General features: G+C 70.2%; 45 protein-coding genes and 1 riboswitch (2 of these 46 running past the window's edge). Of the genes, 30 read left to right on the top strand and 15 right to left on the bottom strand.

The window, feature by feature from the left end; all coding sequences use genetic code 11:
* Together PGH47_RS31520 and PGH47_RS31525 are read left to right on the top strand one after the other, a co-directional pair.
* Positions 1 to 230: the end of a GNAT family N-acetyltransferase gene (locus PGH47_RS31520; RefSeq protein WP_271666184.1), read on the top strand. The gene continues 709 nt to the left of window position 1, outside the view; 230 of the gene's 939 nt are visible here — the last part of the coding sequence; its start codon lies off the left edge, out of view; it ends in the stop codon at positions 228 to 230.
* A 441-nt stretch (positions 231 to 671) separates the two neighbouring features.
* Positions 672 to 2,660 carry an ATP-dependent DNA helicase gene (locus tag PGH47_RS31525; RefSeq protein ID WP_271666185.1) on the top strand — a complete coding sequence of 663 codons (1,989 nt, stop codon included), beginning with the start codon at positions 672 to 674 and terminating at the stop codon, positions 2,658 to 2,660.
* 204 nt (positions 2,661 to 2,864) lie between these two features.
* Here the strand turns inward: PGH47_RS31525 and lexA are convergent, their stop codons facing one another.
* Complete coding sequence (gene lexA, locus PGH47_RS31530; protein WP_030944708.1) at positions 2,865 to 3,644, bottom strand: transcriptional repressor LexA; 780 nt, start codon at positions 3,642 to 3,644, stop codon at positions 2,865 to 2,867.
* Positions 3,645 to 4,208: 564 nt separating this feature from the next.
* Here lexA and nrdR point away from each other — a divergent pair.
* The gene (gene nrdR / locus PGH47_RS31535; protein WP_030944710.1) at positions 4,209 to 4,778 is read left to right on the top strand and encodes a transcriptional regulator NrdR; all 570 of its coding nucleotides are present in this window, start codon (positions 4,209 to 4,211) and stop codon (positions 4,776 to 4,778) included.
* A 163-nt stretch (positions 4,779 to 4,941) separates the two neighbouring features.
* Positions 4,942 to 7,836, top strand: a complete 2,895-nt coding sequence (locus tag PGH47_RS31540; protein WP_271666186.1) for a vitamin B12-dependent ribonucleotide reductase — start codon at positions 4,942 to 4,944, stop codon at positions 7,834 to 7,836.
* 156 nt (positions 7,837 to 7,992) lie between these two features.
* On the opposite strand, the gene PGH47_RS31545 is transcribed toward PGH47_RS31540, so the two are convergent.
* Entirely contained in the window at positions 7,993 to 8,526 is a 534-nt protein-coding gene (locus PGH47_RS31545; RefSeq protein WP_271666187.1) for a TerD family protein, read from the bottom strand.
* A 156-nt stretch (positions 8,527 to 8,682) separates the two neighbouring features.
* On the opposite strand from PGH47_RS31545, the gene PGH47_RS31550 reads away from it, so the two are divergent.
* From PGH47_RS31550 to PGH47_RS31560, 3 genes are all read left to right on the top strand, one after another.
* Positions 8,683 to 9,288 (top strand): YdbC family protein, encoded by a 606-nt coding sequence (locus tag PGH47_RS31550; RefSeq protein WP_030944719.1) that lies wholly within the window; start codon positions 8,683 to 8,685, stop codon positions 9,286 to 9,288.
* A 129-nt stretch (positions 9,289 to 9,417) separates the two neighbouring features.
* On the top strand, positions 9,418 to 10,077 hold the full coding sequence (locus PGH47_RS31555) for a histidine phosphatase family protein (RefSeq protein ID WP_030944720.1): 660 nt from the start codon (positions 9,418 to 9,420) through the stop codon (positions 10,075 to 10,077).
* 12 nt (positions 10,078 to 10,089) lie between these two features.
* A complete protein-coding gene (locus tag PGH47_RS31560; RefSeq protein WP_271666188.1) occupies positions 10,090 to 11,001 on the top strand; it encodes an ADP-ribosylglycohydrolase family protein in 912 nt (303 codons plus the stop codon).
* Positions 11,002 to 11,403: 402 nt separating this feature from the next.
* On the opposite strand, the gene PGH47_RS31565 is transcribed toward PGH47_RS31560, so the two are convergent.
* Positions 11,404 to 12,951, bottom strand: a complete 1,548-nt coding sequence (locus PGH47_RS31565; RefSeq protein WP_271666189.1) for an MFS transporter — start codon at positions 12,949 to 12,951, stop codon at positions 11,404 to 11,406.
* A gap of 187 nt (positions 12,952 to 13,138) precedes the next feature.
* Here PGH47_RS31565 and PGH47_RS31570 point away from each other — a divergent pair, with 187 nt between their 5' ends.
* The 3 genes from PGH47_RS31570 to PGH47_RS31580 all read left to right on the top strand — a co-directional run bounded on the left by PGH47_RS31570 (position 13,139) and on the right by PGH47_RS31580 (position 15,255).
* Positions 13,139 to 13,762, top strand: a complete 624-nt coding sequence (locus PGH47_RS31570; RefSeq protein WP_271666190.1) for a TetR/AcrR family transcriptional regulator — start codon at positions 13,139 to 13,141, stop codon at positions 13,760 to 13,762.
* Positions 13,763 to 13,843: 81 nt separating this feature from the next.
* Positions 13,844 to 14,545, top strand: coding sequence for a ribonuclease HII (locus PGH47_RS31575; protein WP_271666191.1), 702 nt, complete (start codon positions 13,844 to 13,846; stop codon positions 14,543 to 14,545).
* Positions 14,546 to 14,613: 68 nt separating this feature from the next.
* Positions 14,614 to 15,255 (top strand): hypothetical protein, encoded by a 642-nt coding sequence (locus PGH47_RS31580; protein WP_271666192.1) that lies wholly within the window; start codon positions 14,614 to 14,616, stop codon positions 15,253 to 15,255.
* A 323-nt stretch (positions 15,256 to 15,578) separates the two neighbouring features.
* Here the strand turns inward: PGH47_RS31580 and PGH47_RS31585 are convergent, their stop codons facing one another.
* The gene (locus PGH47_RS31585; protein WP_271666193.1) at positions 15,579 to 16,214 is read right to left on the bottom strand and encodes a hypothetical protein; all 636 of its coding nucleotides are present in this window, start codon (positions 16,212 to 16,214) and stop codon (positions 15,579 to 15,581) included.
* Between the two features lie 314 nt (positions 16,215 to 16,528).
* Complete coding sequence (locus tag PGH47_RS31590; RefSeq protein WP_271666194.1) at positions 16,529 to 18,694, bottom strand: RecQ family ATP-dependent DNA helicase; 2,166 nt, start codon at positions 18,692 to 18,694, stop codon at positions 16,529 to 16,531.
* Between the two features lie 243 nt (positions 18,695 to 18,937).
* On the opposite strand from PGH47_RS31590, the gene PGH47_RS31595 reads away from it, so the two are divergent.
* From PGH47_RS31595 to PGH47_RS31615, 5 genes are all read left to right on the top strand, one after another.
* Positions 18,938 to 20,722: a DUF4192 domain-containing protein gene (locus tag PGH47_RS31595; protein ID WP_271666195.1), complete on the top strand. Its 1,785-nt coding sequence runs from the start codon at positions 18,938 to 18,940 to the stop codon at positions 20,720 to 20,722.
* A gap of 608 nt (positions 20,723 to 21,330) precedes the next feature.
* The gene (locus PGH47_RS31600) at positions 21,331 to 23,247 is read left to right on the top strand and encodes a glycogen debranching N-terminal domain-containing protein (RefSeq protein WP_443048623.1); all 1,917 of its coding nucleotides are present in this window, start codon (positions 21,331 to 21,333) and stop codon (positions 23,245 to 23,247) included.
* 370 nt (positions 23,248 to 23,617) lie between these two features.
* Positions 23,618 to 24,376, top strand: a complete 759-nt coding sequence (locus PGH47_RS31605; protein ID WP_271666197.1) for an NUDIX hydrolase — start codon at positions 23,618 to 23,620, stop codon at positions 24,374 to 24,376.
* Positions 24,377 to 24,542: 166 nt separating this feature from the next.
* The gene (locus PGH47_RS31610) at positions 24,543 to 26,540 is read left to right on the top strand and encodes an ABC transporter ATP-binding protein (RefSeq protein ID WP_271666198.1); all 1,998 of its coding nucleotides are present in this window, start codon (positions 24,543 to 24,545) and stop codon (positions 26,538 to 26,540) included.
* Between the two features lie 163 nt (positions 26,541 to 26,703).
* Positions 26,704 to 27,591 carry a FadR/GntR family transcriptional regulator gene (locus tag PGH47_RS31615; protein WP_271666199.1) on the top strand — a complete coding sequence of 296 codons (888 nt, stop codon included), beginning with the start codon at positions 26,704 to 26,706 and terminating at the stop codon, positions 27,589 to 27,591.
* Between the two features lie 302 nt (positions 27,592 to 27,893).
* On the opposite strand, the gene PGH47_RS31620 is transcribed toward PGH47_RS31615, so the two are convergent.
* A complete protein-coding gene (locus PGH47_RS31620) occupies positions 27,894 to 28,076 on the bottom strand; it encodes a hypothetical protein (RefSeq protein ID WP_271668299.1) in 183 nt (60 codons plus the stop codon).
* Between PGH47_RS31620 and PGH47_RS31625 the strand changes: the two genes are divergently transcribed.
* Positions 28,018 to 29,562, top strand: a complete 1,545-nt coding sequence (locus PGH47_RS31625; protein ID WP_126899418.1) for an RNA polymerase sigma factor — start codon at positions 28,018 to 28,020, stop codon at positions 29,560 to 29,562. The genes PGH47_RS31620 and PGH47_RS31625 overlap by 59 nt on opposite strands.
* 143 nt (positions 29,563 to 29,705) lie before the next feature.
* On the top strand, positions 29,706 to 30,563 hold the full coding sequence (locus PGH47_RS31630) for a S1 family peptidase (RefSeq protein WP_271666200.1): 858 nt from the start codon (positions 29,706 to 29,708) through the stop codon (positions 30,561 to 30,563).
* Between the two features lie 112 nt (positions 30,564 to 30,675).
* Here PGH47_RS31630 and PGH47_RS31635 read toward each other — a convergent pair whose 3' ends face one another.
* The gene (locus PGH47_RS31635; protein ID WP_030945102.1) at positions 30,676 to 30,906 is read right to left on the bottom strand and encodes a DUF7455 domain-containing protein; all 231 of its coding nucleotides are present in this window, start codon (positions 30,904 to 30,906) and stop codon (positions 30,676 to 30,678) included.
* Between the two features lie 445 nt (positions 30,907 to 31,351).
* Between PGH47_RS31635 and PGH47_RS31640 the strand changes: the two genes are divergently transcribed.
* From PGH47_RS31640 to PGH47_RS31650, 3 genes are all read left to right on the top strand, one after another.
* On the top strand, positions 31,352 to 33,475 hold the full coding sequence (locus PGH47_RS31640) for a DNA gyrase/topoisomerase IV subunit B (protein ID WP_271666201.1): 2,124 nt from the start codon (positions 31,352 to 31,354) through the stop codon (positions 33,473 to 33,475).
* A gap of 249 nt (positions 33,476 to 33,724) precedes the next feature.
* On the top strand, positions 33,725 to 34,186 hold the full coding sequence (locus PGH47_RS31645; RefSeq protein ID WP_269644536.1) for a DUF485 domain-containing protein: 462 nt from the start codon (positions 33,725 to 33,727) through the stop codon (positions 34,184 to 34,186).
* A complete protein-coding gene (locus tag PGH47_RS31650) occupies positions 34,183 to 35,775 on the top strand; it encodes a solute symporter family protein (protein ID WP_271666202.1) in 1,593 nt (530 codons plus the stop codon). Before PGH47_RS31645 ends, PGH47_RS31650 begins: the two co-directional genes overlap by 4 nt.
* Before the next feature lie 183 nt (positions 35,776 to 35,958).
* Here the strand turns inward: PGH47_RS31650 and PGH47_RS31655 are convergent, their stop codons facing one another.
* The 5 genes from PGH47_RS31655 to PGH47_RS31675 all read right to left on the bottom strand — a co-directional run bounded on the left by PGH47_RS31655 (position 35,959) and on the right by PGH47_RS31675 (position 40,733).
* The gene (locus PGH47_RS31655) at positions 35,959 to 36,639 is read right to left on the bottom strand and encodes a DUF7342 family protein (protein WP_271666203.1); all 681 of its coding nucleotides are present in this window, start codon (positions 36,637 to 36,639) and stop codon (positions 35,959 to 35,961) included.
* Entirely contained in the window at positions 36,636 to 38,318 is a 1,683-nt protein-coding gene (locus PGH47_RS31660; RefSeq protein WP_271666204.1) for a sensor histidine kinase, read from the bottom strand. The genes PGH47_RS31655 and PGH47_RS31660 overlap by 4 nt, the downstream gene beginning before the upstream one ends.
* 286 nt (positions 38,319 to 38,604) lie before the next feature.
* The gene (locus tag PGH47_RS31665) at positions 38,605 to 39,549 is read right to left on the bottom strand and encodes a sucrase ferredoxin (protein ID WP_271666205.1); all 945 of its coding nucleotides are present in this window, start codon (positions 39,547 to 39,549) and stop codon (positions 38,605 to 38,607) included.
* A 244-nt stretch (positions 39,550 to 39,793) separates the two neighbouring features.
* Positions 39,794 to 40,030, bottom strand: coding sequence for a hypothetical protein (locus tag PGH47_RS31670; RefSeq protein ID WP_271666206.1), 237 nt, complete (start codon positions 40,028 to 40,030; stop codon positions 39,794 to 39,796).
* Positions 40,031 to 40,181: 151 nt separating this feature from the next.
* Positions 40,182 to 40,733 (bottom strand): DUF6082 family protein, encoded by a 552-nt coding sequence (locus PGH47_RS31675; RefSeq protein WP_271666207.1) that lies wholly within the window; start codon positions 40,731 to 40,733, stop codon positions 40,182 to 40,184.
* 323 nt (positions 40,734 to 41,056) lie between these two features.
* On the opposite strand from PGH47_RS31675, the gene PGH47_RS31680 reads away from it, so the two are divergent.
* Positions 41,057 to 42,211, top strand: coding sequence for a CobW family GTP-binding protein (locus tag PGH47_RS31680; protein WP_271666208.1), 1,155 nt, complete (start codon positions 41,057 to 41,059; stop codon positions 42,209 to 42,211).
* Here PGH47_RS31680 and PGH47_RS31685 read toward each other — a convergent pair.
* Positions 42,208 to 44,664 carry a DNA gyrase/topoisomerase IV subunit A gene (locus PGH47_RS31685; RefSeq protein WP_271666209.1) on the bottom strand — a complete coding sequence of 819 codons (2,457 nt, stop codon included), beginning with the start codon at positions 44,662 to 44,664 and terminating at the stop codon, positions 42,208 to 42,210. The genes PGH47_RS31680 and PGH47_RS31685 overlap by 4 nt on opposite strands.
* A 420-nt stretch (positions 44,665 to 45,084) precedes the next feature.
* On the opposite strand from PGH47_RS31685, the gene PGH47_RS31690 reads away from it, so the two are divergent.
* From PGH47_RS31690 to PGH47_RS31705, 4 genes are all read left to right on the top strand, one after another.
* Positions 45,085 to 46,461 carry a M16 family metallopeptidase gene (locus PGH47_RS31690; protein ID WP_271666210.1) on the top strand — a complete coding sequence of 459 codons (1,377 nt, stop codon included), beginning with the start codon at positions 45,085 to 45,087 and terminating at the stop codon, positions 46,459 to 46,461.
* Positions 46,458 to 47,846 (top strand): M16 family metallopeptidase, encoded by a 1,389-nt coding sequence (locus PGH47_RS31695; protein ID WP_271666211.1) that lies wholly within the window; start codon positions 46,458 to 46,460, stop codon positions 47,844 to 47,846. Before PGH47_RS31690 ends, PGH47_RS31695 begins: the two co-directional genes overlap by 4 nt.
* Positions 47,847 to 48,059: 213 nt before the next feature.
* A riboswitch (cyclic di-AMP (ydaO/yuaA leader) is annotated at positions 48,060 to 48,225 on the top strand.
* 12 nt (positions 48,226 to 48,237) lie between these two features.
* Positions 48,238 to 49,023: a M23 family metallopeptidase gene (locus tag PGH47_RS31700; protein ID WP_271666212.1), complete on the top strand. Its 786-nt coding sequence runs from the start codon at positions 48,238 to 48,240 to the stop codon at positions 49,021 to 49,023.
* Between the two features lie 188 nt (positions 49,024 to 49,211).
* Positions 49,212 to 49,907, top strand: coding sequence for a GntR family transcriptional regulator (locus tag PGH47_RS31705; protein ID WP_271666213.1), 696 nt, complete (start codon positions 49,212 to 49,214; stop codon positions 49,905 to 49,907).
* Positions 49,908 to 50,086: 179 nt separating this feature from the next.
* Here the strand turns inward: PGH47_RS31705 and PGH47_RS31710 are convergent, their stop codons facing one another.
* Positions 50,087 to 50,368 (bottom strand): HPr family phosphocarrier protein, encoded by a 282-nt coding sequence (locus PGH47_RS31710; RefSeq protein WP_016432192.1) that lies wholly within the window; start codon positions 50,366 to 50,368, stop codon positions 50,087 to 50,089.
* 178 nt (positions 50,369 to 50,546) lie between these two features.
* Between PGH47_RS31710 and PGH47_RS31715 the strand changes: the two genes are divergently transcribed.
* From PGH47_RS31715 to PGH47_RS31730, 4 genes are read left to right on the top strand one after another with little or no spacing between them, the layout of a single operon-like run.
* On the top strand, positions 50,547 to 53,393 hold the full coding sequence (locus PGH47_RS31715) for a bifunctional acetate--CoA ligase family protein/GNAT family N-acetyltransferase (RefSeq protein WP_271666214.1): 2,847 nt from the start codon (positions 50,547 to 50,549) through the stop codon (positions 53,391 to 53,393).
* A 52-nt stretch (positions 53,394 to 53,445) separates the two neighbouring features.
* On the top strand, positions 53,446 to 54,033 hold the full coding sequence (locus PGH47_RS31720) for a DUF5998 family protein (protein ID WP_030956635.1): 588 nt from the start codon (positions 53,446 to 53,448) through the stop codon (positions 54,031 to 54,033).
* Positions 54,033 to 55,235 carry an alkaline phosphatase family protein gene (locus PGH47_RS31725; protein WP_271666215.1) on the top strand — a complete coding sequence of 401 codons (1,203 nt, stop codon included), beginning with the start codon at positions 54,033 to 54,035 and terminating at the stop codon, positions 55,233 to 55,235. The genes PGH47_RS31720 and PGH47_RS31725 overlap by 1 nt, the downstream gene beginning before the upstream one ends.
* Positions 55,236 to 55,279: 44 nt before the next feature.
* Positions 55,280 to 55,927: a thymidine kinase gene (locus tag PGH47_RS31730; RefSeq protein ID WP_107907493.1), complete on the top strand. Its 648-nt coding sequence runs from the start codon at positions 55,280 to 55,282 to the stop codon at positions 55,925 to 55,927.
* 15 nt (positions 55,928 to 55,942) lie between these two features.
* On the opposite strand, the gene PGH47_RS31735 is transcribed toward PGH47_RS31730, so the two are convergent.
* On the bottom strand, positions 55,943 to 56,746 hold the full coding sequence (locus PGH47_RS31735; RefSeq protein WP_271666216.1) for a VOC family protein: 804 nt from the start codon (positions 56,744 to 56,746) through the stop codon (positions 55,943 to 55,945).
* Positions 56,747 to 57,042: 296 nt separating this feature from the next.
* On the opposite strand from PGH47_RS31735, the gene PGH47_RS31740 reads away from it, so the two are divergent.
* Positions 57,043 to 57,671, top strand: partial view of a sulfurtransferase gene (locus tag PGH47_RS31740; protein ID WP_271666217.1) — the 5' portion only. Its footprint extends 223 nt past the window's final position; only the first 629 of its 852 coding nucleotides appear in the window; its start codon is at positions 57,043 to 57,045; its stop codon lies beyond the right edge, outside the window.

A 57,671-nucleotide genomic window follows, 5' to 3' on the forward strand; every position in this document is an offset into this window, starting at 1 on the left:
TGGGTGATCGAGGGCGAGGACTCGGCGGAACTCTTCTCCGAGCCGTCGCCGACCTCGCACTGGACAAGCGGCCTGCCTGCGCTCGCGTTGTCGCCGAACCGGACATTCGCAATACCCCTTCCGTCGCCGCCTTCTTGACCGCCGGCTTCCGGTTCTCCGCCGAGATCGACCTGCCCGCCAAGCGGGCCGTCCTCATGATCAGAGACCGGAGCCTGCGTCACCTGCTGTGACGACACGTCGCAACGTCGTCACTTTTGGTACACCGCTCACGGCGATCCGGTTCCCACTCCCGACGAACCGAATTCAGGCCGAGTCGATCTCTGCATCGACCCACAGCTGACCGGAGCCTCAACCGATCAGCCTTGCCAGCGCTCAAGGCTCCCCAGCCCTTTTGACCGAACCGAACGACCCGGACCCGACTCCGAAATCACCCGGCCAAAGTCGACCGACCTTGATCGCATCCGGCGCACAGCCGACCGCAGTGACCGCACCTGGCACTCACCCGAACCATCTCTGACCACGACCGAACAGATCCCGCACCCACTCGACCCGATCTCACCGCCACCCGAACCGGTCCGATCCTCATCAGCCGATCACCCGGTCTTGATCCAGTCCCCGGGCTCGACCGCGGGCGCTCGTTTGTCAGTGCTGAGTCGTAGGGTGGTCGCTCTATGGAAAAGCCCTCACTCCCCGAACTCCTGCATGCCGCTGTCACTGCTGTTGGCGGTACGGAGCGCCCTGGCCAGGTGACGATGGCCGAATCCGTCGCGGAGGCGATCGACGGCGACACCCACCTGCTCGTCCAGGCCGGCACCGGCACCGGAAAGTCGCTCGGCTACCTCGTGCCCGCGCTCGCGCACGGGGAGCGAGTCGTCGTGGCGACGGCCACCCTGGCGCTTCAGCGCCAACTCGTGGAGCGGGACCTGCCGCGCACCGTCGACGCGCTGCACCCGCTGCTGCGTCGGCGCCCGGAGTTCGCGATGCTCAAGGGCAGGTCGAACTACCTGTGTCTGCACCGCCTGCACGAGGGCGTCCCGCAGGACGAGGAGGAGGGCCTCTTCGACCAGTTCGAGGCAGCCGCACCCACCAGCAAGCTGGGCCAGGACCTGCTCCGGATGCGCGACTGGGCGGACGAGACGGAGACGGGCGACCGCGACGACCTGACGCCCGGCGTGTCCGACCGCGCCTGGGCACAGGTATCGGTGTCGTCGAGGGAGTGCCTCGGCGCCACGAAGTGCGCCTACGGCGCGGAGTGCTTCGCCGAGATGGCCCGGGAGCGGGCCAAGCTCTCCGAGGTCGTCGTCACCAACCACGCGCTGCTCGCGATCGACGCCATCGAGGGCGCACCGGTCCTTCCACAGCACGAGGTCCTGATCGTCGACGAGGCGCACGAACTGGTCTCCCGCGTCACCGGAGTCGCCACCGGCGAGCTCACGCCGGGCCAGGTAAACCGCGCGGTGCGCCGCGCCGCGAAGCTCGTGAACGAGAAGGCCGCCGACCAGCTCCAGACAGCCGCCGAGGGCTTCGAACGGCTCATGGAGCTGGCGCTGCCTGGCCGCCTGGAGGAGATCCCGGAAGACCTCGCCTACGCGCTCATGGCGCTGCGCGACGCCTGCCGCACCGTGATCTCCGGGATCGGCGCGACCCGCGACAAGTCCGTCCAGGACGAGGACGCGGTCCGCAAGCAGGCACTCGCCTCCGTAGAGTCCGTGCACGACGTGGCGGAGCGGATCACCAACGGCTCCGAGTGGGACGTCGTCTGGTACGAACGACACGACCGCTTCGGCGCGTCCCTCCGAGTGGCGCCGATGTCGGTGTCGGGTCTGCTGAGGGAGAAGCTCTTCGCCGACCGCTCCGTCACCCTGACCTCCGCGACCTTGAAGCTGGGCGGCGATTTCAACGGCGTCGGCGCCTCACTGGGGCTGGCTCCGGAGGGCACGGAGGGCGACGACCTCCCGCAGTGGAAGGGCGTGGATGTCGGCTCACCGTTCGAGTACCGCAAGCAGGGCATCCTGTACGTCGCCAAGCACCTGTCGCGCCCCGCGCGGGACGGCGACCGCGCGGACATGCTCGATGAGCTGACCGAGCTCATCCAAGCGGCCGGCGGCCGCACGCTCGGCCTGTTCTCCTCGATGCGTGGAGCCCAGCTGGCAGCCGAGGAGCTCCGCTCCCGCATCCCGGAGTTCCCGATCCTCCTCCAGGGCGAGGAGACACTCGGCGAGCTGATCAAGAACTTTGCCGCCGACCCGAAGACCTGCCTGTTCGGCACGCTCTCGCTCTGGCAGGGCGTCGATGTGCCAGGCCCCAGCTGCCAGCTGGTCGTCATGGACAAGATCCCGTTCCCGCGCCCCGACGACCCGCTGATGAGCGCCCGCCAGAAGGCGGTGGAGGACGCCGGCGGAAACGGCTTCATGGCGGTCGCCGCCACCCACGCCGCACTGCTCATGGCCCAGGGCGCCGGGCGCCTCGTACGGGCATCGGGGGACAAGGGCGTGGTGGCCGTACTGGACCAGCGGCTGGCGACAGCCCGGTACGGAAGCTATCTGAAGGCGTCACTCCCCGACTTCTGGTACACGACGGACCGTAATCAGGTCAGGAAGTCGCTTGCCGCCATCGATGCGTCGGCAGCGCAGGCGGAGGCCGAAGCGGCGGCGAAGTAGCCGAGGCCACCGTGGTTAGCCTGTCGCGGCACCGCGACAGGCTAACCACTGGTCCAAAAGCCGCGGACGCCGGGTCCGGTCCCAGTGCCGGACGGTCATACCGTCGGTCGCGCGCGCCCGAAACAGCACAGGGCCCCGGAACCGGCGCAGGGGTCCCGGGGCCCGGTCAAGGGGCGACGCCTATCGGTTCGCCCGCCGCAGCCGTCACACGCGCCGCAGCACTGCCACCACCTTGCCCAGGATGGTCGCGTCGTCGCCGGGGATGGGCTCGTACGCGGAGTTGTGCGGGAGGAGCCAGACGTGGCCGTCCTCGCGCTTGAAGCGCTTGACGGTGGCCTCGCCGTCGAGCATCGCGGCCACGATGTCGCCGTTCTCGGCGACCGGCTGACGGCGGACCGTGACCCAGTCGCCGTCGCAGATCGCGGCCTCGATCATCGAGTCACCGACGACCTTGAGCACGAACAGCTCGCCGTCGCCGACCAGCTGCCGGGGGAGGGGGAAGACGTCCTCGACCGACTCCTCGGCGAGGATGGGGCCACCGGCGGCGATGCGGCCGACCAGCGGGACGTACGACGCTGCGGGCTTTCCGGCGGTGTCCGTGGGCTGCACGGATGCGGCCTGGTCGGAGCCGCGCACCTCGTACGCGCGCGGGCGGTGCGGGTCGCGACGGAGGAAGCCCTTGCGTTCCAGTGCCATCAGCTGGTGCGCCACCGAGGATGTGCTGGACAGGCCGACCGCCTGGCCGATCTCCCGCATCGACGGCGGGTAGCCACGACGCTGCACGGAATCCCTGATGACCTCGATGACACGGCGCTGGCGGTCGGTGAGCCCTGAGCTGTCCGCCCGGATGCCGGGAGGTCGACCCGGAAGGGAACGCTTTTGTCCCTCGGGATTCATGGCTTCGTTCATTGCATGCACCGGCTCGAGTCGGCCCTGGGAGCGGTCCTGGGCAGTGATGGTGGCACTGTCTGCGGTGGTGGTCACGTCGGCCCCTCTCGATGGTCTCCCTGCTGCACAACGGTAGTTGCTTTCGAAAGGTTGCGCCAAACACACGTTCGAGTGAAAAATCGCGAATCGGCTTACGTGATCGCGTGTCGGGGTGTATGGCTGACGAGCTGTCCGGCGGGCAAAAGGGCCCATTGTTGTACTCTTCACCGCCGGGGTGACGACCTCGTGGGTTGTTGCCCCAGTCTGCCATCCGGGATCGGCTCAGCCGGGAACCGACCCCCATCTGTGCGGGAGTCCCACGTCCCCTCCGTGTGGCGCTCACGGTATCTCCGTATGTGCCGCAGGGATACGGCTGTGCATCGGAGTGCCTGGCGGACCGGCGTGGCAGTACGCCACCTGCTCATGTCTGTGCGACACGCGCATACGGCCTGGATGTATGAGCCAATCCCCACATCTAGTGGTTGGATTGCAGCAGCAGCCCAGAAGTTGTGGTCCCCCCGGTCTTCGGACCCTCGGAGATCGCCTATGCTTGGGGCTGCTTCGCGGGGCCCATGAGGTCCAGCGAGGCTATTGAGTCTGCTGTGAAGGAGGGTTGGAGTTATGCACTGCCCCTTCTGCAGGCACCCCGACAGCCGTGTCGTCGACAGCCGTACGACCGACGACGGCACGTCGATCCGCAGGCGCCGTCAGTGTCCTGACTGCTCCCGTCGTTTCACGACGGTGGAGACATGCTCGCTGATGGTGATCAAGCGGTCCGGAGTCACCGAACCGTTCAGCCGTACCAAGGTCATCAACGGCGTGCGCAAGGCATGCCAGGGGCGACCTGTCACCGAGGACGCGCTCGCTCAGCTCGGCCAACGGGTCGAGGAGGCGGTGCGGGCCACCGGAAGTGCCGAGCTGACCACCCACGACGTGGGGCTGGCCATACTCGGCCCGTTGCAGGAACTCGACCTCGTCGCCTTTCTGCGATTCGCCTCCGTCTACCGGGCTTTCGACTCGCTCGAGGACTTCGAGGCCGCGATCGCAGAGCTGAGGGAACCGACGGGACGCCCCGCCGCGGACGAGGACGACCGCGAGGATGACGTGGGCGCAGTCACGGGGGGCCAGGAAGACCACCGCGGGTCCGGAGGGACTGCACAAGTCCCCGTGCCCGCCAACGCCGCCGACTAGGGCGGGCCGGATCCGGACGTCAGACCCGGATCCGGCCGAGAGGGCGGCGACAGAAGACCTGCTGCGGGCGGCGATCAGAGGGTGCTCGCAGCACAAGACACAACACGTGCCACGGGGAACATCGGGGCACTTCAGGGCGTTTTAGCCCGTACAGGGAGGCGGCATGACAGAGACGGCGAGCGGTCCGGCACGGAGTTCCCGAGCCAAGGGCCCCAAGGCGGCCAAGGGACTGCGTATCGAGCGCATCCACACCACCCCCGGCGTGCACCCGTACGACGAGGTGGCCTGGGAGCGCCGTGACGTCGTCATGACCAACTGGCGCGACGGCTCGGTCAACTTCGAGCAGCGCGGCGTCGAGTTCCCCGGCTTCTGGTCGGTGAACGCGGTCAACATCGTCACCAGCAAGTACTTCCGCGGTGCCGTCGGCACCCCGCAGCGCGAGGTGAGCCTCAAGCAGCTCATCGACCGCATCGTGAAGACGTATCGGAAGGCCGGCGAGGACTACAAGTACTTCGCCTCGCCCGCCGACGCCGAGATCTTCGAGCACGAGCTGGCGTACGCCCTCCTGCACCAGATCTTCAGCTTCAACAGCCCTGTCTGGTTCAACGTCGGCACGCCCCAGCCGCAGCAGGTCTCCGCCTGCTTCATCCTGTCCGTCGACGACTCCATGGAGTCGATCCTCGACTGGTACAAGGAAGAGGGCATGATCTTCAAGGGCGGCTCCGGCGCCGGCCTGAACCTCTCCCGCATCCGCTCCTCCAAGGAACTGCTGTCCTCCGGCGGCAACGCCTCGGGCCCGGTGTCCTTCATGCGCGGTGCCGACGCCTCCGCAGGAACGATCAAGTCGGGCGGCGCCACCCGCCGCGCGGCCAAGATGGTCATCCTCGACGTCGACCACCCCGACATCGAGGACTTCATCGAGACCAAGGTGAAGGAAGAGGAGAAGATCCGCGCCCTGCGCGACGCGGGCTTCGACATGGACCTGGGCGGCGACGACATCACGTCCGTCCAGTACCAGAACGCCAACAACTCGGTCCGCGTGAACGACACGTTCATGAAGGCGGTCGAGTCGGGCGGCAAGTTCGGCCTGACCTCCCGTATGACCGGCGAGGTCATCGAAGAGGTCGACGCCAAGGCCCTGTTCCGCAAGATGGCCGAGGCCGCCTGGGCCTGCGCCGACCCCGGCATCCAGTACGACGACACCATCAACCACTGGCACACGTGCCCGGAGTCCGGCCGTATCAACGGCTCGAACCCGTGCAGCGAGTACATGCACCTGGACAACACGTCCTGCAACCTCGCCTCGCTGAACCTGATGAAGTTCCTCAAGGACGACGGCAAGGGCAGCCAGTCCTTCGACGTCGAGCGCTTCGCGAAGGTCGTCGAGCTCGTCATCACCGCGATGGACATCTCCATCTGCTTCGCGGACTTCCCGACGCAGAAGATCGGTGAGAACACGCGCGCGTTCCGCCAGCTCGGCATCGGCTACGCCAACCTCGGCGCCCTGCTCATGGCGACCGGCCACGCGTACGACTCCGACGGCGGCCGTGCCCTCGCCGGTGCCATCACGTCCCTGATGACCGGCACGTCGTACCGCCGCTCCGCCGAACTCGCCGCGGTCGTCGGGCCGTACGACGGCTACGCCCGCAACGCGACGCCGCACCTGCGCGTCATGAAGCAGCACGCCGACGCCAACGGCAAGGCCGTCCGCATGGACGACCTCGACACGCCGATCTGGGCCGCCGCCACGGAGGCCTGGCAGGACGTGCAGCGTCTCGGTGAGAAGAACGGTTTCCGTAACTCTCAGGCGTCCGTCATCGCCCCGACCGGCACCATCGGTCTGGCGATGTCCTGCGACACCACCGGTCTTGAGCCCGACCTCGCGCTGGTCAAGTTCAAGAAGCTGGTCGGTGGCGGCTCGATGCAGATCGTCAACGGCACCGTCCCGCAGGCCCTGCGCCGCCTCGGTTACCAGGAGGAGCAGATCGAGGCGATCGTCGCCCACATCGCCGACCACGGCAATGTCGTCGACGCCCCCGGCCTCAAGCACGAGCACTACGAGGTGTTCGACTGCGCCATGGGCGAGCGCTCCATCTCCGCGATGGGCCACGTCCGGATGATGGCCGCGATCCAGCCGTGGATCTCCGGCGCCCTGTCCAAGACGGTCAACATGCCGGAGTCGGCGACCGTCGAGGAGGTCGAGGAGATCTACTTCGAGGCCTGGAAGATGGGCGTCAAGGCGCTCGCGATCTACCGCGACAACTGCAAGGTCGGTCAGCCCCTCTCCGCGAAGACCAAGGAGAAGGAGAAGGCCGAGATCACGGAGAAGGCCGAGGCCACCATCCGTGAGACGGTCGAGAAGGTCGTCGAGTACCGCCCGGTCCGCAAGCGTCTTCCGAAGGGCCGTCCCGGCATCACCACGTCCTTCACCGTCGGCGGCGCCGAGGGCTACATGACCGCCAACTCCTACCCGGACGACGGTCTCGGCGAGGTCTTCCTGAAGATGTCCAAGCAGGGCTCGACGCTCGCAGGCATGATGGACGCCTTCTCCATCGCGGTCTCCGTCGGCCTCCAGTACGGCGTGCCGCTGGAGACGTACGTCTCGAAGTTCACGAACATGCGCTTCGAGCCGGCGGGCATGACGGACGACCCGGACGTGCGGATGGCGCAGTCGATCGTCGACTACATCTTCCGTCGCCTGGCGCTGGACTTCCTGCCCTTCGAGACGCGCTCCGCGCTCGGCATCCACTCCGCCGAGGAGCGTCAGCGTCACCTCGAGACGGGCTCCTACGAGCCCAACGAGGACGAGGTCGACGTCGAGGGTCTGGCCCAGTCGGCGCCCCGCGCCCAGGAGCTGAAGGCCGTTGCCGCGCCGAAGGCCGAGGCCTCGGTGGCCAAGCCCGCTCCGCAGCAGGCCCACACCAGCGCCGAGCTGGTGGAGATGCAGCTGGGCATCCAGGCCGACGCCCCGCTCTGCTTCTCCTGCGGCACCAAGATGCAGCGCGCCGGTTCCTGCTACATCTGCGAGGGCTGCGGCTCGACCAGCGGTTGCAGCTGACACCGCCCGGGGCTCTGCCCCGGCCGTCGGACAGCCCCTGAGGGGCTCTGACGGCAGGTAGCTCACGAAGAGGGGCGCCGACGACATGTCGGCGCCCCTCTTCGTTGTACGGCCCGCGCGGGGGCGATTACGTCCACGCGCGTGTGCGAGCGACTCTCAAGGGTGGCCGGCCCTGCCCATGACCGCCGTGAACGTCGCCGGGTCGTCCTCGAAACCGCGGATGCCCGCGCGGAACTCCCATGTGCTCGATCCTTCGCGCACGAACTCCGCGACCGTGGCCGCCGTCGAGCCGAGCACGCCGCCGAAGTCGTCCTCGGCCATGACGGTGTAGCCCTCACGGATGCGCAGGGCCGGCTTGATGACACTGACGAAGGTGCGCTCCGCCGGGCGCTGCTGGATCACGACGCCGACCAGCACGCGCGCGTACCGGCTGTCGAGCCGGTCGAGCTCCACGGTCAGCACTTCGTCCCAGCCGAAGCCCTTGCCGTCCTTGCTGTCCCGGTTGAGATAGATGGTGCCGTCGGGAGAGCGGCTGTCGAAGTGCACTACGTACGCGGGATCGCCGTAAGGATCGCTCGTCAGATAGGTCGCGGCCACTATGTCCAGATCGGTGGGCGGCTGCCCGGTCGGACTCGGATCCCACTTGAGCGAGATCTCGACTTTCCGGGTTCCCTTGTTGATGGCGTTCACCAGGCTTCCCCTTCCCCGTGATGCGAATGCTCCCAGCCTGAACTGCCCTGCGGACAAGGCCGGTTGTCCATCCTGCCACGCGCGCGGGATCACGCGTGGGGGCCCAGTGGCGCCGACCGTGACCGACGCCACGCTGAGTGGCCTTACCATGGCGCGGTGCTGGTCAAGTGGATTCGCTGCACCGTGGTGGACCGCCGCGGCTTCGAGCGGGGGCAGCGAAAATGGGCGGGGCTTCTGGGGGAGCCGGGATTTCGGGGGCAGGGTGGTGGCTGGAGCCGGGGGCGGCAGGGGGTGGCGCACATCTTCTCGTTCTGGGAGAGCCGTTCCTTCTACGACTCCTTCATGGCCCGCTCCCATGACCGGCTGGCCGCGGCCCAGTCCGGCACGTTCAAGGACATGCAGGTCAAACTGTTCGACTACCGCTTCGACGTGAAGACCGGCTTCGAGCCGCGCTTCACCGACGCCGACCTCGTCCGGGTGGCCCACTGCCGTGTCCACGAGGAACGCGCCGAGCACTTCACGCTCATGCAGGAGAAGGTCTGGAACCCCGCCATGGCCGGCTCCCCGGGCATGGTCCGCGGGCTGTTCGGTGAGGCACCGGGCCATGAGTTCCTGGTGCTGTCGATGTGGCACTCGGCCGCCGAGCACGGCAAGTACCGGACCGAGCGCGTGGAGCGACTGGCGCTACGCGCCCAGATCGAGGCGGATGTGGCGGCACTTACGGGTGACATCGTGGAGCTCGAGGCGACCTGGACGGTCTGAGTCAGTTTGAAATCCAAACCTGATGAATGGGTGTCTTGATGTGGCCGGTGATACAGGAAATGTGTGACCTACGCCGTATGGAGCCCGTACGAGTGCTCGATCGGCCGTCGGCCGATCTAGGGTTTTGGCATGGCACGACCACGGCGCATCGTCCTTGTCCGACACGGGGAGTCAACGGGCAATGTTGATGACACCGTTTACGAGCGTGAGCCCGACCACGCGCTGGCCCTGACCGAGCGGGGATGGCGGCAGGCGGAGGAGACGGGTAAACGACTGAGGGAGGTTTTCGGCCGCGAGCGAGTCAGCGTGTACGTCTCGCCCTACCGCCGTACTCACGAGACCCTGCGGGCCTTCCACCTGGACCCCGAGCTCATACGGGTGCGCGAGGAGCCCCGCCTGCGCGAGCAGGACTGGGGGAACTGGCAGGACCGCGACGACGTACGCCTCCAGAAGTCCTACCGGGACGCCTACGGCCACTTCTTCTACCGCTTCGCCCAGGGCGAGTCGGGCGCCGACGTGTACGACCGGGTCGGCAACTTCCTGGAGAGCCTGTACCGCAGCTTCGAGGCGCCCGATCATCCGCCGAACGTGCTGCTCGTGACCCATGGACTGGCCATGCGGCTGTTCTGCATGCGCTGGTTCCACTGGACGGTCGCCGACTTCGAGTCGCTGTCGAACCCCGGGAACGCGGAGATGCGGATGCTCGTTCTCGGGGACGACGGCAAGTACACGCTTGACCGGCCGTTCGAACGCTGGCGTGACCCGGAACCGTACGGGATCACCGGATAGAGTGGCAGGGCGATGACCGCTGACTCCTCCCCCGAAGGGCGCCTGGACCGCGCCCTCAACAGCCTGCGCGGACTCGCGGTGGGGGACGCCCTCGGCTCGCAGTTCTTCGTGCCGGTGAACTATCCGCTGCTGAAGCGACGCGAGCTCCCGTCCGGCCCCTGGCAGTGGACGGACGACACGGAAATGGCCTGCTCGGTGGTCGCCGTCCTGGCTGCCCACCACCGCATCGACCAGGACGCCCTCGCCGGCTCCTTCGCCGAGCACCACGACTTCGACCGCGGTTACGGGCCTGCGGTAAACCGGCTGCTGCGCCTGGTCAGAGAGGGCGGAGACTGGCGCGAGCTGTCGGCCGCGCTCTTCAACGGGCGGGGCTCCTGGGGCAACGGCGCCGCAATGCGGATCGCTCCCCTGGGGGCCTGGTACGCGGACGACCCCGAGCAGGCGACCCACCAGGCCGAGATCTCCGCCTACCCGACGCACCAGCACCGCGAGGCCGTGGTCGGCGCCATGGCCGTCGCCGCGGCTGCCGCGCTGGCCGCGGCCCCTGGCGGGCCGCCCAGCCCGGAATCGCTCCTGGACGACGTCATCGCTCTGGTCCCGAAGAGCGCGGTCGGGGCAGGCCTACGGCGTGCCCGGGACATGCTCGACTACGGCGACGCGGGCACCGTCGCGGCCGTTCTGGGCTGCGGACGGCGTACCACGGCCCACGACACCGTGCCCTTCGCCCTCTGGTCCGCCGCACGGGCCCTGGGCGACTACGAGGGGGCCTTCTGGACGACCGCGCAGGTCGGCGGTGACGTCGACACCACGTGCGCCATCGTGGGCGGTGTGATCGGGTCCGGGAAGGCCGGGTCGGTGCCGGCCGAGTGGGCGGAGCGGACCGAGGCACTGCCCGAGTGGGCGCCGACGGCGATGACCGCCTAGGGCGGGTTCAGTCGCCCCGCCGGAGCTCTCGATAACTTTCTGTGCATCCCGGGAACTCTGCGTGACCACTGATCCGTTGTCGTGGCAGTGAGTGTGCGACCGGTGGGGTCGCAGGCACTGGTGACACGCGAGGGGTGCAGGGGGTGGGGCATGGGGTTCGCGTCGGTGCTTGGCGTGCTGTTCGTCGCGGCGGCTGCCGGTTGGGGCGGGCTGTGGCTTGCCCGCCCCAATGTGACTCGCCCCGCGGCTGTAGCTGTGGCAGCCGTGCGGATCGCGGTACCTGTGGCCGTGGTGCGGAGGGCGGCAGCCGCGACAGCGGTGCGGATGGCCGGATCGTCGCCCTCGCTTTCGGTCCCCCGGACCCGATCCGGCCATCCGCGGCCCTTTGCGGGCCCGGCCGGATCAGCCGGCCATCGGGCCCGCCGTCCCGGAGAGGGCGTCCAGGTCGCTCTTGCGGACCCGGATCACCAACCACGCGGTGGCCAGGGCGATGACGGCCATCGAGGCGGCCGCCACGAAGCCTGTCGAGATGCCCTGCGTGAGCACTTCGTGGCCCCAAGGGCCGGGCAACTGGTGCGTCTTGGCGAACTCCGCCTTCTGCTCGGCCGACCCTTCCGCCATGAACTTCGGCAGTTGCTTCTCCGCCTCGTTCTTGCTGGCGGTGCCGAAGACCGTCGTCAGGATGGACAGGCCGAGCGAACCGCCCACCTGCTGCGTGGCGTTGAGAAGCCCGGACGCGGCACCGGCCTCGTGCTGGGCGACTCCGGACACTGCGGTTATCGTCAGCGTCACGAAGTTCAGACCCATGCCGAAGCCGAACACCAGCATCGGACCGAGCACTCCGCCCGCATACGAGCTGTCCGCGGTGATGAGGGTCTGCCAGGCGAGCCCGATCGCCGCGAGCGCCGAACCGGCGAGCATGAACGGCTTGGGGCCGAGTACCGGAAGGAAACGCTGCGACAGGCCCGCGCCCAGCGCGATCACGACCGTCACGGGCAGGAAGGCGAGACCGGCCTCGATCGGGCTGTACTGGAGCACGTTCTGCACGAACAGGACGATGTAGAAGAACATGCCGAACATCGCCGCGGCGAGGCTGAGCATGATCACGTACGTGCCCGAGCGGTTGCGGTCGGCGAACATCCTCAGCGGGGTGATGGGCTCCTTGGCCCGCGATTCGATGAACGCGAAGGCCAGCAGCAGGACCACCGCGGCTGCGAACGACCCGATGGTCAGGCTGTCCCGCCAGCCCTCGTCCGCCGCGCGGATGAAGCCGTAGACCAGGGAGGCCATACCGGCCGTCGAGGTCACCGCGCCCGCTATGTCGAAGCGGCCGCTGTGCCGTTCGGACTCGTTGATGTACAGCGGCGCGAGCACGGCTATCACGATGCCTATGGGCACGTTGACGAAGAGCACCCAGCGCCAGTCGAGCCACTCGGTGAGCATGCCGCCCGCGAGCAGACCGATGGCTCCACCACCCGCGGATACGGCCGCGAAGACGCCGAAGGCCCGGTTGCGTTCCGGGCCCTCGGGGAACGTGGTGGTGATGAGCGCCAACGAGGTGGGCGACGCGATCGCGCCACCCATGCCCTGGAGCACGCGCGCGGCCAGCAACTGCCAGGGCTCCTGGGCCAGTCCGCCGAGCAGCGAGGCGAGCGTGAACAGCAGGATGCCGGTCATGAAGACCCGGCGGCGTCCCAGGATGTCACCGGCGCGGCCGCCCAGAAGCAGCAGGCCGCCGAAGGTGAGCGTGTAGGAGCTGACGACCCAGGTGAGGTCGGTCGTGCTGAACTTGAGCGCGTCTTGAATGTGCGGGAGCGCGATGTTCACAATCGTCGCGTCGAGTACCACCATGAGTTGGCAGGCCGCGATGACGGCGAGCGCGATGCCGGGATGTCCCTGCCGGCGTGCCGCACCTGGTATCTGATCTTTGATCAACTGAGAGGTTGTCACTATGGGTCCCCCACAAGTGCCTTAGTGAACGCTCGCGTTCACTGTCGCGACAACCGTAGTGAGTCCCCGGTAGTGAACGCAAGCGTTCACTCGTATTGTCGTCGCGCGGCATGTCCCCCCTAGTTGCCGCGTGGTGAGTTCCATGTCCCCGGAATCCCCGCTTCCCCTGTTTGTTGGAGACGCTCAGATGGTTACCTCGCGCTGGACGGCCGCCCCCGCTCAGGCGGCCTCCCTCCGTCGGCGCGGCGCCGTGCTCGAACGCGCGATCCTCGAAGCCGCACTGGAGCAACTCAGTACCGTCGGCTGGAACGGCCTCACCATGGAGGGCGTCGCCGCCGGTGCACAGACCGGCAAGGCCGCCGTCTACCGCCGCTGGCCGTCCAAGGAGGACCTCGTCGCCGACGCGCTGCGGGCCGGACTGCCGAACTTCGAGTCGGCCCCCGACCTCGGCAGCGTGCGCGAGGATCTGCTGGCGCTGTGCCGGCAGGCGCGCGAGGCGATGTACTCGCGCCCCGGTTTCGCCCTGCGGTCGGTGATTCACGAATGCGACACCGTGCAGGCGGAACGGTTTCACGGTGTGATCTTCGAGGGTGTCGTGGAGCCGACGATCGCGTTGCTGCGCGAGGTCATCACCCGTGGAATTGAGCGGGGAGAAGTGCGGGAGGACGCGGCCAACAGCTACGTCTTCGACGCCATCCCGGCGATGATGATGTACCGGTCAAAGATGTGCGGGAGCGAATGGGGGGACCAGGATCTCGAGGAGATGATCGACCAGCTCATGGTCCCGCTGCTCCGTCCGACAGGTCGCTGACGCGTCCCTGCGTCGGCCCGAGATCGCTTCGGGGAACCAGGGTGTCGAAGCGGGTTCGGGGCGGCGTAGGCTAAGGGCGCCATGCCGTACGAACCGCCTACTCACACCGTCGAGCGCTCCCTCCGAGCCACGACCGGAGCGAAGATCATTGCCGGTGTCGACGAGGTGGGGCGCGGTGCCTGGGCCGGACCTGTCACCGTCTGCGCGGCGGTCACCGGACTGCGCCGGCCTCCCGAGGGACTCACCGATTCCAAGCTGCTCACCGTCAAGCGCCGCAACGAGCTCGCCGTGGTGCTGCGGACGTGGGTTACGTCGTATGCCCTCGGGCACGCCTCGCCGGAGGAGATCGACGAGCTCGGGATGACGGCCGCGTTGCGACTGGCGGCGTGCCGCGCCCTGGAAGCCCTTCCGGTCCGCCCCGACGCCGTGATCCTCGACGGGAAGCACGACTATCTCGGGGCTCCCTGGAAGGTCCGCACGGTGATCAAGGGCGACCGGTCCTGCGTGGCGGTCGCGGCGGCCTCGGTGATCGCCAAGGTTCAGCGCGACAAAATGATGGCCGAACTGGGTATCGACCATGCAGACTTCGGTTTTGCGGACAACGCCGGGTATCCGTCGCCCGTGCACAAGGCCGCACTGGCGGAGCGGGGACCCACCCCGTACCACCGGTTGTCGTGGGCGTATCTTGATGCGCTGCCTCAGTGGCAGCACCTCAAGAAGGTGCGCACCTGGGTGGACGGAAGCGTTCCGGAGATCGAGGGTCAGCTCGGCTTCGATTTCTGACGATTCCGCTCGCACTCATGTGCCACCCGCTGACGCGAGCCGTACCAGCGTTTGATAGACATCAACTCATGCCTCTCATTCCCGAGGAGCCTCAGATTCACGAGAGTGCCCAGGGTCCCCGCGCCACGCCGGCCAGTGGCCGTACCGCGCCGACCCCCCGTCCCGTACCCGGCCCGCGTCCTGCGGCTCCGTCGCGTCCCGGCCGACCCGGGCCCGTGAGGCCCGCGCCGCCGGTGCAACGTGCGCCGCGTGATGTGGCCGGTGCCAAGCCCGGACCGTCGGGCCCCGCTGCTTCAGTCGCCCCCGCTCCGGCGTCGGCGACCCCGCAGATCCAATTGATCCCGGCCTCGCCCGAGGGAGCGCTCGACGCTGCCGAGGAAGCCGTCGACCTGCTGCTCGACTCGGGTCGCGCTCCCGGCGAGGTGCTGGTGATCACCACCGGCGAACAGCACCCGTGGGCCACCCACGAGCTGTCCTTCGGTGACACCTCCTACTGGGCGCAGCACGACGCCGGCGACGACGTCTTCTACGCCCACGCCTCCGTCGCGAGCCGCGCCACGGCGCGCCCCGTGGTCGTCGTGGCCGTCAACGGCGGTCCCGACACCGCAGCTGCCGGCCTCCTGCCGCTGGCTCTCGGCAAGGCCGGTGCCCTGCTGATCGTCTGCGGTGACGCGCAGCGGATCAACTCGGTGCTCGGCGCGGGCGTCTGATCCGGTTCCGGTTCGTCAGAAGGACGTTCCGCAGCACGCCGGGGGATGGAGCGCCGCTGTGGCGGCGTCTCCGCACGGTGGGCCCTTTGGAGTGCACGCACGAGTGGGGAACTCGTCGTGCGCAGGCCCGTAGGTTCGGGGGGGCGGGTCCATGTACGACGTCGTCGTCGTGGACCGGTTTCCGAGCCGTCCTGAGCCTCGACGGTGTCCGGCGTACCACGTTGTCGGTTGACAGCTTCGGTACGTTTCCTCAGGGAGGGTCTGCTTCTGAGAGGGCGCGGATGTCCTGTGTGCCCAGCGGGCATCCACGCGGACTTCTGCGCTCAGCGAGCAGCCGCGCGACGGAGGACCTCCGAGGCCGCGCCGCCTGTGCGTGGCAGCGGGACCGGTGACTCGGACGTCGCGAAGGGCTCGGGTGCCGAGTCGGCGTTGGGGCGGCGGCCGCCGCGCCCCTCGCCGAGGACCTGCCAGCCGTCATTGGTCAGCGTGATGTACGCCCCGCAGCGCAGGCCGTGCAGGGTGCAGGCGTCCCGCAGGCCCCACATCCATGCACCGTCCTCCTCCGTCCAACGGGCGTCGCCCTCGCGGCAGTAGAGCAGCACGGCGGTGCGCACCGGGGTGCGGCGCCGCAGGTCGTGCGGGATGACCCGGCGCAACTGTGAGAGCAGCGCGTTGCGGAACATCCAGCCATCGGCAGGGGTCGCTCGGCGGGTGAACGAAGCACTCGCCCGTAGTCGTTCCTCAGCGTCGAGCACGGCGACGATCGCGGTCGCCGGCCCGGGGCGGTGCCGCGAGTGGAGCCCGCTGACAATCTCGCGTGGGTTACGCAGCAGGGGAATGCCCGCAGCGGCCCACTCCGCGGGTTCGAGCATGCGGGCCAGGGAGTTGGCGGATGCGGCGGACAGGCCGGCTGACGTCGACATGGATGCCGCGGAGGACGGAGCGAATCCGAAGGTCACGGTCCTCCCTTCGGCTACGCGCCCACACTGCGGGCGAGATCGGATTGGGGGGAGCGCACGCCGCAGCAGAGCCCATCCGAATCACGGACGAGCCGCACGGGGAGCGGACTCCAATTCTTCCTGCCGAACAGGAATGCGGCAACGAGCAATTGGGGCCACCGACCGATATTTGACGGTGCGCGGGTTATATCCCTACCCAGCGCATGACCGTGAGACGCATGGGGCGACCGTACGCAACCAGGTCGTACCCATTCGGTGAGGGTGTACGCCCTGGTTGCCGCGGACTTGGCGGCCGTCGTTCGTGTCGGCCGCGATCAGCCCTGGACGGCCAGAACCAATGGCATGACCCCCCGTGCCCCCGCGCGCAGGAGCGTGCGGGCGGCGACAGCGAGAGTCCAGCCCGTCTCCGTGAAGTCGTCCACCAGCAGCACGGGGCCCGGGTTTTCGGAGAGCGCAGAAGCCAGGTCGGCAGGCACGGTCAGCGCGCCGTCCAGCGCCTTCAGCCGCTGTGCGCTGTTGCTCCGCGAGACCGAAGAGCCCTCACCGGAGTACTCCAGGGAGCCGAGCAGCGGGAGTCTGCCGACCTCCGCGATACGCGCGCCAAGGGAGTTGATCAGCTGCGGCCGAGTGCGCGAGGCGATGGTGACCACGCCGACCGGGCGCGGTACTGCGTCCTGAGCTCCGGAAGCCCAGCCGTCGGGCCCCTTGGCCCAGTCGACCAGGACGCCCACGACCGCCTTCGCCACGTCGTCGGGCACGGGCCCGTCCGGAGCGTGGGGCGCGAGCATCGGTCGTAGGCGATTGCCCCAGCCGATGTCCGACAGGCGCCCCAAAGCCCTCCCCGGTGCAGCCTGTTCACCGGCAGGGATACGTCCCTTGAGGTCGACGCCGATCGCCGGGAGACCGGTCGGCCACATGCGGCGCGGCTCCACCTCGACGCCCGCCCGGCCCAGGTCGACGCGCGCGGCGTCCAGCGCGACCGACGACATATCGGCGGTGAAGCGCGCACCCGCACAGTTGTCGCAGCGGCCGCAGGGCTTGGCTCCCTCGTCGTCGAGCTGACGCTGGAGGAACTCCATGCGGCAACCTGTCGTCGAGGCGTACTCGCGCATCGCCTGCTGCTCGGCCTTGCGTTGCCGAGCGACCCAGTCGTAGCGCTCGGCCTCGTACACCCAGGGCTGTCCGGTGGCGATCCAGCCGCCCTTGACCCGGTGGACCGCGCCGTCGACGTCCAGGACCTTGAGCATGGTCTCCAGACGGGAGCGGCGCAGCTCGACGAGGGGCTCCAAGGCGGGCAGCGACAGCGGCCTGTCCGAGCGGGCGAGGACATCGAGCGTGCGATGCACAAGGTCCTCCGTCGGGAAGGCGAGCGACGCGAAGTACTGCCAGATCGCCTCGTCCTCCTGTCCGGGAAGCAGGAGCACCTCGGCGTGCTCGACGCCACGGCCGGCACGACCGACCTGCTGGTAGTAGGCGATGGGGGAAGAGGGCGAACCGAGGTGCACCACGAAGCCCAGGTCAGGCTTGTCGAAGCCCATGCCGAGCGCGGACGTGGCGACCAGGGCCTTGACCCTGTTGGCGAGCAGGTCGTCCTCGGCCTGCTGGCGGTCGGCGTTCTCCGTCTTGCCGGTGTAGGAGGCGACCGTGTGGCCGCGCTGCCGCAGGAAGGCCGTGACCTCCTCCGCGGCGGCCACCGTGAGGGTGTAGATGATGCCCGAGCCAGGCAGGTCGTCGAGGTGATCGGCGAGCCAGGCCATCCGGTGCGCGGCGTCCGGCAGACGCAGGACGCTCAGGCTCAGACTGTCGCGGTCCAGAGGGCCGCGCAGTACCAGGGCGTCCGAGGTGCCCCCGGTGCCGAGTTGTTCGGCGACATCGGCCGTCACGCGCGCGTTGGCGGTGGCGGTGGTCGCCAGCACGGGCACTCCGGGCGGGAGGTCGGAGAGCATGGTGCGCAGCCGTCGGTAGTCCGGACGGAAGTCGTGGCCCCAGTCCGAGATGCAGTGCGCCTCGTCCACCACGAGCAGGCCGGTCGCCGACGCCAGCTTGGGCAGTACCTGGTCGCGGAAGTCGGGGTTGTTCAGGCGTTCCGGCGAGACGAGCAGCACGTCGACGTCACCAGAGGCGATCTCGCTCTGGATCGTGTCCCACTCCTCGGTGTTGGAGGAGTTGATGGTGCGTGCGTGGATGCCGGCCCGGGCCGCCGCCTCGACCTGGTTGCGCATGAGGGCGAGCAGCGGAGAGACGATCACAGTGGGCCCACTGCCCTGGGACCGCAGCAGGGAAGTGGCCACGAAGTAGACCGCGGACTTGCCCCACCCCGTCCGCTGGACCACGAGCGCGCGGCGTCTGTCGGCGACAAGCGCCTCGATCGCTCGCCACTGGTCCTCGCGCAGCCGGGCCGTGCCGGTGTCGTCCCCGACGAGACGGGCGAGGACCGCGTCGGCGGCCGTCCGCAGATCCGCGTTGCTCGTGTGTTCCATGGGTTCCATACAACAGGACGGGACTGACATCCGGGGTCGGACGGTTCGGGCACACGGGGTCGGACCGGTTGGGCATCCGAGGTCGCAGACGTCGGAGAACCGGTGCCGAACGGACGGGGTCCGGGGCAGCACGGGGCGAGGCTGAGGTGTGGTCCGTGCCGATCGTTGCTGCGTTGTCGTGTCCCTGGTCGGAGTTATCCACAGGGCAAAGCGGAGTCTCAAGATCCGCGAGATGGTCTCCGCATGACGAACCACAGCGAAGCCACCGGATCCCACGAAAACGACGGCACCACCGGCCAGGAGCAGCCTCTCGCCCCTCGGGCAACCGACCCGAACGAGGCGCGTGACATGCGCGGCGGGCACGGCGAGAGTCCAGGAAGTGCGCGACGCGAGAACCCACTCGACTGCACGGCGTACAAGGGCCAGCTGCCCGAGCACCAGGTCACCTTGCGCACCCCGGCCGAGTTGGCCGACGCCCTGCCGTACCTCCTCGGCTACCGCCCCGAGGACAGCATGGTGCTCGCCGCCCTGCACGACAGGGACGGCCGAGGTCGGTTCGGTGGCCGGGCACGGCTCGGCATCCCCGCGAGCGCGGACGACTGGGACGCCGCGGCCACACAGCTGGCCCACGGCCTGGTGACGGGCAGCGAGCGCAGGGGAGCCCGACCGGAACAGATCGTCGCCTTCCTCTGCCAGGAACCGGCCCAGGGCGAGACGGGCCGGCAGGTCATGGAACGTCTGCGGCCGCTGTCTCAGAAAATGCGCCTCGCGTGCGGCGGCCTGGACGTGCCGGTGGTCGAGGCCCTGTGCATCTCGGACGGCCGCTACTGGTCCTACTGCTGCGACCGGACCGAGTGCTGTCCGGCCGAGGGCCGACCGATGGGCCTGCCCGGTACGTCGGTGCTGGCGGCTGCGGCCGCATACGCCGGAGTGCAGGTCCGCGGCACACTGAGCGAGCTGCGGGCGAGGCTGTTGCCCTGGGAGACCGCGGCCGCCCTGGAGCAGGAGATCGCCCTGGACCGGGGCGGGATGTCGCTGGTCCCCAGGATCCTTGACGGGGAGCAACGCGCAGGCGTGGCGGAGGAGACACTGGAACTCGCGGTTCTGCTTCGGAACCGGTTCGCGGCGGCCCCGGCCGTCTCCGGAACGCTCACCGCGGATCTCCGTGACGACGAACTGCTCGATCACGAAGAGGCCGCGAGGCTCATTCTGGGTCTGCAGGATCGTGCGACGCGCGACCGGGTGGCCGAGTGGATGGAGGGCGACGAGGCCCCGCCCGCCCTGCGCCTCTGGCGCGCACTGGCCCGTCGCTGTGTCGGGCCGTACCGGGAGCACGGTGCGGCGCCCCTTACTCTGGCCGGTTGGGTCGCCTGGTCCATCGGCGATGAGGTGGAGGCCCGGGAAGCCTTTGCCATGGCACTGGGCGCCGACTCCGACTATCTCTTCGCTCGTCTGCTGCACCAGGCCTGCAACGAAGGGCTGGACCCCGAGTCGATTCGCCGCTGCCTACGCACTGAACGTGCGGGGCGCGAGGGGGCGGCCGATGAGGGACAGCAGGATCTGCTCGGGGCCGGTGAGGAGCCCGCTGGTGGCTCGAAGCGGGGTGAGACAGTGAAGCACGCGTCGACGTCCGATGCGGGCGATCGTCGCAGGTCCCGGCATTCCACGCGTTCGGCCGGCGGTCTCTCCCGTGCCGCGAGGGCGGTCGTGCGAAAGCGAGCGGCGAGTGGTTCGCGTGCGCGTAGGGCGGCAGGGTCGCATCCGAGCGCTGCGCGGCCTGGCGGCAACGCGTCGGAAGTATCGAAGGACGCGGGGTCGCGTACGGCGAAGGGTGCCAGTCCGCGTTCAGGGAGTGGCTCTGCAACGCGGGCAGGGAAGACCACTGCCCCACGCACGGCTCAGCACTCTGTGCCGAGCGAGGTGAAGAGCTCACCTTCGCGCATCCCGAAGCAGCGAGCCGTACGCCAGAGCGAGGTCGGCCCTGACGGCGCGAGTCCCGAGAACACCAGTGTCGAGGGGGAGGCGTGAAGCGGCGCGGACCGAGCACTGCGGAGCACTGTCGAGCTGAACGAGATTCCGACGCGCCGGGGTTACCCCGTGCGGGGCGTGACCTGGAGGGATGCCTCCCCGTTCACCTGAGTGGCGGAACGCCTGGACCGACCGTGCCGCCGAACTGCCCCTGTCACTCCGGATCCCCCGGTCGGCGCCGCATTCGTCCGCGGTGCGATGAGCGCAGAGGAAGCCGCACCATGCAACAGCCGATTCCGACCTCGCCGGCCGCCGATGACCGTTCGACAGCCGGCGGGCCGGTGCCCTCCCAACGGCAGGACACAGGTCCGCCTCGCGGCGGGAGCGCTGGGCTGCAGCACACGCTCAGGGTTCCGAGCGACACTGCTGGGACCGTCCAGGCGGCCAGCCCTGGATCACCCTGGCCGACATCCACCGAGTGGCCGTCCCCGACCGCCAAGAGCTGGACCCCTCCACCGCCGACGGACCAGCGACAACACACCAGGCTCCCGCAACAACCGACCAGGCCACACAGTCCGACAAGGTCAACGAACCCGACCCCAACACCGTCACCACGCACCGGCCCCGCACGCACCTCGTCCGCCTTACCCCCCACCCACAACGCCCTGATCTGCGTTGCCCTCCCAGGCCTGGCGATCTCCACGGATCAGGGCCAGTTGACCGGCCAAGGTCTCGACGGCTTCTACCGCGCGGGCCGACGCGTGCTCTCCCGCTGCCAGATTCGTGTGGCCGGACGTGAACCGCTCGCGATGCAGGCCTGGATGACCACAGCCGACTGCGTCCGCTTCGTGGGCACGCTGCGTACGTCCCCGCACGCCGGCCCCGACCCGGACGTCGTCGTAGAGCGCACCCGTCACGCGGACGGCACGGAGCGAATCACCCTGCGCAGTGCGGCAGTTCGCCCGCTACAGCTACCGGTCGAGGTCGGGCTGGCCACGGACCTGGCCGACCTCGGTTCCATCGCATGTGGCAACGCAGGGCCCGAACTCCCCGCCACCGTCCACGCCTCCGGTCTGCGATGGTCGTCCGCCAGGGGAAGCTCGACGGTCACGGCAGATCCGCCACCGACCGATGCCCTGGCCTCGGCAGGACTGTTGCGCTGGGAGTTCGAGCTGCCGCCGGGAGGTGTCGCGCACATCGAGCTCAGGGTGCGGTCGGACGGAGCCGGACCTGTGCGTGCCGTAGGCCGGGCGGCCACCAGCCCGCTGCCTCCGGCCCGCGCAGCCGGTGACGATTCCAGGGTCGAGGGGCTGCTCCGGACGAGCATCGACGACCTCCAAGGCCTGCTCCTACGCGACCCCACCCACCCCTCCGACACCCATCTCGCCGCCGGCGCACCCTGGCGCTGCGGCCTGGCGCCGACCGAGGCCCTCGCCGCCGCCCGGATGACCCTGCCCTTGGGCACCCGGCTCGCTGCAGGCACCCTGCGCACCCTCGCTCGCACTCAACTCCGCGACAAGGGACCGCAGTCCGGCATGATTCCCGGACCGAGACGCGACGCGGGCACGCACCTGCCGCCGGGTTGCACGGGCACCGAGGCCACACTGCTCTTCCCCGTGCTGCTCGCGGAGGCCCGACGCTGGGGGTTGGCCGAGCCAGAGGTCGAGGAACTCCTCCCGGCGGCCGAGCGATGCCTGAGCTGGTTGCGGACCACCGTCGGCGACGGCAAGTACCTGCCGGACCCGCACCCCGGCGGCCCAGTCCGCTGTGAGACCCAGGCTCATGCCCACCGTGCGGCACTGCTCGGCGCGGACCTGCTGGACACCTGCGGCAGATCTGGCGGTGACGAGCTGCGCCACCGGGCCGGGGAGCTCCGGGCAGCGTTCCGGACCGACTTCTGGATCGACGACCTGGGCGGCGGCAGGCCCGCCGCCGCACGCACCCCGGACGGACGCCCGGTGCCGCATCTGGGTGCGGCAGCCGCCCATCTCCTCGACACCGGCCTGCTGGGCGGGGGAGAACTGGCACCCGGACTGCTCGACAAGGTGCAGACCGAGCAGCTCGCCCGGCTGCTCGGCGCCCCGGCCATGGACTCGGGCTGGGGATTGCGTGGGCTGAGCGCGAAAGAGGCGGGGTACAACCCGTTCGGTCACCGCAGCGGTGCCGTGAGGGTGCATGAGACGGCCGTCGCCGTGGCGGGCCTCGCCGCGGCCGACTACGAGAAGGAGGCCGGCGCACTGCTGCGCGGCGTACTGGCGGCCGCAGAGGCGTTCGGCCACCGGCTCCCGGACATGTACGCGGGGGAGGCACGCACCGAAGGAAGCGCTCCTCTCCCGCATCCGGCGGCCTGCCGCCCGGCGGCCACGTCCGCGGCGGCCGGGGTTCTGCTTCTCACCACGCTCGCCGGCATACGCCCGGACGCCCCGGCGGGGACGGTCACACTGCGCCCCATGCGCGGTGCGCCGCTGGGCGAGATCGTCCTGACCGGCCTTCGGGTCGCCGGCGCCCCCTTCTCGGTACGGGTCAGCCGACTGGGACTCGCCATGGTCGAGGAGGCGGGGGACGGATTGCAATTGCGAGCATGACCACGCACAGCACGTGAGACGACCACGCAAGTGCCTGAGACGACCTCGCACCTCGCCCGAGAGGACTTCGCACCTCGCCCGAGACGACCTCGTACCTCACCCGACGCGGCCTCGCACGACGCACGACGCACAGCGAACGAAGCGACCTCATTCGACACCGACCGTGACCGCGCACCCCGCGCAGCCACTCCCCCCACCCGCCGCACGCACCTGACTCCACCCGCCACGTGCCGCGGCCGCACACGGTGGCGCACGACAGGACGAGCCACGTCAGAGGCCGGTACGCGGCACGCCGGGGCGAATTGGATCAACAGCCGATGGGCTCGACGAAGGGACTGTTTATCGTCAGGCAGACGACTATGATCGCCGCATGCCCTACGACCCGTCAGCCTTCCCGCCCTTTGCCGTAACCGTGGACCTGGTCGTGCTGACCGTGCGCCGCCATGCCCTGTGCGCGCTGGCGGTGCGCAGGGGCGAACCGCCGTTCCAGGGGCGCTGGGCACTGCCGGGTGGGTTCGTGCGGGCGGACGAGGACCTGGCGCAGGCCGCCGCGCGCGAGTTGGCCGAGGAGACCGGGCTGCGCGCGCATGAACCCGCCGCCCCCGTGCAGGACAACGGCGCTCACCTCGAGCAGCTGGCGACCTACGGCGACCCCAAGCGGGATCCGCGGATGCGGGTGGTGAGCGTTGCCCACCTGGCGCTGGCACCGGATCTGCCGGCGCCTCGCGCGGGCGGGGACGCGAGCAACGCCCGCTGGGCCCCGGTCGACGAACTGTTGCAGCAGGGCGGATTCGGGCGGGACGGCGAACCGGTCGCGCCGCTTGCCTTCGACCACGCGCAGATCCTGGCCGACGGTGTGGAGAGGGCACGCTCCAAGATCGAGTACTCGTCGCTGGCCACGGCGTTCTGCCCGACCGAGTTCACGGTCGGAGAGTTGCGGCGGGTCTACGAGGCGGTGTGGGGCGTGGCGCTCGACCCGCGCAACTTTCACCGCAAGGTGACCGGCACGCCCGGCTTCCTCGTGCCCACCGGTGGAACCACCACCCGCCAGGGCGGCCGCCCCGCCCAGCTCTTCCGGGCCGGTGGTGCGACCCTGCTGAACCCGCCGATGCTGCGCCCCGAAGTCTGACGCGCGAGGCGGAGGCGCGACGCCGGTCCGGCGGCGGTCCGCCGTAGCCCGACCGGGAGCCGGGCGAACAAGCGGCCGTGCAGATGGCTGACCGGGCGGAATACCGTCGGGCGAGAGGGCCTTGCCCTACCGGAAAAAACGGACATAGCGCGCTATCTTGCTGCGGGTGATCCAGGCGATCGGACTGACCAGCAACCCTCGCAAGGAGTTTCCCCCCGCCCTCGACGACGTGTCCTTCGAGGCTCAGGCGGGCTGTGTCACCGCGCTGCTCGGAGGGGCGGGAGCGGGCAAGACGACGGCGCTCAGACTCATGCTCGAACTCCAACAGGGCCGTGGAGTCACCTTCTTCAGAGGCCGCCCCCTGCATCGCATGGCGCATCCGTCGCGCGAGGTCGGCGTGCTTCTGGGCGACGTTCCCGGGCATCCGGCGCGCTCGGTGCGCGGTCATCTGCGCATGCTGTGCGCCGCGGCGGGCGTACCGGCCCGGCGTGCCGACGAAGTTCTGGAGGTGGTCGGCCTCGTCAGCCTGCGCGACGAACGGCTCGGCACCCTCTCGCGCGGCATGGACCGCCGCCTCGGCCTGGCCTGCACGCTTCTCGCCGACCCGCACACGCTCGTGCTCGACGACCCCGCGGAAGGGCTCACAACCCGCGAGCGCCGTTGGCTGCACGGCGCGCTGCGCGCACACGCGGCCCAGGGCGGAACGGTCCTGCTGACCACGGCCGACGCCAAGGAAGCCGCGCGCACCGCCGACCGGGTCGTCACGCTGGAGCGGGGCAGGCTCATCGCCGACCAGGACGCCGCCGAGTTCGCACGCACCAGGCTGCGTCCTCGTGTCGCCGTGCGCACCCCGCACGCCTCGCGCCTGGCCACCCTGCTCGGCAAGCAGGCACGCACCGCCCACCGTTCCGTCGAGGTCGTCCGTGAGAGCGGCAACCGTCTCTCGGTGTACGGCAGTAGCTGCGCCGACGTCGGCGAGATCGCCTTCCGCAACGGCATCCTGGTACACCAACTCGCCGACGAGATCGGGGACATGGGGCCGGGTCCTGACATGGATCCCGACGGGGTCGAGCCGCGAGCTGACGAGGGGGCGCGGTCGGCCTACGGGGGCGCCGCGCCGACCAAGGCCGATGCCGGCGCCGGCAGCCGGCGGCGCAGGGGCGCAGCACCGAGGCGGGGTGAGAGGCGCACGCCGTCCGGTGATGCCGCGTCCAACCCCGAGAGGTCGCAGGCGCCCGGTGAGGGGCAGGACGGGGTCGCGGCGCGCGAGGACTTCCAGGAGACCTCGCCGGGGACCGGGGGCGAGCCTTCGGCGCGGGACGCCGGCTCACGCCTCTCCGATCACCCCGCCCACGATCTGCCCGATCTCCCGCCCCCCATCTCCGTCCGCCCCGCCCCCAGCCCCCTCCGCCCCCTCCGCTACGAACTCCGTCGCGCACTCGGCGTCGGCACGGGGTTCGTCACCGCGGGTGTCGTGCTCGTGGTGTCCGCGCTCACCGCCGTCGTGCTCGCTCGCATCGGGCACACGCCGCACGCGAGGCTGCTGGCGGCGTGGCCGCGCGAGCTGCCGCTGCCGCCCGCGGCGCTCGGTGCCGGGCTCCTCGGGGCGATCGCGTTCGGTGACGAGTTCCGCCACCCCGCCCTGGCAGCGGATCGCGGCACCGTGCCCCGTCGGCTGGGGCTGCTGGCCGCGAAACTCCTCGTCGCCTCGGCCACCGCCCTGGTGCTGGCCGTTCTCACCGTGGGCTGCAACATCGAGGTGCTCTATCTCGTCTACGGACGGGAGCTCGCGGAAGTTCCCGCCGACTGGCTTGCGCTGAGCGCGAGTTGGATCGGACTCGTCGTCGGCTGTTCCTGGGCCGGGGTGCTCGCCGCGGGCCTCTTCCGGTCCACCACGGCCGGGCTTGCCGCGGTGGTCACCGTGCCCATCGTCGTCGTACCCCTCGTACAAAAGGTCTTGGAGGGACCATCTGTGCGAACGGCGGCCGGATTTCCGCTGCGGCTGAGAGAGGTGCTCCTGTCGCAGTGGCCGTTCGGCGGAGAGCGGTATCTCGCGGCGGTCGCACGGGTCGTCGGTCAACCCGTGGGTGGCGCAATGACGTTGTCGCTGGCCGCTCTGCTCTGCGCCTATCTGTTCACGACCCTGAGGAGCAGGGTCCGATGACGACCGTCCGTGGCGTTCCCCGACCTGTCGTGCTCGCAACTCCCCGGGGAAAGCCCATTTCTTTCCGATAAGGCGTCAATTGCGACGGGGTGAGCGATCACCCTTTCGTGTGCTTTTCACCAAAGACCTCAAGGGAGTTGAAGAGGCCGCCGACAAAGGAACCGTGAGTACCCTTGCGCACACCATGATGACCGCCGCCCGCGCCGCCGACTCCGGTCTCGCCGGCCCGGGCGATCTCGACCGCTACCCCTACGCCGAGGCCTCCGTCGCCGACCGCGTCGGAGCCCCCGCCTGGGACAGCGCGGAGCCGGAACTGGGCCGTGTCGGCCGACGCGCCGCGGGCAACCGCGGACGCGGGCTGCACGGCCAACTCGTCCAACAGCTCGGCCAGATGATCGTCTCCGGAGACCTGGGCGCCGACCGCCCGCTGGTCCCGGAGGAGATCGGCCAGCGTTTCGAGGTCTCCCGCACCGTCGTCCGCGAGTCGCTCCGCGTTCTGGAGGCCAAGGGCCTGGTCAGCGCCCGCCCGAACGTCGGCACGCGCGTGCGCCCCGTCAGTGACTGGAACCTCCTCGACCCGGACATCATCGAGTGGCGGGCCTTCGGACCGCAGCGCGACGACCAGCGCCGGGAGCTGAGCGAGCTGCGCTGGACGATCGAGCCGCTCGCCGCCCGCCTCGCCGCCGGGCACGGGCGCGACGACGTCCAGCAGCGGCTCGCCGACATGGTCGAGATCATGAGCCACGCGATGGGGCAGGGTGACGTCCTCACCTTCTCCCGCGCCGACACCGAGTTCCACTCGCTGCTCATCCAGGTCGCCGGCAACCGCATGCTGGAGCACCTCTCCGGGATCGTCTCGGCCGCCCTCCAGGTCTCCGGCGGCCCCGTGACCGGCTGTGACCGGCCGAACGAGACCTCGCTGACGCTGCACAGCAGGATCGCCGACGCCCTCGCCACCGGCGACGGAGCGGCGGCCGAGACCGCCATGCGTCAGCTGCTCACGGTCCATCCCGAGGTGGAGCGCGTGGTGCCCGCACCCCGCGAGCACTGACCGCGCGCCAGGGTGACGCGGCCAGGGGCGCCTCCCCCTCCTGTGGCGCTCCCGGTCTGCGCAGCCCCCTCCCGTCGGACCCGCAGGATCCCGCGCGGATCCTGCGGGTCCGACGGTGCAAGGGGCGGTGGAATCGCCGTACAGTGCTAGGTCGAAGCAGCTGGCGACCGGTTTTGTCCGTGTCTGCATGCTTTTGATCGGTTACGGGATGTGACTCGGGCCACGCAGATTGGGCGTAACACTCGGGGAAACAGCGCGATGACCTAAGAGGTGACAGCCGCGGAGGGAATACGGACGCCGTTTCAGGCGCTGTGCATCTTCCCGGCCCCCGCCCGCACCGTCGGTCCAATCCCCAGGCCGGTGGTCGGCTCCTGTCCGTAGTGGACGGGGCCGGAAGCCGTTTTCCAACGTTCCGAGAGGTTGTTCGTGTCGGCCAGCACATCCCGTACGCTCCCGCCGGAGATCGCCGAGTCCGTCTCTGTCATGGCTCTTATCGAGCGGGGAAAGGCTGAGGGGCAGATCGCCGGCGACGATGTGCGTCGGGCCTTCGAAGCCGACCAGATTCCGGCCACTCAGTGGAAGAACGTACTGCGCAGCCTCAACCAGATCCTCGAGGAAGAGGGTGTGACGCTGATGGTCAGTGCCGCGGAGCCCAAGCGCACCCGAAAGAGCGTCGCAGCGAAGAGTCCGGCCAAGCGCACCGCCACCAAGACGGTCGCGGCCAAGACGGTGACCGCCAAGAAGGCCACCGCCACCGCCACGCCCGCGGCGCCCACCGCCGAACCCGCCGTCGAGGACGAGGCCCCCGCGAAGAAGGCCGCCGCCAAGAAGACGACCGCCAAGAAGGCTGCGGCGAAGAAGACGACGGCAGCCAAGAAGACCGCTGCCAAGAAGACGACCGCCAAGAAGGACGACGCCGAGGTTCTCGAGGACGAGGGTCTCGAAGAGGCGGCGCCCGGCGGCAAGGCCGGCGACGAGCCCGAGGGTGCCGAGAGCGCCGGTTTCGTGCTCTCCGACGAGGACGAGGACGACGCGCCCGCGCAGCAGGTCGCCGCCGCCGGTGCCACCGCCGACCCGGTCAAGGACTACCTCAAGCAGATCGGTAAGGTCCCGCTGCTCAACGCCGAGCAGGAGGTCGAGCTCGCCAAGCGCATCGAGGCCGGTCTGTTCGCCGAGGACAAGCTGGCCAACGCCGACAAGCTCGCTCCGAAGCTCAAGCGCGAGCTGGAGATCATCGCCGAGGACGGCCGCCGCGCCAAGAACCACCTGCTGGAGGCCAACCTCCGCCTCGTGGTCTCCCTGGCCAAGCGCTACACCGGCCGCGGCATGCTCTTCCTGGACCTCATTCAGGAGGGCAACCTCGGTCTGATCCGCGCGGTCGAGAAGTTCGACTACACCAAGGGCTACAAGTTCTCCACGTACGCCACCTGGTGGATCCGTCAGGCGATCACCCGCGCCATGGCCGACCAGGCCCGCACCATCCGTATCCCGGTGCACATGGTCGAGGTCATCAACAAGCTCGCGCGCGTGCAGCGCCAGATGCTCCAGGACCTGGGCCGCGAGCCCACCCCGGAGGAGCTGGCCAAGGAACTCGACATGACCCCCGAGAAGGTCATCGAGGTCCAGAAGTACGGCCGTGAGCCCATCTCGCTGCACACGCCTCTGGGCGAGGACGGCGACAGCGAGTTCGGTGACCTCATCGAGGACTCCGAGGCCGTCGTCCCGGCAGACGCCGTCAGCTTCACGCTCCTCCAGGAGCAGCTGCACTCGGTCCTCGACACCCTGTCCGAGCGCGAGGCGGGCGTCGTCTCCATGCGCTTCGGTCTCACCGACGGTCAGCCGAAGACCCTCGACGAGATCGGCAAGGTCTACGGCGTGACGCGTGAGCGCATCCGCCAGATCGAGTCGAAGACCATGTCGAAGCTGCGCCACCCGTCGCGCTCGCAGGTGCTGCGCGACTACCTCGACTAGGTCGCACACGCACCACGCGTTTTCACGACGCGAAAGGCCCGGTCCCCGAGTGGGGCCGGGCCTTTGCGTTTGCCCGCGGGTGCGGGGTGCGGCGTGCTGACTCACTCTGGGTTTCCCATGACCACCCGAGAGTGAGGAGCGCCATGCGTCGTCCCTTTGCCCGGGCGCTGGCCCGGCCGCTGGTTATGGCGGCAGTGGCGACCGCCGTACCGCTGGTGTCCGCAGCCCCCGCGGCCGCCGACAGCGTCGTCGTAGGTGGGTTCCCGGTCGATGTGTCCGACAGCCCCTGGACCGTGGCGCTGTCCAGCCGTGACCGGTTCGGGGGTACGCGGGCCGGTCAGTTCTGCGTCGGTGTGGCGGTCGGCCGGACCACCGTGCTGACTGCGGCCCACTGCCTGAGCGAGGGGGTCCTCGGGTCGTCGCCGGAACAGGTGCGCGACTTCAAGGTCATCACCGGCCGCTCGGACCTGCTGTCGGGCTCGGGACAGGAGATTCCCGTCCGGGGCGCCTGGGTGAACCCTGACTACGACGAGGACAGCAACAGCGGCGACTTCGCCGTGGTGAGTCTCTCGCACGCCCTTCCCGCCAGTGCGGTGATCGGGATGGCCGGTCCCGGCGACCCTGCCTATGTGCCGGGGACGCCGGCGCTGGTCTACGGGTGGGGGGACGTCACGGGCGCGGGCGACTATCCGCGCGGTCTGCGGGCGGCGCGGGTGCACGTGCTGCCCGACGCGCTGTGCAGTCAGGCGTATCCGGGCGGTGGTGACGGCAGGTACATGGCCGGCAGCATGCTCTGCGCGGGGGAGCGGACGGGTGGCAGGGACGCGTGCCAGGGGGACAGTGGAGGGCCGCTGGTCGCCCAGGGGAAGCTGATCGGGCTCGTGTCCTGGGGGAACGGGTGCGGCCGTGCGGGCAGCCCCGGCGTCTACACGCGGGTTTCCGAGATCGTGCGGGCCATGGGCTCGCGGGCCGGAGCGCAGGAGTCAGCGGCGGGCGGCTGAGGCCTCGCGGGACACGAGCGGGATATGAGCGCGGGCGGCCGTCCCTGATGTCAGGGGCGGCCGCCCGTCGACCGGCCTGTGCCGGAAGCTGGCTCGTCGTTGATGCGAGGTGTCAGCGCTCTTCTTCGGACGCCGATGCGGGAACGGACGTAAGCCGCTCCGTCTCGTCCTGTATCTCAGCGGCGATCTTCTTGAGTTCCGGCTCGAACTTGCGACCGTGGTGGGCGCAGAAGAGCAGCTCTCCGCCGCTGAGCAGGACGACGCGCACGTACGCCTGGGCGCCGCAACGGTCGCAGCGGTCAGCGGCCGTCAGCGGGCTCGCGGGGGTCAGAACAGTAGTCACGTCGCCTCTTCTCTAGCTCGACGAGCTGTCGTACCAGGGTCAACATCCAACCAGCCCCAAAACGTTCCCGCTCGTGGCTTCACCCAGAGAGAAATTTTTCGGGGGCGGCCGGCTGCTGCCGGCTTGGCGGCGAATGTGCCGTATTGCGTCGGTGTCTTGCTTACGGTTTCGCGCTGTTGGTCAAGGTCGGTCCCACCCGGCTGGCTTGCCGGTTTGTTCATGAGGACGTGCCCGGAGCCTAAATGGTTCATGCCTGGAAGGGAACGTGATATGTACTTCACCCCATAGAGGGATCGAACACCTATGCGACCCTGGACTAGTCTGTGTTTCGTACGAGGGTGGCGTTACAACGGCTCTACCAGGCCTCGGTACCCTCTTGACGGCGACCGAAGCCGCGCCCTTACCCACCAGGGCGCAACCTGAAATTCAGCGAGGAGCGAACCGCGTGACCGCCGAGACGTCCGTGCCGTCCACAGCGCTGCTGGCAGGAGCAGACCGGGACGGTTCCAACTACACCGCGCGGCACCTGCTCGTCCTCGAGGGCCTCGAGGCCGTGCGCAAGCGCCCGGGTATGTACATCGGGTCGACCGACAGCCGCGGTCTTATGCACTGCCTGTGGGAGATCATCGACAACTCCGTCGACGAGGCCCTCGGCGGCTACTGCGATCACATCGAGGTGATCCTGCACGACGACGGGTCCGTGGAGGTCCGCGACAACGGCCGGGGCATCCCGGTCGACGTCGAACCCAAGACAGGCATGTCCGGCGTCGAGGTCGTCATGACCAAGCTGCACGCCGGCGGCAAGTTCGGCGGCGGCTCCTACGCCGCCTCCGGCGGTCTGCACGGCGTGGGCGCCTCCGTGGTGAACGCCCTGTCCGCGCGGCTGGACGTCGAGGTGGACCGCAGCGGTCACACCCACGCCATCAGCTTCCGGCGCGGTGTCCCCGGCGCCTTCGCCACCGACGGCCCGAACGCAAAGTTCGAGGCCAAGAGCGGCCTGCGCAGGACCAAGAAGATCCCCAAGACGCGCAACGGCACGCGCGTGCGGTACTGGGCCGACCGCCAGATCTTCCTCAAGGACGCCAAGCTCTCCCTGGAGAACCTCCACCAGCGCGCCCGCCAGACCGCGTTCCTGGTGCCCGGCCTGACCATCGTCGTCCGCGACGAGCTCGGCCTCGGCGACGGCGGCAGCAAGGGCGAGGAGTCCTTCCGCTTCGATGGCGGCATCAGCGAGTTCTGCGAGTACCTGGCCACCGACAAGCCGGTCTGCGACGTCCTCCGCTTCGCCGGCCAGGGCACTTTCAAGGAGACCGTCCCGGTCCTGGACGAGCACGGCCAGATGACCCCGACCCAGGTCACCCGCGAGCTCGAGGTCGACGTCGCCATGCGCTGGGGCACCGGCTACGACACGACCCTGAAGTCGTTCGTGAACATCATCGCCACCCCCAAGGGCGGCACCCATGTCGCGGGCTTCGAGACGGCCGTAGCCGCCACCATGAACGAGGTCCTGCGCACCAAGAAGATGCTGCGCGTCGCCGAGGACGACATCGTCAAGGACGACGCCCTGGAGGGCCTGACCGCGGTCGTCACCGTCCGGCTCGCCGAGCCGCAGTTCGAGGGCCAGACCAAGGAGGTCCTCGGCACCTCGGCGGCCAGGCGCATCGTGAACACGGTGATCGCCAAGGAGCTCAAGGCGTTCCTGACGTCCACCAAGCGGGACGCGGCGGCACAGGCGCGCGTGGTGCTCGAAAAGGCCGTCGCGGCGGCCCGTACGCGCATCGCCGCCCGCCAGCACAAGGACGCGCAGCGCCGCAAGACGGCCCTGGAGTCCTCGTCGCTCCCCGCCAAGCTCGCCGACTGCCGCAGCGACGACGTCGACCGCAGCGAGCTGTTCATCGTCGAGGGAGACTCCGCGCTCGGCACCGCCAAGCTCGCCAGGAACTCCGAGTTCCAGGCGCTGCTGCCGATCCGCGGCAAGATCCTCAACGTCCAGAAGTCGTCCGTGACCGACATGCTCAAGAACGCCGAGTGCGGCGCGATCATCCAGGTCATAGGAGCGGGGTCCGGTCGGACCTTCGACATCGACGCCGCCCGCTACGGCAAGATCATCATGATGACCGACGCCGACGTCGACGGCTCCCACATCCGGACGCTGCTGCTGACACTGTTCCAGCGCTACATGCGGCCGATGATCGAGGCGGGCCGGGTGTTCGCGGCGGTGCCCCCGCTGCACCGGATCGAGCTCGTCCAGCCCAAGAAGGGGCAGGACAAGTACGTGTACACGTACTCGGACCGCGAGCTGCGCGACAAGCTCATGGAGTTCCAGAGCAAGGGCGTGCGCTACAAGGACACCATCCAGCGCTACAAGGGTCTGGGCGAGATGGACGCCGACCAGCTGGCCGAGACGACGATGGATCCGCGTCATCGGACGCTGCGGCGGATCAGTCTGACCGATCTGGAGGCCGCTGAGCGGGTCTTCGATCTGCTGATGGGCAACGACGTGGCGCCGCGCAAGGAGTTCATCTCCAGCTCGGCGGCGACGCTGGATCGGTCGCGTATCGACGCGTAGTCGCTGCGCTGGGCCGGGGCCGGGTTTTCGGCCTCGGCTTCGCCTTCGGCTGTTTTTTGGGCTCCCACCCGCACCGCCCGTGCGGCTTTCGTAGTCGCGTGCGGGTGGCTCCTGTGGGGGTCCGTCACCGTCGGCGGGATGCGGGAACATTTACCGACTTGCCTGGCTCTTCCGGTTTGAATCACCTGATGGGGTGAAGGGAGCAGAGAAGCCGGGTCGGCGATCTTTCCGTTCTGTCCATGCTTGGGCATGCACTCAAGCGATGGTCGTCCCCGCGAAGCCACAGGTGCGCGGTACGACGATCCCTGGTACGACGCCCTCGCCTCCGGATGGGGGGAGTCGGACGGTCCGGACGCCCCCGAGGCCGCCCCGCCTCCCGCCGGTGATGTGTACCTGGAGGTGCAGCGCAGCGCCGCCTTCCGCGAAGTGCGCAGCCGCTACCGGCGGTTCGTGGTGCCGGCGGTCGTCGTGTTCCTCTCCTGGTACGTGGCGTACGTCGTGGCGGCCACGACCGCACCGGGGTTGATGGCCCGTCCCGTCATGGGTGCCGTGAACGTCGCGATGCTCGCCGGACTCGGGCAGTTCCTCACGACCTTCCTGCTGACCTGGGCCTACGCCCGTCACGCGCGCCTGCGCCGGGACCGCGCGGCGCTCGATTTGCGTTGGGACACACAGGAGTTGACGCGCGTCGCGAAAGGCGGTGCCGCGTGACGGTCGACCATCAGACGCTGTCGCTGCTGCTGTTCAGCGCGTTCGTCGCGATCACACTCGGGATCACCACCTGGGTGAGCCGCAACCGGCGTGGCTCCGCCGAGGAGTTCTACGCGGGCGGCCGGCTCTTCACGCCCGCGGAGAATGGTTTTGCCATCGCCGGCGACTACATGTCCGCCGCCTCCTTCCTCGGCATCTCCGGGCTCATCGCCCTCTTCGGCTACGACGGGCTGCTGTACTCGGTGGGCTTCCTCGTGGCCTGGCTCGTCGTGCTGTTCCTGGTCGCCGAACTGGTGCGCAACTGCGGACGGTTCACGCTCGCCGACGTGGTCGCCTCGCGGATGAGCGAGCGGCCCGTGCGGATCGCGGCGGGAACTTCCTCGGTCACCGTGTCCGTTCTGTATCTGGTGGCGCAGATGGTGGGCGCGGGCACGCTGGTCGCGCTGCTGCTCGGGGGCAAGGGCGAGGCGGCGCAGTCCTGGACCGTCGTCGGCGTCGGCGCGCTCATGGTGATCTATGTGTCGTTGGGAGGGATGCGGGCCACCACCTGGATCCAGATCGTCAAATCGGTCCTGCTGCTCGGCGGCACCGTCGCGTTGACCGTGCTCGTCCTGCTGCGCTTCCACGGCGACTTCGACCAACTGCTGCTCACGGCGGCCGAACGCAGCGGCCACGGGGACGCGTTCCTCGCGCCCGGCCTGAAGTACGGCGGTGACTGGACCGCTCGCTTCGACTTCATCAGCCTTGGTCTCGCCCTCGTGCTGGGTACCGCCGGGCTGCCGCACATCCTGTCCCGCTTCTACACCGTGCCCACCGCCCGTGCGGCCCGGCGTTCGGTGGTCTGGGCGATCGGGCTCATCGGCGGCTTCTACCTGATGACGATCGTCCTCGGGTTCGGCGCGGCGGCGATCGTCGGCCCCGAGGCGGTACGCGGGTCGAACGCGGCCGGGAACACGGCCGTACCGCTCCTCGCCCTCGACCTCGGCGGCGGCGCGGACTCCACCGGTGGAACGGTTCTGTTCGCCGTGGTCGCCGCCATCGCCTTCGCCACCATCCTCGCCGTGGTCGCCGGCATCACACTCTCGTCCTCGGCCTCCGTGGCCCACGACCTGTACGCCTCGCTACGACGCCGGAACTCCAAGCCCCGCAGTGAGGTGGCCGTGGCGCGCGTCGCCGCCGTCGGCATCGGCGTGGTCGCGATCGGCCTCGGACTGCTGGCCCGGGACATGAACGTCGCGTTCCTCGTGGGCCTCGCCTTCGCCGTCGCCGCGTCCGCCAACCTTCCGGTGCTGCTGTACTCGCTGTTCTGGCGAGGCTTCACCACACGGGGAGCCGTCTGGTCCGTGTACGGAGGGCTCATCCCGGCCGTGGTGCTCGTGGTGCTGTCGCCGGTGGTGTCCGGCAGCCCCGAATCGCTGTTTCCCGCGGTCGACTTCCAGTACTTCCCCCTCCAGAACCCCGGCCTCGTCTCGATCCCCCTGGGCTTCGTCGCGGGCTGGCTCGGCACCGTCACCTCTGCGGAGGTGCCGGACGAGGCAAAGCATGCGGAGACCGAGGTGCGAGCGCTGACAGGGGCGGGGGCGGTCTAGGGCGGGCCGATGTTCCGTCGCCGTAGCCGTCCTACGGCTCTCTCCGCCGTCGTACGGCTGTCCCCGGCGCCAGGTATGGCCAAGCCCTCCGCGGCCTGTCCAGCCGTCGGCTGACGATTCGGCGGTCGGCATCCGTATGAAGAGGTGGCACGGTTCCCTTCCCCCGCCCCCACGGGCCGTGCCTCAGGCGCGGGTCGCCCACACGTAACGGTGTTCCGGGCGACCCGCGTCCCCGTACTTCAGGGTCAGACGGGCGCGTCCGGTGCGTTCCAGGAGCTTGAGATAGCGCTGGGCGGTCTGGCGGCTCACCCCGGTCCGTTCGGCGATCTCCTGGGCCGACAGTGGGCCCTCTGAGTTCATCAGGGCCTGCCGTACGAGTTCCGCGGTGGTGGGGGAGTGCCCCTTGGGCAGGTCGGGCTCCGTGGGGGCGGACAGTGCGCCGAAGATCTTGTCGACCTCGGCCTGTTCCGCCTCGCCACCACTGTCGAGGGTGCGGCGCAGCTCCGCGTACGCCTCCAGCTTGGCGCGCAGGCCGGCGAAGGCGAACGGCTTGACCAGGTACTGGAGCGCGCCCTGCCGCATCGCGGCCTGCACGGTCGTGATGTCCCGCGCCGCGGTCACCATGATCACGTCGGTCTGGTGGCCGCGCCGGCGCATCTCCTGGACGACCGCGAGACCCGTCTCGTCGGGCAGATAGTGATCCATGAGGACCAGGTCCAGCTGAGGCAGCTCCTCCACCCGGCGCAGGGCCTCGGCGGCGTTGTGCGCCTCGCCTGCCACGTGGAAGCCCGGCACCTTCTCGACGTAGGCGGCGTTGACCCGCGCGACGCGCGTGTCGTCGTCCACGACCAGGACCTCGATCATCGCGACTCCTCCTCGGCGACGGTGTGCGCATGCGGATCCGACGGCACGGCGAGGGCAGGCTCCAGGTCCGCCGCGGCCAGCGCCTCGGGCAGGACCACCGTGAACTCGGCGCCTCCGCCTGTCGCCTCCCCCACGGTCGCCCTGCCGCCCTGCCGTTCGGCGAGCCTGCGCACGAGGGGGAGCCCGATGCCGCGTTCGCGGTGGGCCGGGCGCTGCTTGGTCGACCACCCCTCGGTGAAGATCAACTCGCGCTGCTCTTCGGGGATTCCCGGTCCCGTGTCGCGCACCCGGAGGGTCGCGGTACGGCCCTCGGCCTGCAATTCGACCTCCACGCGTGCGTGCGACGTGCCCGCGGTGGCGTCCAGCGCGTTGTCCACCAGGTTGCCGACGATCGTGACGAGCCCCCTGGGGTCGATCAGCCGGTCCGGCAGCCCGGTGCGGTCCGCCAGGCTCAGCGCGACACCGCGCTCGGCCGCCACGGTCGCCTTGCCCACCAGCAGGGCGGCGAGCAGCGGGTCCTGGATCTTCTCGGCGACCTGTTCCGCGGTGGCCCGGTGATCGCCGACGACCTCGCCGACGAACTCCACGGCGTCGTCGTACATCTCCAGCTCCAGCAGCCCGAGGACCGTGTGCATGCGGTTGGCGTGCTCGTGGTCCTGGGCGCGCAGGGCGTCGATCAGGCCGCGCGTGGAGTCGAGCTCCCTGCCGAGCTGCTCCAGCTCGGTGCGGTCGCGCAGCGTGGCCACGGCGCCGCCGTCGTCGGTGGGCATGCGGTTGGCGACCAGGACGCGCTGGCCGCGGACCGTGAGCAGGTCGGTGCCGGTGACCCGGCCGGCGAGCACGTCGGCGGTACGGCCCTCGCCGAGCGCCTCGTCGAGGGACCGGCCGACGGCCTCGTCACCGATGCCGAGCAGGCGCCGCGCCTCGTCGTTGAGGAGGCGGATACGGCCGCCGCGGTCGAGGGCGACGACACCCTCCCGGATGCCGTGCAGCATCGCCTCGCGTTCCGCGAGCAGCGCCGAGATGTCGGAGAAGGCCAGGTCACGGGTCTGCCGCTGGACCCGGCGGGAGATCAGCCAGGCGGCCAGCGCGCCGACCGCCAGAGCGCCGCCTGCGTACGCGAACAGCCCTGGGATCGCGTGCAGCAGCCGGGCCCGCACGCTGTCGTAGGCGATACCGACCGAGACCGCCCCGACGATCTTCCCGTCGCCGTCGCGCAGCGGCACCTTGCCGCGGGCGGTGCGGCCCAGGGTGCCGCTGTCTATCTGCATCACGTCGTGTCCGGCGAGGGCCTGCCCCGGGTCGGTCGAGACGAGCCTGCCGATCTCGCTTGGGGTGGGGTGCGACCAGCGCACCCCGCGTCGGTCCATCACGACGATGTACTCGGCCTTGGTGGCCGTGCGAATCCGCTCCGCCTCCCGCTGCACCGGGCCGCCGGCCGTCGCGGGCGTCTCCGCCAGGTCCTCGGCGATCTGCGGCTGGGCTGCGGTGGTCTGCGCGATCGACAGCGCGCGGCGCATCGCCTGGTCGTCCAGCTGGTCGCTGAGCGGGGCGAGGAACAGTCCGGTCGCGAGCACCGCGACCCCCGCGGCGATCGCCACCTGCATCAGCAGCACCTGCGCGAACATCCGCCGCGGCAGATGCAGGCGCAGGCGACGGGCGGGGGGAGTGGGGCTCATGCCCATGACGGTACGTGGCGGTGGGGGGAGGGCCGTAGAGGGATGTGGCGTGGATCTCCTGATCGACGGGGTGGGTGGGACCGTGGGGTGTCAGGAGGGGCGTTGTGGGGCAGACAGCGGGGCGGTGGGAGCCTCGGAGGGGCGGTACGGGCCGCGTGGCCCTGTGTGGGGCCTCAGGGACGGGCACACGGTCGGTGGGCCCGCCGGAGAGGCAGAGGACGCGCTACAGGTCAGGCAAGGCGCCTCTGCACGCCCCTGGGGCAGCGCCGCCGCCCTGCCCCGCGAGTCAGCTCGCCAGTGCCGTCGCTGTCCTCAGCTCACGCAGCGCCACCACGTCCATGCGCGCCGGCGAGCCGAGCACCGACGTCCCACAGCTCTCGGCGCGGGGCGGCGCGGAAGCGCCCTGGGCCACGCTCACACGCCAGTGCCGTCCGTCCACGTGGGCGACGGTCACCTCCCACCGCGGGGCCGCGCCGTCGGTCCGTACGACGCTCAGCGCCTCGGCGGCGGCCTCGCCCGTGGCCCTGCGCACGGCCAGCTCGGCCGCCTGGCCGTGCCGCTCCCAGGCCGAGTTCCCGCGGCAGCCCTCCACGACGATCCGGCCCTCCCGGACGCTGTGCAGGACCTCCTTGACGGCATGGGCCTGCGCCCGGCCGTACGCGTAGCCGTACGGCAGCACGAGCAGCGTGGGGGAGAACCGGTGTCCGCCCAGGTGAGTGACCTCCCAGACCCCGTCCACCCCTGAGGCGGCGAGCTCCGCCGCGAGCGGGCGGCCCAGCAGGGCGCAGCAGCGGTCGCGCTTGCCGTTGGTGCAGACGAGCGCGAGCGGGTCGCCTGTGTGGGGCTGCCCCTGGAGAACGGAGTCGAAGGTGTGGTGGTCGCCCATGCCGAGGGTGGTGAAGTCCAGGTCGAGCAGACGCTGGGGGTCGCTGATCGTGGCGGCGTGCAGCCATACGTTGCCGGGGACGGTGTGGGCGACGTAGACCTGGCGTTCGGCGGGCCCGCCGCAGTCCGCGTGGCGGCCGGGGCGGCGGATAAGTGCGATGCGTACGCCCGTGCCCTGTGCGGCGGCCTCCAGGGCGCGGCCCAGTGCGGGATCCAGGTGGCTCTGGGTGAGCGCCTTGGCACCCCACGGACCGGGCTGCTCCAGCAGCAGCCATGTCGTCGCGGTCGCCGCGGTCCCCGCGATCGGCTCGTCGAGGTCCTGCGAGACGGTTGAGCACGTACTCACAGAGGTGAGCCTAACCTGACTTGGCGTGGCGTGAGGGCTCAGGGGGCGCCCTGCTGCTCAAGGGGCGTCAGACATGCGTGTGGCCTGGTGCCGTTCTGGCGCCAGGCCTCATCGGTGGAGATCGAGCAGTGACGGGGTACCGGCTGCTCGCCGGGTGCGTGGTGGCCCGGCTCGCTCAACGGTGGCTTGCGACCGGGAAGTGGGACGGTACGGGTCCGGTTGGACGCGTGCTCGTGCGGGGCTGTCAGGCGTCGGGGATGTCTGCCTTGGCGCGGATGAGAGTCTCCCGGCTGACGATGACAATGCGCTCGTAGTCGGCGCGGGCGGCATCGGCGGGCAGTTCCGGCTCAAGCGTCTCGGTGGCCTCGGTGCCGATGACGGCGAAGTTCCCGTCGCTGAGTTCGAACACGTCCGGGCAGGTCGCTCCTGAACTACTGCCTCGGGCGCTTGGAGGCACACCGATGCGGCGCACGATCTTCAAAGGTACCGGTCCTTAGGAACAAGGGGCTGGGCATAGTGGTGGGAAGCACGGTACTGGGGTTTGTGAGTCCCCTGAGGCTGGATGCCAAAAAGTCACCCGGTCGCGCCCTACTCGCCTTGCTGTTGACTGCCCCGGTGTCGCGGGCCCTCGGTCAATCTGCGGGAGGGGTGCCGACGACCCACCACTCGTCCGTATCGGATTCGTCCAGGTCGCGGACGAGGCCGTCGACCATCTTGCCCAGCTGGGCTTCCACGGACGACTCGTCGAGGCTGGCTCGCATATGGCGCGACGCCTCCCAGTACTCGCGGAAGACGGCGCTCTGGAAGAACTCCCGCAGGCGTGTGTACAGCTCCTCTCGGTCCAGGAGTTCTGCCTGGTAGAGGTGGTAGAGGTGGACGTACCAGGCGTTGGCGTAAAGGAACTGACGGCGACTCTCCGCCGGGATGTTCTGGTCGTAGGTGTCGATCACCGCCGCGAGGGAGGGGTCGTCGATGGCCCTCGCCAGCAACTCCCAGTGCATACGCTGTTGATGGGCCAGAGCTGTTCGCCGGATCGCGAGTTCCTCGAGCTCGAGCTGTCGCTCGTGCAGGCGGGTCTTCTCGGATCGCCATTGACGCGCTGTCAGCGCAACCGTGGCGGTGGCTGCCAAGAGGGTGAGTGCGGCGGAACCCAGCCTCCGTGCGAAACGTTTCTGTGTGGCCATGTCAATTACCCCCGATCAGGCGGCCGTCCGCCGGTCGTCGGGGTGCGGGTCGACGGGAGGGGACCGGCGAGCGGTGGGCGGCGCTTGCCGTCTCCCAGAGTGCCGAGCGGCTCTGATCGGCGGGGAGGCGGAGAGGAGGCGCACAGGGGGATGCGAGGGTCGCACACTCCGGCGCCATGCCCAACGTCTGCCCGGCAAGTGCAGCTAACAATCGTTCACTTCGCGGGGATTCTTCCGGCTCGTATCCTGGGTCGGCATTCAGATCCCCGTATGTGCGCCGAGCCGCGAGCCGGTGCACCCGTCGGCGTGAGAAAGGTCGCACGTTGAGTCAGCAGAGCCCCGGCCCGCAGCAGATTCCGGTCGTCGTTCTCGCCGGATTCCTCGGTTCCGGCAAGACGACTCTGCTCAACCATCTCCTCCATCGCAGCGGAGGCACCCGCGTCGGGGCCATCGTCAACGACTTCGGCGCCATCGAGATCGACGCCATGGCGGTCGCCGGCGCGCTCGGCGACTCCACGGTCTCGCTCGGCAACGGCTGTCTGTGCTGCGCGGTCGACGCGAGCGAGCTGGACGTCTATCTGGAGCGGCTCGCCAGGCCGTCCACCGGCATCGACGTCATCGTCATCGAGGCCAGCGGGCTCGCCGAGCCCCAGGAACTCGTGCGCATGCTGCTCGCCAGTGAACATCCCGGCATCGTGTACGGAGGGCTCGTCGAGGTCGTCGACGCCGCCGAGTTCGACGGCACGCGCGCCAAGCACCCCGAGATCGACCGGCATCTCGCCCTCGCCGACCTCGTCGTGGTCAACAAGCTCGACCGGGCGGCGGACGGCGGGCGCGTCCTCCGGCTGGTCCGTGAGCTGGCCGACCGGGCCGCCGTCGTCCCCGCCACCTACGGCCGTATCGACCCCGAGTTCCTTTTCGACTGCCGGCCCAGCGAGGAGCGCATCGGGCAGCTGTCCTTCGACGACCTGCACGAGCACACCGGTGACGGCGACGGGGATGACCACGACGGTCACCACGCTCACCTGCACACCGCCTACGACAGCCTGTCCTTCGTCTCCGAACAGCCCCTCGATCCGCGGCGGCTGATGGGGTTCCTGGACAGCAGGTCCGAGGGGCTGTACCGGATCAAGGGGTACGTCGACTTCGGGCCGCACGACGCCGCGAACCGCTATGCCGTGCACGCCGTCGGGCCGTTCCTGCGCTTCTACCCGGAACGGTGGGCCGACGTCGACGCCGACACTCGCCTCACTCAGCTCGTCCTCATCGGATCCGGCATCGACTCCGATGCCCTGGCCAAGGACCTGGAGGGGTGCAAGAGCGACGCCCCACACGCGGCCGACGAGCACGGCATGTGGGGCGTTCTGCGCTATGTGCAAGACCCTTACGAGCAAGAGCCGGACAGGCAAGACCCGGACAGGCACGAGCCGGACAGGCAAGAGCCGGACGAGCAGGGCCCGGACGACCCGCCCGCCTAGACCGGTCCCGCCACCACCGACACCGTCTTCGCCAGGGACACACCCGAGCCGTCGCGGCGCGGATCCATCTCCGGCAGCTCGGCCGGTGTGCCGTTCTTCTGCGCGGCCCGTGCCGGAGTGGCGCCCGCCCAGGCCAGGGACAGGCAGTCCTCGCCCTTCAGGAACCGCTGGCAGCGCACACCGCCGGTGGCGCGGCCCTTGCGCGGGAACTGGTCGAACGGCGTCAGCTTGGCGGTCGTCTGGACGGAGTCGTCCAGCGTGCCGCGCGAGCCCGCGACCGTGAACACCACCGCGTCGACAGCCGGGTCCACCGCGGTGAAGGAGATGACCTTCGCGCCCTCGGTGAGCTTGATGCCCGCCATGCCGCCTGCGGCGCGGCCCTGCGGGCGGACCTGCGCGGCCTGGTAGCGCAGCAGCTGGGCGTCGTCCGTGATGAAGACCAGGTCCTCCTCACCGGTGCGCAGCTCGACCCCGCCGACGATCCGGTCGCCCTCCTTCAGCGTGATGACCTCCAACTCCTCCTTGTTCGAGGGGTAGTCGGGCACCACACGCTTCACGACGCCCTGCGCGGTGCCGAGCGCCAGCCCGGGCGACGACTCGTCGAGCGTGATCAGGCAGACCAGCGTCTCGCCGTCCTCCAGCGACACGAACTCCGCCAGCGGCACGCCGCCCGCGAGGTTCGGCCTCGACGTCGTCTCCGGCAGCTGCGGCAGGTCGATGACGTTGATCCGCAGCAGCCGGCCCGTGGACGTCACCGCGCCCACCTCGCCGCGGGCCGTGGCCGGCACCGCCGAGACGATCACGTCGTGCTTGGAGCGCCTCGCGTCGCCGTCCTCCGCGAACGGGTCGCCGTTCGCCGTGCGGGCCAGCAGCCCCGTCGAGGACAGCAGCACCCGGCACGGGTCGTCGGCCACCTGGAGCGGCACGGCGGAGACCGGGGTGCCCGCCGACTCCAGCAGGACCGTACGCCGCTCGGTGCCGAACTTCTTGGCCACCGTGGCCAGTTCGGCGGAGACCAGCTTGCGCAGCTCCGCGTCCGAGTCCAGGATCCGGGTCAGCTCGGCGATCTCCGCGTTGAGCCGCTCCTTCTCCGACTCCAGCTCGATGCGGTCGTACTTGGTGAGGCGGCGCAGCGGCGTGTCGAGGATGTACTGGGTCTGGATCTCGGACAGGGAGAAGCGCTCCATCAGGCGTTCCTTCGCCTGTGCGCTGTTCTCGCTGGAACGGATCAACCGGATGACCTCGTCGATGTCGACGAGCGCCGTGAGCAGGCCCTCGACCAGGTGCAGCCGGTCGCGGCGCTTGCTGCGGCGGAACTCGCTGCGGCGCCGGACGACCTCGAAGCGGTGGTCGAGGTAGACCTCCAGGAGCTCCTTGAGGCCAAGGGTGAGGGGCTGGCCGTCGACCAGCGCGACGTTGTTGATGCCGAAGGACTCCTCCATCGGCGTCAGCTTGTACAGCTGCTCCAGGACCGCCTCCGGCACGAAGCCGTTCTTGATCTCGATGACCAGGCGCAGGCCGTGCTCGCGGTCGGTGAGGTCCTTGACGTCGGCGATGCCCTGGATCTTCTTGGAGCCGACCAGGTCCTTGATCTTGGCGATGACCTTCTCCGGGCCGACCGTGAAGGGCAGCTCGGTGACGACGAGGCCCTTGCGGCGGGCGGTCACCGTCTCGATCTCGACCGTGGCGCGGATCTTGAAGGTGCCGCGGCCCGTCTCGTAGGCGTCCCGGATGCCGGCCAGGCCGACGATGCGGCCGCCGGTGGGCAGGTCGGGGCCCGGGACGTGCCTCATCAGGGTTTCCAGATCCGCGTTCGGGTGGCGGATCAGATGGCGGGCGGCCGCGATGACCTCGCCGAGGTTGTGCGGCGGCATGTTCGTGGCCATGCCGACGGCGATGCCGGACGCGCCGTTGACCAGGAGGTTCGGGAAGGCGGCGGGCAGCGCCACCGGCTCCCGCTCCTGGCCGTCGTAGTTCGGGGTGAAGTCGACCGTGTCCTCGTCGATCGACTCGGTCATCAGGCTCGTCGCCTGGGCCTGACGGCACTCGGTGTACCGCATGGCGGCCGGCGGGTCGTCGTTGCCCAGCGAGCCGAAGTTGCCGTGGCCGTCGACCAGCGGGACGCGCATGGAGAACGGCTGCGCCATGCGCACCAGGGCGTCGTAGATCGACGCGTCGCCGTGCGGGTGCAACTTACCCATGACCTCGCCGATGACGCGGGCGCACTTCACATAGCCGCGGTCGGGGCGCAGGCCCATCTCGTTCATCTGGTAGACGATGCGGCGGTGCACCGGCTTGAGGCCGTCGCGGGCGTCGGGCAGGGCGCGGGAGTAGATGACCGAGTACGCGTACTCGAGGAAGGAGCCCTGCATCTCGTCGACGACGTCGATGTCGAGGATCTTCTCCTCGTACGAGTCGTCGGGCGGCGGGGTCTTCGTGCTACGGCGGGCCATCGCTGCCGGCTCCTTGCTGAAGCGTGGACGGATCTGACGCGGACCATTGTGGACCGCGGCACTGACAACCACCGACCAGGACCCGATGTTGGGCTCCGGCCCGGCGCGTGAGAAGTGTCGCCGACGGCGGGCCCCATCGGCGACCGACTACGCCATCGAGTGCCGACAGGCCCGGACGAGGGGGCCCGCACCCACACTCCGACCTCGGTGGCAAGCCCACGCCCCACGAGCGTTCACTCGCCGGAGTGATCGCCCCCGTACACACACGGCACATCCACCCCACACGCCACACGCGCGTCCCGAGGGAGCCGTTCTGACCGGGAACTTCGCCGAGCCTTCGCACGCTGCATACAGTGGCAGGAACTTATGCCGAACTGCTCGGCACAAGGAAGTGCACGCGACCGGAAGGACACCTTGCCCATGGGTCACACGGCCACACCGGAGGCACAATCCGGCGGCCTCACCGCGACGGAGCACCGCCTGGCCAACGGCCTGCGCGTGGTGCTCTCCGAGGACCACCTCACGCCGGTCGCCGCGGTCTGCCTCTGGTACGACGTCGGCTCCCGCCACGAGGTCAAGGGCCGTACCGGACTCGCCCACCTCTTCGAGCACCTGATGTTCCAGGGCTCGAACAGCGTCAAGGGCACGGGGCACTTCGAGCTCGTCCAGGGCGCCGGTGGCTCGCTGAACGGCACCACCAGCTTCGAGCGCACCAACTACTTCGAGACCATGCCCACCCACCAGGTGGAGCTCGCGCTGTGGCTGGAGGCCGACCGCATGGGCAGCCTCCTGACGGCGCTCGACGAGGTCAGCCTCGAGAACCAGCGCGACGTCGTCAAGAACGAGCGCCGCCAGCGCTACGACAACGTCCCCTACGGCACGGCCTTCGAGAAGCTGACCGCGCTGTCGTACCCCGACGGACACCCGTACCACCACACTCCGATCGGTTCGATGGCCGACCTGGACGCGGCCAGCCTGGAGGACGCCCGCGCGTTCTTCCGCACCTACTACGCGCCCAACAACGCCGTCCTGTCCGTCGTCGGCGACATCGACCCGGAGCAGACGCTCGCCTGGGTCGAGAAGTACTTCGGCTCCATCCCGGGCCACGACGGCAAGCCCGCCCCGCGCGACGGCTCGCTGCCCGAGGTCATCGGCGAGCAGCTGCGCGAGGTCGTCGAGGAGAACGTCCCCGCGCGGGCGCTGATGGCCGCCTACCGCCTCCCGAACGACGGCACGCGCGAGTGCGACGCCGCCGACCTGGCGCTGACCGTCCTCGGCGGCGGCGAGTCCTCCCGCCTCTACAACCGCCTCGTGCGCCGCGACCGTACGGCTGTCGCGGCCGGCTTCGGCCTGCTGCGCCTGGCCGGCGCGCCCTCGCTGGGCTGGCTGGACGTGAAGACCTCCGGCGACGTCGAGGTGCCCGTCATCGAGTCGGCCGTCGACGAGGAGCTCGCCCGCTTCGCACAGGAGGGCCCCACCGCCGAGGAGATGGAGCGCGCGCAGGCCCAGCTGGAGCGCGAGTGGCTGGACCGGCTCGGCACCGTCGCGGGCCGCGCCGACGAACTGTGCCGGTACGCCGTCCTGTTCGGCGACCCGCAGCTGGCGTTCACCGCCGTGCAGCGTGTCCTCGACGTCACCGCCGACGAGGTCAAGGCCGTCGCCCAGGCCCGGCTGCGCCCCGACAACCGCGCGGTGCTCGTGTACGAGCCGGTCGGCGACGAGGCCGAGGAACTGGAAGCCGCCGCCACCGACGGGGCCGCCCCCGCCACCGACGAGAACGAGGAGTCGGCGCAGTGACCGAGCTCGCCAGCATGGAGTTCCACCCGCAGCCCCAGGCGGGCCAGGCCCGTCCCTGGGCGTTCCCGGCGCCCGAGCGCGGCAAGCTGGACAACGGCCTCACCGTCCTGCGCTGCCACCGCCCCGGCCAGCAGGTCGTCGCCGTCGAGGTGCTCCTGGACACGCCCCTGGACGCCGAGCCGAAGGGCCTCGACGGCATCGCCACGATCATGGCGCGTGCCCTGTCCGAGGGCACCGACAAGCACACCGCCGAGGAGTTCGCCGCCGAGCTGGAGCGCTGCGGCGCCACGCTCGACGCCTACGCCGACCACCCCGGCGTCCGGGTGAGCCTGGAAGTGCCCGTCTCCCGCCTGCCCAAGGCGCTCGGCCTGCTCGCCGACGCCCTCAGGGCGCCCGCGTTCGAGGACAGCGAGGTCGAGCGCCTGGTGCGCAACCGGCTCGACGAGATCCCGCACGAGCTGGCCAACCCCTCGCGCCGGGCCGCCAAGGAGCTCTCCAAGGAGCTGTTCCCGGCGACCTCGCGCATGTCCCGCCCGCGCCAGGGCACCGAGGAAACCGTCGAGGGCATCGACTCGGCGTCCGTACGCGCCTTCTACGAGCGGCACGTACGCCCCGCCACCTCCACCGTCGTGGTCGTCGGCGACCTCACCGGCGTCGACCTCGACGCCCTGCTCGGCGACACCCTGGGCGCCTGGACCGGCTCGCCGGGCGAGACGCGCGCGGTCCCGCCGGTCGTCGCGGACGACACCGGCCGGGTCGTCATCGTCGACCGCCCCGGCGCCGTCCAGACGCAGCTGCTGATCGGCCGCATCGGCCCCGACCGGCACGACCGCGTGTGGCCCGCGCAGGTGCTCGGCACCTATTGCCTCGGCGGCACCCTCACCTCCCGTCTGGACAAGGTCCTGCGCGAGGAGAAGGGCTACACCTACGGCGTGCGGGCCTTCGGTCAGGTCCTGCGCTCCGCCCCGGAGGGCACGGGCGCGGCGATGCTCGCCATCAGCGGCTCCGTCGACACCCCGAACACCGGTCCGGCCCTGGACGACCTCTGGAAGGTCCTGCGCGGTGTCGCGGCCGAGGGGCTCACCGACGCCGAGCGGGACTTCGCCGTGCAGAACCTCGTCGGGGTGGCGCCGCTGAAGTACGAGACCGCGGCGTCCGTGGCGAACACGCTGGCCGACCAGGTCGAGCAGCACCTGCCCGACGACTACCAGGCGACGCTGTACCAGCAGCTGGCCGCGACCGGCACGGTCGAGGCCACCGCGGCGGCCGTGAGCGCCTTCCCTGTGGACCGTCTGGTGACGATCCTCGTCGGTGACGCGGCCGAGATCCGGGAGCCCGTGGAGGCCCTCGGCATCGGCGAAGTCACGGTCGTGGCAGCCGAGTAGAGGACGGGCTCGCGCCGTCCGGCGCCACGCGCGTGCAGAGGCCCTGGTGACCCTTGAGTCACCAGGGCCCCCTTATGCCCGAATTGAGGGAGAGGTTGCCTGTCTGGTCTGTGGGATGCGCTACAAAAGCCGCGATCCGTTTGGGGATTGAAAGACGCCGCGTTTAGCGTCTTCCGGGCTGTCCGTCAGGCAGTGCGCCGCGCCCGCGGCACCGGACAGCCATCGCCGAGTCCCCGTAAGGCGCGAGCCTGGGGAGCCGGGGACCCACCCGTAGTCCCTGGGGTGAATCGGACGCCCGCGCGAGTCGCGAGGGGGCCCGTAGGAGACCTTCCTGCTCCGAACCCGTCAGCTAACCCGGTAGGCGAGAGGGAAGGAAAGGACCAGCCACTTCATGGCGTTCACCTGCGCCACGGGGAAGAACCGCCCCACCGGGAAGCACCGTAAGCCCGGCCGGTTCGAGCGCACCACCGCCCGCGCGGCCGGAGTCGCCGCGCTCACCGCCACCGGAGTCGTCGGCACCCTGGCCGCCCCCGCGCTCGCCGCCGAGCCCGCCGCGGAGCAGACCGGTCTCATACCCGTCGTCACCGTCGAGAACTCCATCGCGGACCAGATCGACGCCCAGGCCATCGCTCAGGAGCGGGCCGCCGCGGAGGCCGCCGCCGCGAAGAAGGCCGCTCAGGAGGCGGCCCGCGAGAAGGCGGCCGCGAAGGCGAAGGCCGAGCGCGAGGCCAAGGAGCGCGCCGCCCGCGAGGCCGAGCGCAAGCGCCTGCTGTCGTACGTCTCCCCGATCGCCGGCTCGTACGTCTCCACCGGCTACAAGTCCGGCGGCGCCGTCTGGTCCTCCGGAAGCCACACCGGCGTCGACTTCCACGCCGCCAGCGGCACCTCCGTCCACGCGGTCGGCTCCGGCACCGTCGTCGAGGCCGGCTGGGGCGGGGCGTACGGCAACAACATCGTGATCAAGATGAACGACGGCACGTACACGCAGTACGGCCACCTGTCGTCCATCGGCGTCTCGGTCGGCCAGGCCGTCACCCCGGGCCAGCAGATAGGCCTGTCCGGCGCCACCGGCAACGTCACCGGGCCGCACCTGCACTTCGAGGCCCGCACGACGCCGGAGTACGGCTCCGACATCGACCCCGTCGCCTATCTGCGCGGGCACGGCGTGAACGTCTGACGCCACCACCGCGCATCCTCGAAGCCCCGGCTCCCCGAGCCGGGGCTTTCGTTGTTTCCGGACGTTACGCTGACCAAAAAATATCCATGGATTCCGGCTCGCCGTCGGAAATTCCGGCCGGTTGCAATAGAGTCCTCGGGAACACGTCATTCGTCGACGTTTCACGGGGATTAAGGCGGAGGTCGGTCATGCGTATTCCGGCGCACTCGGTGTGCACGGCGATCCGGGACGACATCGTCGCCGGTGTCTACGAGCGCGGCAGCCGGCTCACCGAGGAACTGCTCGCCCGCCGCTACGGCGTCTCCCGTGTCCCCGTGCGCGAGGCCCTGCGCACCCTGGAGGCGGAGGGCTTCGTGGTGACCCGGCGCCACGCGGGCGCGTGCGTCGCCGAACCGACCGAGCAGGAGGCAGCCGACCTGCTGGAGATGCGCGGCCTGCTGGAACCCCTGGGCGCCTCCCGGGCCGCCCAGCGGCGCACCGAGGCCCATCTGAAGGTCCTGCGCGGCCTGGTCAGGCTGGGGCAGGAGCGGGCCAAGCGCGGGAACAGCGACGACCTGCGCTCTCTGGGCAGCTGGTTCCACGAGACGCTCGCCCAGTCCACCGGCAGCCCCGCCCTGACCTCGATACTGGCCCAGCTGCGCCACAAGATCGCCTGGATGTACGCCGTGGAGGCGCCCGCCGATCCCGTGGAGTCCTGGACCGAGCACGGCGCGATCGTGGACGCGGTGGCGCGCGGCGACGGCGAACGCGCCCGCGCGATCACCGCTGTGCACACCGAGCGCTCCCTCGCGGCGCACCGTCTGAGGTTCGGCACCGGCGGCGAGCGCGCGGAGCGTGTGAGGAATTCGCAACATCCCGTAAACATGCCGAGCCTGCGGCATTAACACAGGCGCCGTATACAAAGAAGAGATATTCGGCGGCGGGTAATTTCCGCTGCCCTTTTTCGGATGTGTCACCGCCGTGCGTTAAATTCCGTCGGCGCCCTCCCGAAAACAGCGAAGCCGCGCCCGCCGGAAAGGCGGACGCGGCTTCACCGTTCGATCGGGATACCCGCTCAGGTCATTCAGACCGTCTCGGGCAGCTCCTCGAGTCCCTCGGAGACCAGCTTCGCCAGACGGTCGAGGGCGGCGTCCGCACCCTCGGCGTCGGAGGCGAGGACGATCTCCTCGCCGCCCTGGGCGCCCAGGCCCAGCACGGCCAGCATGGAGGCCGCGTTGACGGGGTTGCCGTCAGCCTTGGCGATCGTCACCGGGATACCTGCGGCCGTGGCGGCCCGGACGAAGATGGAAGCGGGGCGGGCGTGGAGGCCCTCGGCCCAGCCGACGTTGACGCGGCGCTCAGCCATGTGATGCTGCCCTTCGGTGTTCAGGGTTGTCTAGACCAGTTTCCCACACTCGTGAAGCAGGCCGGGAGGGACAAAACACCCTCCCGTGGTGACCGTGGGGTCGCGGCCTCGACCCCATGTGACGTCCCGAACAGACTGCCTCGCGCCGTTGTCGTACGCGAGCCGTAATCTGGGCCCCATGCAGAGCGCCTCGGACAGGCACGAGTACCCCGCCCACTGGGAAGCCGACGTGGTGCTGCGCGACGGCGGCACCGCGCGCATCCGCCCCATCACCGTTGATGACGCCGAGCGCCTGGTCAGCTTCTACGAGCAGGTGTCGGACGAGTCGAAGTACTACCGCTTCTTCGCGCCCTACCCGCGACTGTCCGCGAAGGACGTCCACCGCTTCACGCACCACGACTTTGTGGACCGGGTGGGACTCGCGGCCACGATCGGCGGCGAGTTCATCGCCACCGTACGCTACGACCGGATCGGCGCCGACGGAATGCCCGCGTCCGCACCGGCCGACGAGGCCGAGGTCGCCTTCCTCGTCCAGGACGCCCACCAGGGACGCGGCGTCGCCTCCGCCCTCCTCGAACACATCGCGGCGGTCGCCCGCGAACGCGACATCCGCCGGTTCGCCGCCGAGGTGCTGCCCGCCAACACCAAGATGATCAAGGTGTTCACGGACGCCGGGTACACCCAGAAGCGCAGCTTCGAGGACGGCGTCGTACGCCTGGAGTTCGACCTGGAGCCGACCGACCGCTCGCTCGCCGTGCAGTACGCCCGCGAGCAGCGTGCCGAGGCCCACTCCGTACGGCGGCTGCTGGTGCCCGGCTCCGTCGCCGTCATCGGCACCGGCCGCACCCCCGGCGGCGTCGGCCGCGGCGTCCTCGGCAACATCAGGGACGCCGGGTTCACGGGCCGGCTGTACGCCGTGAACAAGGCGTTCCCCGAGGACCTCAAGGAACTCGACGGGGTGCCCGCGCACCGCTCCGTGCGGGACATCGAGGAGCAGGTCGACCTCGCGGTGGTCGCCGTGCCGGCCGAATACGTCCCCGACGTGGTCACCGAATGCGGCGAGCACGGCGTGCAGGGCCTGGTCGTGCTGTCCGCCGGATACGCCGAGAGCGGGCCCGACGGACGCGAGCGCCAGCGCGAACTCGTCCGGCACGCGCGTACGTACGGCATGCGCATCATCGGCCCGAACGCCTTCGGGATCATCAACACCGCCGACGACGTACGGCTGAACGCCTCACTGGCCCCCGAGATGCCGAGGCCGGGCCGGATCGGCCTCTTCGCGCAGTCCGGCGCCATCGGGATCGCCCTGCTGTCCCGGCTGCACCGCCGCGGCGGCGGGGTCACCGGCGTCACCGGCATCTCGACCTTCGTCTCCTCCGGCAACCGCGCCGACGTCTCCGGCAACGACGTCCTCCAGTACTGGTACGACGACCCGGACACCGACGTCGTCCTCATGTACCTGGAGTCCATCGGCAACCCGCGCAAGTTCACCCGCCTCGCCCGGCGCACGGCAGCCGCGAAGCCGCTCGTCGTGGTGCAGGGCGCGCGGCACGGGGGAGCGGCGCCGCAGGGCCACACCGTGCGGGTCACCCGGCTCCCGCACACCACCGTCTCCGCGCTGCTGCGGCAGGCGGGCGTGATCCGCGTCGACACCATCACCGAGCTGGTGGACGCGGGACTGCTGCTCGCGCGCCAGCCCCTGCCGACCGGACCGCGGGTGGCGATCCTCGGGAACTCCGAGTCGCTGGGCCTGCTGACGTACGACGCCTGTCTGTCCGAGGGCCTGCGGCCGCTGCCGCCGCTGGACCTGACGACCGCGGCGTCGGCCGCCGACTTCCACGAGGCGCTCTCGCACGCGCTCGCCGACGACACCTGCGACGCGGTCGTCGTCACCGCGATACCGGCGATCGGCGACGCGACGACCGGGGACGCCGAGCTGGCGCAGGCCCTGAGCTCGGCGGCCGAGCGGGTGCCGGGCAAGCCCGTCCTGGTGGTGCACGTGGAACTCGGAGGGCTCGCGGAGGCCCTGTCCGCAGCGGCGAGCACCGCGCCCCGGGCCGGTACGACGGCGCCCCGCACCGCAGGCCGCGACCACCCCTTCCGCCCGCTGGACTTCCCGGCCGAACCGCTGCCCGAACCGACGGACACCGACGGGACCACCCCCCGCCTCATCCCCGCCTACCCGGCCGCCGAACGTGCGGTCCGCGCCCTCGGCGAAGCCGTGAAGTACGCCCAGTGGCGGCGCGACGCGGCCGAGCCCGGCAAGGTCCCCGAGCACGAGGACATCGACGAGAAGGGCGCCGCCCGGCTGATCGACGGCCTGCTCGCGCGCGGGCAGGGGCTCACCCTCGGCACGGACGAGACCTGCGACCTGCTCGGCAAGTACGGCATCGAGGTGCACCGCGCCCTGCACGCCCCCACCCCCGACGCGGCCGTCGACGCCGCCCGCACCCTCGGCTACCCCGTCGCCCTCAAGGCCACCGCCCCGCACCTGCGCCACCGCGCCGACCTCGGCGGCGTCCGGCTCGACCTCGCGGACGAGGAGCAACTGCGACGGGCGTACGCCGAGTTGACCGAGCTGTTCGGCAGGCCGGAGGAGCTCAGGCCGGTCGTGCAGACCATGGCACCGCGCGGCGTCGACACCGTCGTACGGGCCGTGATCGACCCGGCGGCCGGCGCCGTGCTGTCCTTCGGGCTCGCCGGGGCCGCCTCCCAGCTGCTCGGCGACATGGCGCACCGGCTGATACCGGTCACCGACCGCGACGCCACCTCGATCGTCCGGTCCATCCGCACGGCACCGCTCCTGTTCGGCTGGCGCGGTTCCACGCCCGTCGACACCCCCGCCCTGGAGGAGCTGCTGGTCAGGGTGTCGCGGCTCGTCGACGACCACCCGGAGGTGGTCGCGGTCACCCTGGAGCCGGTCGTGGTCGCCACGCACGGTCTGAGCGTGCTCGGCGCCTCCGTCCGCCTCGCACTGCCGCCCGCCCGCGACGACCTCGGGCCGAGGACCCTGCCGACGTACTGAGACCGCCGCGAGCGGTGCCTCGCAGTCAGTGCACCCCCGTAGGATGGGCGTCATGGCCAAGACCAGTACGACGACCCAGGGGCTGCGAGCGGCGATCGAGCGCAGCGGCTACTACCCGGCCCTCGTGGCCGAGGCGGTGGAGGCCGCCGTGGGCGGCGAGCCCATCCGGTCGTACCTGGTCCACCAGGAGACCACGTTCGACCAGAACGAGGTACGGCGGCATGTGACGGTCCTCGTCCTCACCGGCAACCGCTTCATCGTCAGCCACACCGACGAGCAGGCCGCGGACAGCACCTCCCCGACGCCGTACGCCACGACCTCGACGGAGTCGGTCAAGCTCGGCCGGATCTCCTCGGTCGTGCTCAGCCGCGTCGTCGCCAACCCCGAGCAGTACACCGTGGGCACGCTGCCCCGCGAGGTCGTCCTCACCATCGGCTGGGGCGCCGTCTCCCGCATCGACCTGGAGCCCGCCGCCTGCGGCGACCCCAACTGCGAGGCCGACCACGGCTACACGGGCAGCTCGACGGCGGACGACCTCAGCCTGCGCGTCAGCGAGGCCGGCGACGGACCGGAGACGGTGCGCCAGACGCTCGCCTTCGCCCAGGCCCTGTCCGAGGCGACCGCGGACCTCACCCGCTGATGTCCCAGTCCGCACAGTCCACCGCCTGGGACCCCCATCCGGAACCCCTCGCCGTCACCTCCGCGCCGTCCCCCGAGTACGGCAGCGGCTCGCTCGCCGACCTGCTGCCCACGCTGGCCGCCGGCATGGCCGTACCGGGCATGACCGCCACGATCGGCGAGCTGACCCCCGCCGACCGCAACTGCGTGTTCCTGATCGACGGCCTCGGCTGGGAGCAGCTCAAGGAGCACCCCGAGGAAGCCCCCTTCATGAGCGCGCTCCTCGGCAGCTCGCGCGGCGGCACCGGACGCCCGATCACCACCGGCTACCCGGCGACCACCGCGACCTCCCTCGCCTCCGTCGGCACCGGCCTCCCGCCGGGCGCGCACGGCCTGCCCGGCTACACCGTCCGCAACCCCGACACCGGCGAGCTGATGAACCAGCTGCGCTGGAACCCGTGGACGGCGCCGCACGTCTGGCAGCCGTACCCGACCGTCTTCGAGCTGGCCCACCGGGCGGGCGTGCACGCCGCCCAGGTGTCCTCGCCCACCTTCCAGAACACCCCGCTGACCAAGGTCGCACTCAGTGGCGGAACGTTCCTCGGGCGGCTGACCGGCGAGGAGCGCATGGACCTGGCGGCCGAGCAACTGGCCGCGGGCGACCGCTCCCTGGTCTACACGTACTACGCCGAGCTCGACGGCGCCGGCCATCGCTACGGCGTCGACTCGGACACCTGGCGCGGCCAGCTCATGCACGTCGACCGGCTCGTCCAGCGCCTCGCCGAGCAGCTCCCGGAGCGCACCGCGCTCTACGTCACCGCCGACCACGGCATGATCGACGTGCCCTTCGACGAAGAGCACCGCATCGACTTCGACGAGGACTGGGAGCTGCGCGCCGGTGTCGCCCTGCTGGGCGGCGAGGGCCGCGCGCGGCACGTGTACGCGGTGCCGGGCGCCGCGAACGACGTCCTGACCTGCTGGCGAGAGGTGCTCGGCGAGCAGTTCTGGGTGGCATCGCGCGACGAGGCGATCGAGGCGGGCTGGTTCGGGCCGCAGATCGACGAGCGGGTCCACGACCGCATCGGCGATGTCATCGCCGCCGCCCGCGACGACGTCCTGATCATCGCCTCCGAGCGGGAGCCGAAGGAGTCGGCGATGGTCGGCAACCACGGTTCGATGACCCCCGCCGAGCAGCTGGTCCCCCTGCTCGAAGTACGCTCCTGAAGCCTCCCCTCGACCCCTTGTTGCCGAAAGGTGCTCAACTCCACATGCCCGAGCTGGTGTTCTTCTCCGGAACCATGGACTGCGGGAAGTCGACACTGGCTCTGCAGATCGAGCACAACCGTTCGGCGCGTGGTCTCGCGGGCATGATCTTCACGCGCGACGACCGCGAGGGCGAGGGCAAGCTGTCCTCACGGCTCGGTCTGGTCACCGACGCGGTGGAGGTCGAGGACGGCATGGACCTGTACGGCTACATGGTCGACCACCTCTCCCGCGGTGGCCGCGCGGACTACGTCATCGCCGACGAGGCCCAGTTCCTCGCCCCGGTCCAGATCGACCAACTCGCCCGCGTGGTCGACGACCTGGGCCTGGACGTGTACGCCTTCGGCATCACCACCGACTTCCGCAGCAAGCTGTTCCCCGGCTCCCAGCGCCTGGTGGAACTCGCCGACCGGGTCGAGGTGCTCCAGGTCGAGGCCCTGTGCTGGTGCGGCGCCCGCGCCACCCACAACGCGCGCACGATAGGCGGCGAGATGGTCGTCGAGGGCGCCCAGGTGGTCGTCGGCGACGTCAACCAGTCCGACGCCGTCGGCTACGAGGTCCTGTGCCGCCGCCACCACCGCCGCCGGATGACGGCGGCCAGCGCACGGGCGGCGGCGCTGTCCCCGGACGTGCTGCCGGTGCAGCCGGCCTGAGTCGCGCGGCCGTCGTCAGCACGGGTTCTGGATCACGGAGAACCGGGCGCCCTCGGGATCCGCGACCGTCGCCACCCTGCCGTGGGCGCTGTCGTGGGCCGGCCGCAGGACATGGCCGCCGAGGCCGACGATCCGCTCCACCGCCTCGTCCGCGTCGGCGACTTCGAAGTACGTCATCCAGTGCGGGCCCCGGTCTCGGGGCAGGGCGCTGCCGACGCCGTGGATGCCGGCGACCGGGCGGCCGTCGAGGTACAGACCGACGTAGTCGAGGTCGGCGGAGGCCGCCGCCTCCTCCTCGTAGCCGAACACCGTCTCGTAGAACTTGGCGACGGTCACCGTCTCGAAGGTCACCAGCTCGTTCCAGGCCGGGGTGCCGGGCACACCGGTGATGGCCGTGCCGAGGTGGGCGGCCGTCTGCCAGATGCCGAAGACGGCGCCGGAGGGGTCGGAGCAGATCGCCATCCGGCCGGCCTCGGCGGCGTCCAGCGGGCCGACGCCGACGGTACCGCCGCACAGCCGTACCGTGTCGGCGGTCAGGTCCACGTCGTTCGAGGCGAGGTAGGGAGTCCAGGCGACGGGGAGGTGACGGTCGGGCGGCAGCTGGCCGATGCCGGCGACCTCACGGCCGTCGAGCAGGGCCCGCACATAGGGGCCGAGCTGCTGCGGGCCGGGGCGGAACTCCCAGCCGAACAGCGCTCCGTAGAACTCCTGGGTCGCGGCCAGCCCGTGCACCATCAGGCTCACCCAGCAGGGCGTGCCGGGCGCGTGCCGAGCGTGCGTCACGCCGTTCGGGCCGGCCGACCCCCGTGCCTCGGTCATCGTCACTCTCTCCTCGGCCCCTCGCGGTGGCCGCGTCTCATCCGCTGTCCCGCCCCCCGAGCCGATGCTCGCACCGCCCGAGGTCGCGCGCGCTGCGGGCACGCCGCCGCACGACGGCCGCCGACCGGAGGATGCCCGGTGTGCGATGGACTGCCCGTTTCCGTGCGATTGCCGACGGATGTCGATCGGCTGTACAGCATGTGCCCGATCCCGTACGCCTCGTGATCGGGCCTGTCCGGCGGGCAGAGTATCCGGAGCGGGGCGATGCGGCCACCCCGTGCGCGAGGATGGTGGCCATGAACGCCATCATCACCGCATCCGACCTCGCGAGCGCGCTGACGGGGCAGCAGCCGCCGGTGCTGCTCGACGTCCGCTGGCAGTTGAGCCTGGCCAAGACCCCTGGCGAGCCCCCGTTCGACGGCCGCAAGGCCTACGAGTCGGGGCACCTCCCCGGCGCGGTCTACGTCGATCTGGACCGGGAACTGGCCTCCGCGCCCGGTTCGCACGGCCGTCACCCCCTGCCCGACTTGGCTGAATTCGGTACGGCGATGCGACGGGCGGGCGTGTCCTCGGGGACGCCGGTGGTCGTGTACGACGGCGGGCAGGGCTGGGCGGCGGCCCGTGCCTGGTGGCTGCTGCGCTGGACGGGTCACTCCGACGTGCGGGTCCTCGACGGCGGACTGCCGGCCTGGCAGGGCCCGCTGGAGACCTCGGTGCCGACGCCGGAGGAGGGCGACTTCGAGCCGGTGCCGGGCGCGACGGGTCTGCTCGACGCCGACGGCGCCGCGGCTCTCGCCCGGTCGGGGGTACTGCTGGACGCACGAGCGGGTGAGCGCTACCGCGGCGAGGTCGAGCCGATCGACCCCGTCGGCGGCCACATCCCCGGCGCCGTGTCCGCCCCCACCAACGAAAACGTCGGCTCGGA

The sequence above is a fragment of the Streptomyces sp. HUAS 31 genome (genome assembly GCF_028198125.1).
Lineage (GTDB): Bacteria > Actinomycetota > Actinomycetes > Streptomycetales > Streptomycetaceae > Streptomyces > Streptomyces chartreusis.

Excerpts from the sequence above, each read along its gene's own strand:
- nrdR (WP_030944710.1), top strand. The coding sequence starts at position 4,209 with ATGCACTGCCCCTTCTGCAGGCACCCCGACAGCCGTGTCGTCGACAGC.
- PGH47_RS31555 (WP_030944720.1), top strand. The coding sequence starts at position 9,418 with ATGGCACGACCACGGCGCATCGTCCTTGTCCGACACGGGGAGTCAACG.
- PGH47_RS31595 (WP_271666195.1), top strand. The coding sequence starts at position 18,938 with ATGACGAACCACAGCGAAGCCACCGGATCCCACGAAAACGACGGCACC.
- PGH47_RS31575 (WP_271666191.1), top strand. The coding sequence starts at position 13,844 with ATGCCGTACGAACCGCCTACTCACACCGTCGAGCGCTCCCTCCGAGCC.
- PGH47_RS31690 (WP_271666210.1), top strand. The coding sequence starts at position 45,085 with ATGGGTCACACGGCCACACCGGAGGCACAATCCGGCGGCCTCACCGCG.
- PGH47_RS31700 (WP_271666212.1), top strand. The coding sequence starts at position 48,238 with ATGGCGTTCACCTGCGCCACGGGGAAGAACCGCCCCACCGGGAAGCAC.
- PGH47_RS31620 (WP_271668299.1), bottom strand. The coding sequence starts at position 28,076 with ATGACAGAGACGGACTCGGCGATCTCCGGCGGGAGCGTACGGGATGTG.
- PGH47_RS31590 (WP_271666194.1), bottom strand. The coding sequence starts at position 18,694 with ATGGAACACACGAGCAACGCGGATCTGCGGACGGCCGCCGACGCGGTC.
- PGH47_RS31605 (WP_271666197.1), top strand. The coding sequence starts at position 23,618 with ATGCCCTACGACCCGTCAGCCTTCCCGCCCTTTGCCGTAACCGTGGAC.
- PGH47_RS31570 (WP_271666190.1), top strand. The coding sequence starts at position 13,139 with ATGGTTACCTCGCGCTGGACGGCCGCCCCCGCTCAGGCGGCCTCCCTC.
- PGH47_RS31660 (WP_271666204.1), bottom strand. The coding sequence starts at position 38,318 with ATGAGCCCCACTCCCCCCGCCCGTCGCCTGCGCCTGCATCTGCCGCGG.
- PGH47_RS31655 (WP_271666203.1), bottom strand. The coding sequence starts at position 36,639 with ATGATCGAGGTCCTGGTCGTGGACGACGACACGCGCGTCGCGCGGGTC.
- PGH47_RS31685 (WP_271666209.1), bottom strand. The coding sequence starts at position 44,664 with ATGGCCCGCCGTAGCACGAAGACCCCGCCGCCCGACGACTCGTACGAG.
- PGH47_RS31540 (WP_271666186.1), top strand. The coding sequence starts at position 4,942 with ATGACAGAGACGGCGAGCGGTCCGGCACGGAGTTCCCGAGCCAAGGGC.
- PGH47_RS31560 (WP_271666188.1), top strand. The coding sequence starts at position 10,090 with ATGACCGCTGACTCCTCCCCCGAAGGGCGCCTGGACCGCGCCCTCAAC.
- PGH47_RS31675 (WP_271666207.1), bottom strand. The coding sequence starts at position 40,733 with ATGGCCACACAGAAACGTTTCGCACGGAGGCTGGGTTCCGCCGCACTC.
- PGH47_RS31580 (WP_271666192.1), top strand. The coding sequence starts at position 14,614 with ATGCCTCTCATTCCCGAGGAGCCTCAGATTCACGAGAGTGCCCAGGGT.
- PGH47_RS31720 (WP_030956635.1), top strand. The coding sequence starts at position 53,446 with ATGGCCAAGACCAGTACGACGACCCAGGGGCTGCGAGCGGCGATCGAG.
- PGH47_RS31630 (WP_271666200.1), top strand. The coding sequence starts at position 29,706 with ATGCGTCGTCCCTTTGCCCGGGCGCTGGCCCGGCCGCTGGTTATGGCG.
- PGH47_RS31725 (WP_271666215.1), top strand. The coding sequence starts at position 54,033 with ATGTCCCAGTCCGCACAGTCCACCGCCTGGGACCCCCATCCGGAACCC.
- PGH47_RS31735 (WP_271666216.1), bottom strand. The coding sequence starts at position 56,746 with ATGACCGAGGCACGGGGGTCGGCCGGCCCGAACGGCGTGACGCACGCT.
- PGH47_RS31710 (WP_016432192.1), bottom strand. The coding sequence starts at position 50,368 with ATGGCTGAGCGCCGCGTCAACGTCGGCTGGGCCGAGGGCCTCCACGCC.
- PGH47_RS31730 (WP_107907493.1), top strand. The coding sequence starts at position 55,280 with ATGCCCGAGCTGGTGTTCTTCTCCGGAACCATGGACTGCGGGAAGTCG.
- PGH47_RS31705 (WP_271666213.1), top strand. The coding sequence starts at position 49,212 with ATGCGTATTCCGGCGCACTCGGTGTGCACGGCGATCCGGGACGACATC.
- PGH47_RS31525 (WP_271666185.1), top strand. The coding sequence starts at position 672 with ATGGAAAAGCCCTCACTCCCCGAACTCCTGCATGCCGCTGTCACTGCT.
- PGH47_RS31715 (WP_271666214.1), top strand. The coding sequence starts at position 50,547 with ATGCAGAGCGCCTCGGACAGGCACGAGTACCCCGCCCACTGGGAAGCC.
- PGH47_RS31645 (WP_269644536.1), top strand. The coding sequence starts at position 33,725 with ATGCACTCAAGCGATGGTCGTCCCCGCGAAGCCACAGGTGCGCGGTAC.